The organism is Mangrovimonas sp. sgz306409, from assembly GCF_059735265.1.
In genome coordinates this window covers 115343-173013 of sequence record NZ_JCAPEU010000005.1, presented here as the reverse complement: position 1 = coordinate 173013, position 57671 = coordinate 115343, and the positions used below count along the sequence as shown (strand labels likewise).

The following is a 57671-nucleotide window of genomic DNA, read 5'->3' as shown; positions in this document are numbered from 1 at the left end:
GCGCCCAATTTACGTGGGCCTTACAGTACCATGTACGTAAGACGCCCTTGGACCATACGCCAATATGCCGGTTTTTCCACAGCGCAGGAAAGTAACGCCTTTTACAGAAGAAATTTGGCCGCCGGTCAAAAAGGACTCTCTGTAGCCTTCGATTTGGCAACCCACAGAGGCTATGACTCCGACCACGAACGTGTGGTGGGCGATGTTGGAAAAGCAGGAGTAGCCATAGACTCCGTAGAGGACATGAAAGTGCTTTTCGACCATATTCCATTGGACAAAATGAGCGTTTCCATGACCATGAACGGTGCTGTTTTGCCCATCATGGCCTTTTACATCGTGGCGGCCGAAGAACAAGGCGTAAAACCGGAACAACTCTCTGGAACCATTCAAAATGACATCCTGAAGGAATTTATGGTGCGTAATACCTATATCTACCCGCCTACACCTTCCATGAAGATCATTTCGGATATTTTTGAATACACCAGCCAGCACATGCCAAAATTCAACAGTATCAGTATTTCGGGCTACCACATGCAGGAAGCCGGTGCTACCTGCGATATTGAATTGGCATACACCTTGGCCGACGGATTGGAATACATCCGTAAAGGATTGGATGCAGGGATGGACATCGACACCTTTGCGCCTCGCCTTTCCTTCTTTTGGGCCATTGGAATGAACCACTTTATGGAAATTGCCAAAATGAGGGCGGCCAGAATGCTCTGGGCAAAACTCCTCAAGCAATTCAATCCTAAAAATGAAAAATCATTGGCATTGCGAACCCACTGTCAAACTTCGGGATGGAGTTTGACGGAACAGGATCCCTTCAACAATGTGGCTCGAACTTGTATAGAAGCAGCTGCAGCAGCGTTTGGAGGCACCCAATCCTTGCATACCAATGCCTTAGATGAGGCCATTGCACTCCCAACGGATTTTTCGGCACGTATTGCAAGAAATACACAAATCTACCTTCAGGAAGAAACCCAAATTACCAAAACTGTGGATCCTTGGGGAGGCAGTTATTATGTAGAAAAACTTACCCACGATATTGCAGAAAAGGCTTGGGCGCTCATTGAAGAAGTAGAAGCACATGGAGGAATGACCAAAGCTATCGAGGCCGGTATCCCAAAAATGAGAATCGAGGAAGCGGCCGCCCGTAAACAGGCCCGCATCGATTCTGGACAGGATATCATTGTTGGGGTGAATAACTACAGATTGGAGCACGAAGCGCCCATCCAAACCTTGGAAGTAGACAACCAAACCGTACGAACCCAACAGATAGAACGTTTAAATAGCCTAAAGGCCAAGCGTAACAGCGAAGCCGTACAACAGGCCCTTTCAAAACTAACCGAAGCCGCCCACAGCGGTGCCGAAAATCTATTGGCCCTAGCCGTAGAAGCGGCCCGCGAACGTGCTACTTTAGGAGAAATCAGTGATGCTTTGGAAACAGTCTTCGGCCGTTACAAAGCGCAAATAAAATCAGTTTCAGGTGTGTACAGTAAAGAAATAAAAGAAGACGATTCCTTTAAAAAAGCAAGAGAATTAGCCGATACATTCGCCAATCAAGATGGTCGCAGACCGCGTATCATGATTGCCAAAATGGGTCAGGACGGTCACGATCGTGGGGCCAAAGTAGTCGCCACAGGATATGCCGACATAGGCTTTGACGTGGATATTGGTCCATTGTTCCAGACCCCTCAGGAAGCTGCCAAACAGGCTGTTGAAAATGACGTCCACGTGTTGGGAGTATCCTCTTTGGCCGCCGGTCATAAAACCCTGGTACCACAGGTAGTAGAGGCCCTCAAAGCCTATGGTCGTGAAGACATTTTAGTAATTGTTGGCGGGGTAATCCCAAAACAGGATTACCAATATTTATTTGATGCCGGCGCAGTAGCTGTATTTGGTCCCGGAACCAAAATTAGCGATGCAGCCATTCAAATTTTAGAAATTTTGATTGACGAATAAAGAGTATCGCCACCACATATAGCCCCAATAAACCCTTGCGAGACCAAGACTGCTTTGAAAATAAACGTTTAACGTTTGTTAACAATTAACGTTTTTTAAACTCGCAAATAATCGTATTTTTACCAAGACAAAAACCAAATCAATTAATGGGTAAAATCATTGCAATTGCAAATCAAAAAGGAGGCGTTGGAAAGACAACGACCTCGGTAAACTTAGCCGCTTCTTTAGGTGCTTTAGAAAAAAAAGTATTGCTTATCGATGCCGATCCTCAGGCCAATGCAACCTCAGGCCTTGGTATTGATGTTGAAAGCATTGAAATTGGAACCTATCAATTATTGGAGCATACATTGCCCGTAGAGGAATGCATTATGCCAACCGAGTCCCCTAATGTAGACATCATTCCTGCGCACATCGACTTGGTGGCTATCGAAATTGAATTGGTTGATAAGGACCAACGTGAATACATGATGAAAAAGGCCATTGGCCACTTAAAGTCAACTTATGACTATATCTTGATCGACTGTGCCCCATCTTTGGGCCTTTTGACCTTGAACGCCCTAACTGCTTCGGACTCCGTAGTAATTCCTATCCAGTGTGAATATTTTGCTTTGGAAGGATTGGGCAAACTGTTGAACACCATCAAGAGTGTTCAAAAAATCCACAACCAAGATTTGGATATCGAGGGCATGTTGTTGACCATGTACGACGCCCGTTTACGCTTGTCTAACCAAGTGGTTGAGGAGGTTCAAAAACACTTTAGCGATATGGTGTTTGAAACCATCATCCAACGTAATGTACGTTTGGGGGAAGCCCCTAGTTATGGTGAAAGCATCATCAACTATGACGTGACCAGTAAAGGCGCCGTAAATTATTTAAATTTGGCGAAAGAAATCATTAAAAAGAATGAGTAATGGCGAAGGTAGTAAAAAAGCAGGCCTTAGGAAGAGGACTTTCCGCACTTCTTAAGGACCCCACTAATGATATAAGTTCTGTTCAAGATAAAAATGCCGATAAGGTTATTGGAAATATTGTCGATTTGGATATCACTTCCATTGAAATCAATCCATTCCAGCCCCGTACCAATTTTAACGAAGAAGCCCTTCGTGAATTGGCCACCTCCATCAAGGAACTTGGTGTCATCCAACCTATTACGGTTAGAAAATTAGATTTTAACAAATACCAATTGGTATCTGGAGAGCGTCGTTTTAGAGCCTCCAAATTATTGGGTCTGGAAACCATTCCGGCCTACATCCGTATTGCCAACGACCAAGAGTCTTTGGAAATGGCCTTGGTGGAAAACATCCAACGTCAAGATCTGGATCCTATAGAAATCGCTTTGTCCTACCAACGTTTGATTGATGAAATCAACCTTACTCAGGAACAAATGAGTGACCGCGTGGGGAAAAAGCGTTCTACTATTGCCAACTACCTGCGTTTGTTAAAATTGGATCCAATCATTCAAACAGGGATGCGTGATGGCTTTATTTCCATGGGACATGGTCGTGCCATTATCAATATTGAAGACCAGGACGCCCAATTGGAGATTTACGAAAAAATCATTTCCAATAAATTATCCGTACGCGATACCGAAGCCTTGGTGAAAACCTACCAAGAAGAAAAAACCGTTAAAGTACCGAAAAGCAAATCAGGCGAACAAGAATTACCTGTCTTTATCAAAGATGGAATTAAGGAGTTCTCGGAATACTTTGGACACAAAATTAACGTTAAAGTTTCCAAGAATGGCAAAGGGACCATTTCCATCCCCTTCCATTCCGAAGAAGATTTTAACCGTATGCAAAAATTAGTTAAAGGTGTCAAATAAGCTTTTTTATAGTACGCTTTTTTTCATTCTATGTCATCTTTCAGGTAACGCTCAAACTCAAACGGACAGTACGGCTGTAAACACCGACCTTATGGTGGTTCAAGACAGCGTAAAACGTCGTCCATTGAATATTTTGGCGCCTTCAAAGGCTGCTTTCTATTCTGCTGTGTTACCTGGTTTGGGACAGGCCTACAACAAGAAATACTGGAAAATCCCGATTGTTTATGCAGCATTGGGAACCGGTATTTACTTTTATGTAGACAATAGTAAGCAGTACGACCGCTACCGCGATGCCTACAAACGCCGCTTGGCCGGTTTTAAGGATGATGAGTTTTGGGGTGAAGATTCCGAAGGAAATCCTTTGGAGAATCCGCGCCTTTCAAGGGATGGTTTGATCAGAGCTCAAAAAACCTTACGAAGCAACAAAGAAGTGTCACTCTTGGTGACTTTAGGACTATATGCCCTTAACATTATAGATGCCAATGTCGACGCGCATTTACTGCAATACAACATCGACGAGAACTTGGCATTGAAACCTCACTTTAAATATAACGAACAAGATAATAGTTCCGATTTGGGACTTACCCTCAATTTTAAATTTTAGATCATGAAAATAGCCTTATTGGGATACGGAAAAATGGGAAAGGCCATCGAAGCCATTGCCATCGACCGTGGACACTCTATTGTAATTAAAGCCAATGCCGATACCGATGATTATGATATTACCGAAGCTGATGTAGCCATAGATTTTAGTGTACCCTCTTCGGCATTTAAAAATATTTCCAAATGCCTTAGCAACGGGGTGCCCGTAATTTCAGGAACCACTGGATGGCTTCAAGATTACGACAAAGCTGTAGAGCTTTGCAACGCCAATGAAGGCGGCTTTATTTATGCGTCTAATTTCAGTCTTGGTGTCAACCTCTTTTTTGAGTTGAACCGTGTGTTGGCCAACTTGATGAAAGGACAACCGCAATACCAAGTGAGCATGGAGGAAATCCACCACACTCAAAAATTGGATGCCCCTAGTGGAACGGCCATTACACTAGCCGAAGGAATTATCGACAACAATGCCGCCTACAACAATTGGACTTTGGAAGCGCCACAAGAGGATCAAATCCAAATTGAAGCGAAACGCATTGCCGACGTTCCAGGAACCCACATAATCAACTACGATTCTGAAATCGATTCTATTCAAATTTCGCACACCGCACACAACCGTCAAGGGTTTGCTTTGGGTGCTGTAATTGCTGCGGAATGGATTGTTGGAAAAAAAGGTGTATTTTCGATGAAAAATGTGTTAAACATTGGTTAAGGAGACTTTTCTTCTTTACCTTTTTCGATACATTTCAACTTACTAAACTCTAAAACATGACATTATCACAATGGTTTATCTTTTTCCTTGCCGTACAACTAATCCACGGCTTGGGAACCTGGAAACTCTATGTTAAAGCAGGACGTCAGGCATGGGAAGCATTTGTTCCCGTTTACAATGCTGTCATCCTCATGAAAATCATTAACAGACCTTGGTGGTGGACCATTTTGTTATTTGTTCCTATTGTGAACCTAATCATGTTTCCGGTGGTTTGGGTGGAGACAGCCAGAAGCTTCAAAAAAAATTCTACCACCGATACCATTTTGGCGGTAGCGACTTTAGGGTTTTACAACTATTATTTAAATTATGCAGCAGACGTTACTTATGTTGAAAACAGAGATTTACATCCACGCACTGCTTTTGGGGATTGGGTGAGTTCGATTCTGTTCGCCATTGTGGCCGCAACCATTGTGCACACCTATTTTATTCAACCGTTTACCATTCCTACCTCCTCTTTGGAAAAGACCCTTTTGGTAGGGGATTTCCTGTTTGTAAGTAAGGTAAACTATGGAGCCAGAATCCCAATGACAACTATTGCCGCGCCTATGGTACACGATACCATTCCAGGTGCCAAAATAAAATCGTATATCCCAAAATTTGAATTGCCTTATTTAAGACTTCCTGGTTTTGAAGATATCGAGCGCAATGACATTGTGGTGTTCAATTGGCCTGTAGATACCATGCTGGACATGTACCACACCGATAAGTATTACTACAAACCTATCGACAAAAAAACCAACTATGTAAAACGTTGCGTGGGTATTCCAGGGGATTCTTTGGAATTAAGAGATGGCTATGTTTACATCAACGGAGAGCAAAATGACCTTCCAGATCGTGCCAAGCTGCAATTCTCATATGAAATCTCTTTTAAAAGAAATATCCATCCACAAGAAATTGTAGCGATGTTGAATCGTTACGACATTACAGACGGTTTGGCTTATGGAAGAAGTCAAGGGTCTTATTTAATTCCTGCTGCTTCTGATGAAGCAATTGCTCGTTTAAAAAACCACCCAGATGTGGCAGACATCGTTTCTTTAAAAAGTCCTAAAGGAGAAAGATCCTCAGGAATTTTCCCGAGTAATGTTGCCTACAACTGGAACAACGATAATTTTGGACCTTTGTATATCCCTAAAGAAGGAGCGACTATCGATTTGAACCTTGAAACATTACCTCTTTACAAACACCTAATTACCCATTACGAAGGGCATAAATTGTCTGTAAATGGAAACCAAATCCTTGTAGATGGACAACCTACTACCAGTTACACCTTTGCAAAGGATTATTACTGGATGATGGGAGACAACCGCCACAACTCTCAGGACTCCCGTGTTTGGGGCTTTGTACCATTTGATCACGTGGTTGGGAAACCTGTATTTATCTGGATGAGCTGGGGCAATGGCAAACCGCGTTGGGAGCGTTGGTTTACAACTGTTGAAGGTAGTGGCAAGCCTACTTCCTACTTAATTCCGTTCTTGGTGTTATTGGCAGGTTGGTTTGGCTTCAGCAAATGGAGAAAACGAAAAGCAGAATAAACATTCTCTAGTTTCTAATAGATTTTTTAGTAGTTATGGATATTGTCATACACCCTACCTATTTTCCCAATGTGGCGCATTTTGCAGCACTATTGCAGGCAGACACTGTCACCTTGGAAATGTGTGACAACTACCAAAAACAGACCTACCGTAACCGCGCCTATATATATGCGGCCAATGGTAAGTTGCTTTTGAATATTCCTATTAAGCATACCCAAAAAAACCGACAGCTTTACAAGGATGTGAAAATTGCCAACGACACCGATTGGCAATTGCTGCATTGGAAATCTTTGGAATCGGCCTATCGAACCTCCCCATATTTCGAGTTTTACGAAGCCGATTTGGAGCCTCTGTTCAAAACACCTTTTGAATATCTTTTAGACTTCAATTTGAAATGTTTTGAAACTATTTGTGAGTGCTTGCAATTGGACATCAACTTTGAAACCACTAGCGAGTATCACAAAGACCCGACTCCGCTAGAAGATTTTAGAAGCTTGGTGAATAGCAAAGGAGAACCCCAAAGAGACTTTGAAGCTTACACACAAGTGTTTGGCGACAAACATGGTTTTATTTCCAACCTGAGCATCTTGGATTTGTTATTTTGCGAAGGCCCTAATGCCATTACCTATCTGGAAGCTCAGAAACTACAAAAGTAATGCTACAAACCTTTATACATTACGGGATTCACTTTGTGCTTCCCGTGTTGGTTGCAATTATTTTTTTTAAACCAAAATGGCTATTGGCAACACTCATCATGTGGGCCTGTTTTGCCATCGATTTAGATCACATACTGGCAACCCCAATGTTTGACCCCACACGCTGTAGCATCAATTTCCATCCACTTCACTCCTATTATGCCATTGCAGTTTATACCGCACTTTCATTTTGGAAACCTAGTAGAATTTTGGGAATTGGCCTGCTCATTCACATTTTGGCAGACTCGGTAGACTGCCTAATGATGCAGCTTTAATTTGGTCATGATGGGATAATGATCGGAAAGTTCGGTATCGAAGGTTTTAAAACTGTTCACCTCAAAATCCTTATCTGCTAAAATAAAATCAATCCTTACCGGGAAAAACTTGAAGTTAAACGTTCGTCCAAAACCATTTCCGGCTTCTACAAAAGTATCTTGAAGCTCTCCTTTGATTTCCTTATACACATAGGAATAGGCCGTATTGTTGAAATCACCACAAATAATCATTTTATAGGGACATTTCGCCTTGTTTCGTAAAAAGAGTTCTGTCTGGCTTTGTTGCATCTTAAAAGTGCCCCCAACACGCTTAAACAGGTTCTCTGAGGATTCCTCGGCCAACTTTTCCACATTAGGATCAATCCTCAGGGATTGTAAATGCACATTGTAGATTCTAATGGTATCTTTCAATTTTACAATATCCACATAAATGGCATTGTTGGAAGAATTTGGAAACTCAATAGAACCGGAATTCACAATAGGGTATTTTGAAAAAATGGCCTGTCCACTCTTTACTTTATTTCCCGACACCTTTTCAAACTTATGATAATTTTTAAGTTGAATACTTTCATCGGGGCGGTATTCCTGTAGGCTTATAATATCTGGTTCCTGTGCTTTGATAAAGCCCAACATCTCTTTCTTAACGTCTTTGTCTTTGATCCATTCAAACAAATTGAATAAACGCACATTATATGTCATCACCGAAAGGTTGGCCTCATCTTCCACATCTTTGGAAGACGAAAATTTATAAAGCGAAAACAGATAGGTGTAACCAATACTTAGCACCAACAGCGACAACAACAATTGCTTCTTCACCTTTAACAACCAGTATATAACAAAAAGAATATTGAGGAGGATGAGTACCGGAACCGCTAAACTAAGCACAGATAAAAAAGCAAATTTACCAGGCGATACGTGAGGTAAAATATAAGACAGCAACAACATAGTTGCTACAATGGAGTTAATGAAGAATACTAATTTTTCAATGATTTTTAGTCGCTTCATACAGTCTTAATCCTTTCCTGCTTTAAACAAAAATGATTTTTCTTCCTGCGTCAAACTTTCATAGCCACTCTTGCCAATTTTATCCAAAATAAGATCGATACGCTTTTGTTTAGTGAATGCGTTGAATTCTTCTTTGTTATGGCCCACAAAAGATTTGGCTTTGCTTCTATGCACAGTTTTTAAAGGCGACTTAGGCTTAAAGAAACTCTCAATCCATCCCATAAAATTTTCAAACCACTTGCCAATATCCTTGCCTTTGGTGAGCTGTTGTGCATAAACATATCCCAGTAAACTTCCACCCAAATGGGCTACATAGCCTCCTTGATTCAAACTGAACAATCCCAGAACATCGATCACTACCATGGCCACACCAATATACCAAAGCTTGATATTAAAAGTCATTAAACGGGCTTCTTTGTGTGGCATATAGGCACTTAAAAATATAATTAAGGCGCGAACTCCTGCAGATGCTCCAACAAGGGTTCCTACATTTTTTAACTGGGATTGAGGAAACAGATTATAGACCAACAAAAAGGCCAATCCGCCGGAAACAATCCCCAAAAAGTAGATGTTCAAAGCCGTTTTGGTACGGAACAAATTGAGCATCATTTGGGAAATAAAGTACAGAATAAGCATGTTGAGTGCCACATGCCAAAACCCATAGTGCACAAAACCATAAGTAAACAAAGACCAAGGCTGATGGATAAAATCCTCAAAGCGCTTAGGCAATTCAAACCAATGCAAGCTTGTTCCGTAGGCCTTAAAAAGAATTAAGGAGATAAGGAACACCACGACATTAATGCCAATAATTTTCTCAAAGGCATTTAATCGCTTGAGCTTATACTGTATGTCCTGACTCAAGGAAGTCATATCAATACCATCTGTTTTTATTGAACTGTGTTTTCTTCCAATACCACATGATAAGGAATCCTGTCAAAGCACCTCCAATATGTGCTATATAAGCTGTATTACTAGGACTAAAGAACGACTGACCGGTAAGCGCCGAAATCAAATCCAAAATAATAATTCCTGGGATAAAATATTTAGCTTTTATAGGGATTGGCAGAAAAATCAACATAAGTTTTGCTTCCGGATTCATCATTCCAAAGGCCGCCAAAATCCCCATAATACAGCCAGAAGCCCCTACCATGGAAGAGTTTGTTTTAACATTTAAATGGTAAAATGCCTGAAAACTATTCTTATCCACTAGTGAAAAATTCTCGTTAAATGTTGTGAAAATAGGTTGCATTTTATCATATAAAATATCCCCATTATAATAGTTTCCTTTAACGATATCTAGATTAATAATTTCTTGAACCATCTCCGTAGGCAAACCTAAAGAGGAAATTTCTTTTAAATCAGGAAAAATTTGAATATAGTAAACAATGAACGTTAGCAAAACAGCTCCCAAACCAGAGGATATATAAAGAAATAAAAATTTCTTATTTCCCAACTGCTGCTCCACGGCACTCCCAAACATCCATAATGCTAACATATTGAACGCAATGTGCGCTATATTGCCATGCATAAACATATGGGTAATAATCTGCCAAGGTTGGAAGAATTCATGTTTCGGAAAATATAAGGCAAACCATTTGTAAAACAATTCGCCATGACCTATTGCAATGGTACCAATAAACATGATCACATTAATAATAATGAGATGTTTTACGGTATCGGTAATCCTAATCATAGTCTACATAAATTTTTTATCCAAATCATCCACACTCATCGTAATGAAGGTGGGTCTATTGGTTGGTGACACAGAAGGTTCTTTACAGGCAAACAAACTGTTAACCATATGTTCCTGTTCTAACTTAGTAAGAGATTGTCCTGTTTTGATGGCCAAACTTTTGGCAATGGATTTGGCCAAAAGGTCGGTGGCACTAAAACTACTATCAGGCACTTCCTGCTCTACATCACTGATGAGCTGCTCCAAAATAATGGACACTTCACTCTCGGGCACATTTACGGGAACACCAGTAATCTCAACAAGATCCTCACTGAATTGGGAAAACACAAAGCCTGTAAACTCCAAATCTTCCTTAAGACTCTCTAAAATAGGAATTTCATTTGATGAAAAGTGCAATTCCAAAGGAAAAAGTAGCTGTTGGCTTACCGCCTCCCTTACAGTCATACTCTTCAGTAGGTTTTCATAAAGAATACGCTGGTGGGCACGGTGCTGGTCGATTACTAACATCCCCGACTTAATCGTGCTTACGATGTATTTGTTATGAACCTGATACGTGTTTTGTGTCGCCCCTACTTCATGATCTTGAAACAATGGTTCGGTGGTTTCCTCACTTTCAAACTCCACTTCACTAAAATCCTCTTCATCTCTAGTCCCTTTGGATTCCAAACCAACATAAAGACTCTCCCAACTAGCTCCTGTATCTTTTTTATACGATGTAGTTGCAAAGCTTCCTCCCCCAAAAGAAGAAGAAGAAGAAGAAGAAGATTGACGCGAAGTACTCATCTCCTCCGCAAACGGATTAAAGTTTCTATCCACTTCTATCGTTGGTGTGGATGCCTTCCTATCTTTATAATCATAAGGCGTATCCAAATTGGTATCCAAATCGAAATCCAAAACCGGAGCAATATTGAACTGCCCCAAACTGTGCTTTACCGAAGAACGGATAATGGCATACAAGGTATGCTCGTCATCAAATTTAATTTCGGTTTTGGTTGGATGAATATTGATATCGATGGTTTTTGGGTCTACCTCCAAATTCAAGAAATAACTTGGATGCGCCCCATCTTTTATCAAGCCTTCAAAGGCTGAATTGATGGCATGGTTGAGATAGGCACTCTTGATAAAACGATCGTTTACAAAAAAGAACTGTTCGTTACGGTTCTTCTTGGCAAATTCCGGTTTCCCCACAAAGCCCGAAATCTTTAGAACTTCGGTAACTTCATTTACGGGCACCAATTTTTCGTTGGTCTTGCCTCCAAAAATATTCACCACACGCTGCCTATAATTACTAGCAGGTAAATTAAAGGTTTCGCTACCGTTATGATACATCATAAAGGCGATATCCGGATGCGCCAAAGCAACACGCTGAAACTCATCGATGATATGACGAAGCTCAACCGTATTGGACTTTAAAAAGTTACGTCGTGCCGGAATATTAAAAAACAAATGCTTCACAGCTACCGAAGTTCCCTCAGGAGTTACAACCACTTCCTGAGCCGTGATCTCACTGCCTTCAATGGTAATTTGGGTCCCTAATTCCTCTTCGCGTTGACGGGTTTTAAGCTCTACATGGGCAATGGCTGCAATACTGGCCAAAGCCTCTCCCCTAAAACCTTTGGTATGCAAACTGAACAAATCTTCAGCAGCCCTGATTTTGGAGGTAGCATGGCGCTCAAAGCTCAACCGTGCATCGGTAGGGCTCATCCCCTTCCCGTTGTCGATGACCTGAATGAGCGTTTTTCCCGCTTCTTTTATAATGAGTTTTACCTGATTGGCGTCGGCATCAATAGCATTTTCCATAAGTTCCTTTACCACGGAAGCAGGCCTTTGCACCACTTCACCGGCAGCTATTTGATTGGCAACGTGATCAGGTAAGAGTTGAATGATGTCTGCCATTAGGGTTTTGAAAAGAATATAGATAAATCGAAATCGATGATAATTAGGAATATCAAAATCAAGATTCCCACAATAATCAGGACACGCTTGTTGGCGCCCATGGTGTCTGGGTTGTTCTTATAATCTTCCAAAGCATTGTTGACCTTGGTTTTCAGACCTCTGTTGTTGCCTACGGTCTGCCTGTAGTCATCAAATTTATGCTTCAGCTCATAAGGACTTCCTTCACCTTTATAATATCGTGGTGTATACTCGAATTTCTTGTTCTTTTTTAAGCTAAATATTCCCATAATTTATCTGTTATTCGTAACGACTTAAAATGTATAGTAGTACTAGAACAGTAATCAAAAATAAGACCAAAAAAGGAAGCGAGGTAAAAAAAGATTTTTTTCGGCGGTTAGCATCCCTAACTTCCTTCCATTGCGACTCCATAGTGTCTTTGGCTTCCTTCTCCTCAATTTTTAGATGTTTGGGAGTATAGCTGTACCGCTTATTTTTACGTTGGCCAAATAAATTCACTATAAAATTTCGTCACTATTACACTTCAAATGTACTTAAAATACAAGGAAATATCATGCTTGGTATGCTAAAAAATGTTAACACACCCAACTTAAAAAAATTGACGTTGGAATTGGATTGGTACTAAGCGTTTTGGCGCAGTACAGCCATTTTAATGGCCGCTACAGCTGCTTCTACTCCCTTGTTTCCGTGTTTCCCACCGGAACGGTCTATGGCCTGCTGCATGGTATTGTCTGTCAACACACAAAAGATCACAGGGATATCATGCTGTACATTCAAATCCTTGATGCCTTGGGAAACGGCTTCGCATACAAAATCAAAATGCTTGGTTTCTCCTTGGATCACACTACCTATAGCAATTACGGCATCTACTTGTTGTTCCTGCATTTTTTTGCTTCCGTAGATAAGCTCGTAGCTTCCCGGCACACGCCATTGCAGTATATTTTCGGGAAGAGTCCCGTGTTCTACCAAAGTGTCATAAGCCCCTTGAGCCAGTCCTTCGGTGATGTTATCGTTCCATTCTGAAACAACAATCCCAAACCGAAAGTCCTTCGCGTTTGGGATTGTGTTTTTATCGTATTGAGATAAATTTGTTGTTGCCATATTATAGAGCTGCTTCCGCTCTACCTATGAAAACATCAATATTTGTAGCTTCCGTAGAGTCTGGAAATTCATTTTTGATACGCTTAAAATAAGTCAAGGCTTTGTTAGCATCTCCCAACTTGTTAGCAAGAGTTGCCGCCTTAAACAAATACAATGGTGTAGTAAATTCGTTAGCTGAAGCATTAATAGCCTGCTCATAGTACCCTAGAGCATCATCCAATTGATCCAATTGCACAAAAGCATCACCAATACCTCCTTTTGCCAAAGGAGCCAACATGATATCACTACTTGAAAAGTTTTGTAGATATTCAATGGCATTTTTGTAATCCTTAAGGTTTAAATACGCCATACCTGCATAATAATTGGCTAAGTTTCCTGCTGGAGTCCCGCTGTACTTGTCAGCAATATCCACCATTCCAAACTTTCCTCCAGAACCTTCCAAGGCCAAGGTGTAAAGAGAATCTTTTTCAGTACCGTTTACCGCTTGATCAAAATACTGCTGTGCAGTGAACATGTCGTTCATAGCTTCTTCAGCTTTTGGCTCGGCAATAAATTTGTTATACCCCAAATATCCCAAAATAAAAACCGCTACGGCTCCTACTGCAACCAAAATGGTCTTTTGGTTCTTTTCGGCCCATTCTTCAGTTTTTGATGCGGACTCATCTAAGGTGTTAAACACCTCAGCTGTAGTTGAGTGCTCGTCTACAATCTCTTCTTCCTGTGGTTCTACTTTAGTCTTTGGTTTATATCCTCTTTTCTTGTAAGTTGCCATATATTCTGTATTAATGCGCCGCAAAAATAAAATTTTTATTGATAAATAAAAGGCAATTTTTTTGTTATTTTTAATAATTTGCACCGCCTTTTGCAGAACTGGAGCAAAAACACATCTTACATTCTCATTTTATGATTTTAAAGTCTCTTTCATTAATCAACTACAAGAATTTTGAAAGCCAATCCTTTACGTTTGATGCCAAAATCAATTGTTTTGTTGGGGCCAATGGCATTGGAAAAACCAATGTTTTGGATGCTATTTACCATTTATCCTTTGGAAAAAGCTACTTCAACCCTATTGCCTCCCAGAACATTAAACATGGTGAAGACTTTTTTGTAATAGATGGTGTTTTTGACCGTGAAGAGCGCTCCGAAAAAATCATCGTATCCCTTAAAAAAGGCCAGAAAAAAGTCATTAAACGCAATGCCAAGGTTTACGATAAATTTAGTGACCACATTGGCTTTATTCCATTGGTGATCATTTCTCCCGCCGATAGAGACTTGATTTTGGAAGGCAGCGAAACACGACGCAAGTTTATTGACAGTGTTATTTCGCAAAGCGATAAGGTATATTTAAACAACCTCATCAATTATAACAAGGTGCTTTCACAACGAAATGCCTTATTGAAATTTTTCGCCCTGAACAACACGTTCAATGCCCAAACCTTGGAAGTGTACAACGAACAATTGCACCAGTACGGCACCGCTATTTTTAAAACCCGTGATGAATTTTTAAAAACTTTCATTCCTATTTTTAAATCGCGCTATGAAGCCATAAGCAATAGCATGGAAACCGTGAACCTCAGTTACAAAAGCGACCTTTTCGAGCACAACCTATTAGAGCTTTTTGCCCAAAATCTGAACAAAGACAAGGCGTTGCAATACACTAGTAGAGGCATCCATAAGGACGACCTTAACTTTGAAATAGAGGATTACCCCATCAAGAAATTTGGAAGTCAAGGTCAGCAAAAGTCCTTTTTAATTGCCTTGAAATTGGCACAATTCGACTTTATAAAACAGCAAAGCGGCGTTACTCCCATCCTACTTTTGGATGATATTTTTGACAAGCTGGACGAACATCGCGTAGCCCAGATTATCAGTTTGGTGGACCACGAACATTTTGGGCAATTGTTTTTAAGCGATACCCATGCTGACCGTACCGAAAACATCATCAAGCAAATCCACCAATCTTACAAGATTTTTAAACTGTAAATCTTCTTTCATCTTAAAAAGAAAAGACAATCCTTGTATTTTCCCATAGGATGGCAGACCTTTGGAATTCAAAGTTTATAACAGATGAAATTCAAACTTTTCTTTACAGTTTTAGCCTGTTTCACACTATTTCATTGTGGAAAAAATCCAGAAACATCCCTGCAATATCTCAATGGTTACTGGGAAATCAAGGAAGTCACTTTGGCCGATGGCTCCAAACGGGAATACACCTTCAGCAATACCATAGATTTTATAGAACTTAATGATAGTTTGATTGGGTTCAGAAAAAAATTGACACCTACTTTGGAAGGCACATTTAAAACTTCTGGTGATGCTGAAAATATCAAGGCTATCATACAGCATGACAGTTTGATTTTGGAGTATACCACTCCTTTTTCCAACTGGAAGGAAACCGTGCTGAAGGCTACCGAGGACAAACTTTTAATCCTCAATGCGCAGAAAGATTTGTACCTTTACAGTCGTTATGAACCCTTAGAACGCATCGATTAATGGCAAAACGGCACAGTGAATATTTAAGCATCAGTGAGGTACTCAAGGAATTTGTAGATACCAATAACCTGCAAGGTGGACTAGACAAAATAGATGTAAGGGATGCCTGGGCAAAAATGATGGGAAATGGCGTGAATAACTATACCACGGCCATTCAATTGGAGCGAGACACTTTGTATGTGCAACTGAGCTCTAGTGTACTTCGAGAAGAATTGAGCTACGGCAAGGAAAAAATTATCAGCATGCTCAACGAATCCTTAGGCAAGGAAGTCATCAAAACCCTTGTACTACGTTAAAAGCAAAACCCTATAAAAACAAAAAACGCAACGGTATCGTTGCGTTTTTCTGTTTATGGTAAATGTACCTTAAAACATTTCTCTTCCAGCAAAGTGGAATGCACCTTCAATGGCAGCATTTTCATCGCTATCACTTCCGTGAACAGCATTCTCCCCAATAGACTCAGCATACATTTGACGGATAGTTCCCTCAGCAGCTTCAGCAGGATTAGTAGCTCCAATCAAAGTTCTAAAATCCTCAACAGCATTTTCTTTTTCCAAGATAGCCGCTACAATAGGACCACGAGTCATATATTCTACCAACTCTCCAAAGAAAGGTCTTTCTTTGTGGATTGCGTAGAAAGCCTCAGCATCTGCAGCAGTCATTTGAGTTAATTTCATTGCTACAATTCTAAATCCAGAAGCTGTAATTTTCTCCAAAATCGCACCAATATTCCCTTTTTCAACAGAATCTGGCTTAAGCATTGTAAATGTTCTATTTGTTGCCATTTTATTATATTAAATTATTCAGATTTTACATTTGTTTCCATCACGGTAAAGGGTTTAGGCGCTAACCTATAGGCTCCCCCGTAATTTGGGTGCAAAAGTAATGCATTTCTTCATAAAAACCACATAAACCATTATTAAAAAATTGTATCTTCGCCCTCTATGACAAAGCAAGATATCAAGAACATCCAAACGCTTTTAAGCAGACCAAAACATATTGTAATCATTCCTCACAAGAATCCAGATGGTGATGCCATGGGCGCCTCTTTGGCCCTGTACCACTATCTTAAAAAACTGGATCACGAGGTAAGGGTCATTGCTCCCAACGACTACCCCGACTTTTTAAAATGGATGCCTGCCGATGAACTTGTCCTAAAATATGAGTTCGGTCGCAAGGAAAGTGATGAGCTTCTTAAAAATGCCGATTTGATTTTCACTTTAGATTTCAATGCCCTGAATCGTATCGGTGATATGGAAGTGCCTGTTAAGACTTCCGAAGCCATTAAAATCATGATTGACCACCATCAACAGCCAGACGATTATGCGCTCTACACCTATTCTGAAGTGGGCATGTCCTCTACCTGTGAAATGATTTATCATTTTATTGATAAGTTAGGCGATTTGGAGGTTATCGATCAAGACATTGCTACCTGTCTTTACACAGGCATCATGACCGATACGGGATCCTTTCGTTTTGCATCTACCACAAGCACCACACATAGGGTGATTGCGCATTTAATAGACCAAGGCGCGCAAAACGCCCAGATCCACAACAATATTTACGACACCAATTCCTTCGACCGTCTGCAACTGTTAGGCCGTGCCCTAAGCAATCTTACGGTTTTGCCGGAATATAAAACAGCCTATATTTCCCTGACCCAAGAAGACCTAAACACCTTCAACTTTAAAAAAGGAGATACCGAAGGTTTTGTGAATTACGGACTCTCTGTAGAAGGGGTTGTCCTAGCGGTTATCTTTATTGAAAACCAACAGGAAGGCATTGTGAAAATCTCATTAAGGAGCAAAGGGGATTTCTCGGTGAACGAATTATCCCGCGCCCATTTTGAAGGTGGCGGCCACACCAATGCTGCTGGGGGTAAAAGCGATTTGTCTTTAGAGGCCACTATTGAAAAATTTATTAGTATATTACCAAGCTATAAACATGTCCTAAGTCATGAATAAATATATACTAATAGGGCTCTTGGCAAGTTGTGCCATGGCCTGTAAATCTCCCGAAGCCCGTAAACCGGTCACGGTCAACAAAGGGTCCTTCATCAATCTCTCGGTAGAGCGCAATATCAAGCTCAACCAAAAGGAACACGAATTTATTGAAGGCATCATAAAAAAAGATACCAGCAACACCTATATAGCTTCAGAGAGCGGATTTTGGTACTACTATAATACCAAGGTTGAACAGGATACCATCACCGCTAATTTTGGTGACATTGTCAACTTCGATTATAGTGTCACCGATTTAAGCGGCAACCAGATCTATTCCGAAGAAGAAATTGTCCCAATGGATTATGCCATGGACAAGGAAGAGTTGTTCACTGGCCTTCGTGAAGGTCTTAAATTAATGAAACCGGGCGAAACGGTAACCTTTTTCTTTCCGTCCCAAAAAGCCTACGGGTATTACGGCGATTCCAACAGAATTGGCACCAATACCCCACTTATTTGTAAAGTCACAGTTAATACTATAACCCAAACCCAAAATGATTAATATGAGAAACATGAAAAACAAAGTATTGCAATTATTTTTTCTTGTTGCCTTAATGACAACCACGGCATGTAATGACAAATATCCTGACCTAGAGGATGGTTTATATGCTGAATTTGTTACCAACAAAGGAACCATGGTCGCTAAACTATATTACGACAAAGTTCCGGTAACCGTTGCAAATTTTGTTGCCCTGGCCGAAGGGACCCACCCAATGGTAAAGGAAGAATATAAAGGAAAGAAATATTACAACGGAACGACGTTCCACCGTGTTATCGATCAATTTATGATCCAAGGAGGAGACCCAACCGCTACAGGTACAGGAGACCCAGGATATAAATTTGAAGATGAATTCAACCCAGACTTAAAGCATGACAAGCCAGGTATTTTATCTATGGCAAATTCTGGTCCTGCTACCAATGGAAGCCAGTTTTTCATCACCGAAGTTCCTACGCCAAACCTAAACAACCGTCACGCTGTTTTTGGAGAGTTGGTTTTAGGTCTTGAAATCCAAGACAGCATTTCCAATGTAGAAACTTCTAAGCCTGGAGACAAGCCAAAAGAAGACGTTGTGATTCAAGAATTGAACATTATCAGAAAAGGATCGGCTGCTAAAAACTTCGATGCACCTAAAGTGTATATGGAAGAACTTCCTAAAATCAAGGATAAGCAAAAAGCCTTAAGAGAAGAAGCTAAGAAAAAAGCTGAAGAAGAGCGTTTGGCCAAAGAAGCTAAAAATGCTGAAGCTGGAGCTGCTTTTAAAGCGACTTTAGACGAATATAACACTAAAGCCACTACCCTTCCTTCTGGATTGAAAATGTATGTGATTACCGAAGGAAGCGGTGAAAAACCAAACACTGGAGACATGGCAAAAGTAAACTATGAAGGTTACTTTGCAGATGGTCGTTTGTTTGACAGTAACGTTAAGGAAGTTTCTGAAAGACACGGAATGTTCAACGAAATGAGAGACCAACAAGGTGGTTACGAGCCTATGCCAATGAAGGTTAGTCCAGACGCCAACATGATTCCTGGATTTAAAGAAGGTGTTGCTGCTTTAAAAGTTGGTGACCGTGCGTATTTCTACTTGCCATACCACTTGGCATACGGAGAGCGTGCTATGGGGCCAATTCCAGCAAAATCAGATTTGATTTTCATCATTGAAATGGTTGAGATTACTAAATAATTCTCTTAACAGACATAACTAAAAAAGCCGCTATTAAGCGGCTTTTTTAGTTTCATACATAGTTCTTATTTCTTTGGAATCGCTTTAAGGATTTCCAAAACAAACTTCCAATATTTTTGAGTTGAAGAAATCTGTGCACGTTCATCTGGAGAGTGTGCCCCCTTAATGTTTGGTCCAAAACTAATCATGTCCATCTCAGGATAATTGGTCCCTAAAATACCACATTCCAAACCTGCATGGCAAGCGGCTACGTGTGGCTCTTCTCCTTGGTTCAATTCTTTGTACAAAGGCACCATCACCTTTAAAATATCTGAGTCCATATTTGGAGTCCATCCCGGGTAATCCCCACTGAACTCTACTTCGCAACCTGTCAATTCAAAAGCAGCTCTTAGGGTGTTGGCCAAATCCCACTTCGAACTTTCTACTGAAGAACGCGTCAAACAGCCAACTTTTATTTCACCATCCTTGATTACCACATTGGCAATATTGTTGGACGTTTCCACCAAACCAGGAATATCGGCACTCATACGGTACACCCCATTCCAAGCCGCATACAAGGCTCTTGTAAACCCTTCCTGAACGCCAAGATCCATAATACGCTCTGGAGTTTCTGTTTTGGTTACGATGATTTCCAAATCCGGTTCCATGGTTTTTAATTCAGCTTTGATTTCATCTGCCAAATCCATAGTTTCTGCAATAAACACTTCTTCGTGCATGCTATCTATAGCCACAATGGCTTTGCTTTCTCTTGGAATAGCATTGCGCAAACCACCTCCGTTGATTTCAGAAATTCGCAAACCAAAGTTTTCAAACCCATCAAACAACAAACGGTTCATGATTTTGTTGGCATTGCCCAAACCTTCGTGGATCTGCATTCCGGAATGACCACCCTGAAGCCCTTTCACTTCAATGCTGAATCCCATTTTGAATTCTGGAGTTTCCTCCTCTTCATAACTGCGTGTAGCCGTAACATCTACGCCACCGGCACATCCTACGCCGATTTCGTCGTCTTCTTCGGTGTCAAGATTCAATAAAATCTCACCTTCCAACAAACCGCCTTCCAATCCCATAGCACCGGTCATTCCTGTTTCTTCATCTATGGTAAACAAAGCCTCAATGGCTGGGTGCTCAATATCGCTGCTTTCCAAAATGGCCATAATGGTAGCCACGCCCAAACCGTTATCTGCACCAAGGGTCGTTCCTTTGGCACGTACCCAATCACCGTCCACATACATGTCGATGCCCTGGGTATCAAAATCGAAATTGGTATCGTTATTTTTTTGGTGTACCATATCCAAATGCGATTGCATCACAATGGTTTTCCTATCCTCCATTCCAGAGGTTGCAGGCTTTTTAATGATGACATTGCCAACCTTGTCAACAATAGTTTCCAAACCTAGGTTTTCACCAAATGCTTTCATGAACGCAATCACACGTTCTTCCTTTTTTGACGGTCTTGGAACGGCATTCAAATCGGCGAATTTATTCCATAACGCCTTTGGTTCCAACTGTCTTATTTCTGAATTCATATGTATTAGCTTAAAGTTGCACAAAGGTACAAATTGAAGTCCACAATTAAGAGCCACAGATCTGCTTCTTTTTATTACATTTGAAGTATGCAGAACTTTGGCCGCCTCTTTATTGCCTTTTCCATTCTCCTCCAAATCGCCTTTATCAAGCTTATCGCGAAGTTCCCCGAATTTGTCGAGCGTTGGTATAGTCATGGACTATATGTTTGGATTTCCAAAGCGATGCGCTTTGCCTTTGGATGGCTTCCTTTTTCGATTGGAGATGTTTTTTATACACTGGCAGGCATTTACATTTTAAGATGGCTTTATACCAATAGAAAACGTATGTTCAAGAATTTTAAGTCTTGGGCTATAGATGTTCTTATGGCCTTGTCGATGGGCTATTTGGCCTTTCATATGTCATGGGCCTTTAATTACTACCGTTTACCACTACACCAATCTTTAGGCTTGGAAAAGGATTATACTACCGAAGCCCTTTTGGTAACTGCTGAACGCCTTACCGAAAAGGTCAACAGTTTGCATACTTCCATTACCCACAACGATACGCTTGAAGTGGTCATGCCTTATGATCAAAAAGAATTGCTTCAAGCCGTTACAAAAGGCTATGAAGTACTGTCTAAAGAATACCCCCATTTGGCTTATACCCCAAAAAGTATCAAATGTTCTATTTATAGTTTGCCACTCACCTATATGGGATTTAGTGGCTATTTGAATCCGTTTACCAATGAAGCCCAAATAGACGGTATGATCCCTATTTGGAAGTATCCTACAACTGCCAGTCATGAAGTGGCGCACCAATTGGGATACGCCGCAGAAAATGAAGCCAATTTTATAGGGTCTATGGCCGCTATACACCATCCAGATATTTATTTTCAATATTCTGGTTATGCCTTTGCGTTAAGACACTGTCTTTTGGAAATCTACCGCAGGAATCCCGAAACATACGATGAAATGCTAACCAAAGTGAATAAAGGGGTTTTAAAAAACTACCAGGAATCCCGTGACTTTTGGATGCGCTACCAAAACCCATTGGAACCTCTATTTAAAACTACTTATGACAATTTTTTAAAGGCCAATAACCAAACCGATGGCATGGAAAGTTACAGCTATGTGGTAGCACTATTGGTTAATTATTTTGAGGCCAATCCAGAGCATTAAGCTTTTCTACCCAATTATTTTACGATAAGTTTTTTAATGCTTTTTCTGGTTCCGTTATGCAATTGAACATAATAAATACCGCTTACCAGTAAAGACACATCCAATGTCATTTCTTGTTCTTGGGCATAGGACGTTTCCAGAACTCGCTTCCCTAACACATCAAAAACGTTTACCTTCAATTCTTCAGAAGCCCCTTCTATATGAATATAGACCATATCATTTGCTGGATTTGGATGAATTAAAAACTCAGCAATCTCTTCATCTTTTACCGAAAGTGTTTCTACAAACTCCGATAAGAATGTATTGGTAATTACGGGGTCATTAAAGTCGAAATAAATAGCCGCTGAATTAGGAATAACAGCTCCCACTCCATAACCTGAAACAGGTTTGATTTTAAAATGAACGTAACCGTGGCTTGCAGGCTCATCCATACTTTCACTAGGTAAATTAATGTCATCAAACTGCCAAACCAATAGATTGCCCGTTCGGGTAACGACATAATCATGACTGGAATGCAACATTTCAAAAGTGCTTTCATCCAATTGAACATTCAGGACATCCTCAATTCTTACTTCGAAAGCTTCGGCTGTCCCCACATTTTGAAAGCGAATGGTATAATACAAATATTCATCTGAAGTCATAAACTCATCATAAAGGATTTGTGGCCCATGACTTTCCATAATATCATTTGGATCGTAGGATCCAATGACTGTGGCCGATAGACTCGCACTATTGTTATTAGGGTTTGTATCATTTACAGCTGGGGAATAAGTAACGGTATTCGTAACAATCTCTCCTAGGGGTACCGTTACCGGGCAATCCATAAAAAGTGTGATAAACGAGGAATAACCAGGCTGTATGTTTGAAAAACTTAGGGTTGCTCCCGTTGCCGTAGGCAGGATATTATACTCTGGATTTTCCTGAATCACTAAGGACTCTACAGGAAAATTCTCATCTAATTCTAAATCCAAGGTTCCCGATGTTGTCACCGAACCATTGTATTCAATAAAAAGGTAATCAATCTTCGAAAAACCTGGTCTTGGAGGAACACCGCTATATAAATATACATTGATGTCTTCACAGTATTGTGCTTCAACAGGAAAATCTAGAGTTATTTCAGAACCATTATTTACACTGATATCAGAAAAACCAGAAGTAATAACATTATAACAACCTTGAATATTTCCAGGAATTGTAAAAGTAAAATCATATGAATCTGTTTCCTGAAAACTGGTAATTGTAAAACTACCTGTAGACGAATTTACATGATTAACAATACCATTATCATTTAACTCATAGCTCACTATACCTTGATTAAGATAGGTCTCGCCCGTGTCGAACAAAGAATTACCATTAGCATCCAAATATGTATTTACGTGGATTAACCCTGCATTTTCGCAATCTACAAAATTCACTGCTACTTCATCTGCATCCCAGTATTCACACCCTCCATTTGAAATTGTCACCACAACGCTATAAATCCCTGACATTGTCACCGCCAATTGAGCATCTGTGGCTCCTGAAATCAAAACACCATTATTGTACCATTCATAAGCCGTTGCACTTGGTGATTCCGCATTTAAAAGGATAATCGGTGTCTCTTCACAAATATTTTGATCTGGCCCTAAATCTATATACTCTACTAAACCACAGTCAACACAATATACCATGTAACTTATGCCTTCACTAAACTCTAGTTCACCTGAGGCACAACTTACTGTTTCATTCGCCAACACTGAAAACGTAATAGAACTTCCAGCAGACATAATTAATGTTTCCGGGACAACCTGACCTGTAGGCCAATAAAGGTTCGTTGAGCCATCACTATCTAATATTTTCAAGGTGTCATTTCCATTCTCAATAGCCCCTCCTATTAGCATTAACATCAACGGATTTCCATTGGAACTTGTATAGGTGACTTCATTATAGCTATTGTTTTCGTAACAAGCCGTAACAAACAAAGGCCCTTCATCACAATCAACAATTACCTGTGCTTGGAAACTAAAAAAGAAAAGGGATAAGGCGAAAAAAAGTAATTTTTGCTTCATAAAAATGTAAATTTGCACTAACAATATACTGTTAATAAGTGAGAAAAGAAATAATCAGCACTCAAAATTCCTACATTAAAGAGTTGTTTCAACTAAAGGAGAAATCCCGTGAACGTAAAAAAACAGGGCTTTTTCTCATTGAAGGAGAAAGAGAAATTGGACTGGCACTCAAGGGCAATTATAACATTGATACTATATTATTTTATCCTGAGTTATTTCCGGAAGCCCAACTTAAAACCTTTGCAGTACCATCTATCCCAACCATACAAATCTCAAAGGAAGTATATCAAAAGTTGGCACACCGCTCTACCACAGAAGGTATTTTGGCTGTTACTAAATCCAAAGCTCACAATTTGGAGCAACTTACATTTAAGAGCAAATCGCCATTAATCATGGTAGCCGAAGCCCCTGAAAAACCAGGAAACATAGGCGCTTTGCTCCGTACGGCCGATGCCGCCAATGTTGATGCGGTAATTATCGCCAACCCTAAAACCGATTTATACAACCCTAATATCATTCGCTCCAGCGTGGGATGTGTCTTTACCAATACGATTGCCGTAGGTAGCACCTCCGATATTATTGCCTTTTTAAAAGACCACAACATTGCCATGTATTGCGCTGCGCTACAGGCTTCGGTGGGATATCACACCCAAGACTACACGGGCCCCACAGCTTTGGTAGTAGGCACTGAAGATACTGGTCTTAGCGACGAATGGCGCACCAATTCAACACAAAACATTATCATTCCTATGCAAGGTGCTATTGATTCCATGAATGTTTCGGTGGCTGCTGGTATCCTGATATTTGAAGCCAAAAGACAGCGTCAGTTTTTATAATCAAAAATCCATTTATTTCCTCTAAACTCTTATGAACTCCCAAACCCTATTCTATATCATCATTGCCATTATTGTTCTGGATTTTATCATCGACAAAGTGTTGGACGCCCTAAACGCCAAACATTTTAAAGATCCTATTCCAGAAGAATTGCATGATGTATATGATGAAGAAGCCTATAAAAAATCACAGGACTATAAAGCTACCAATTACCGTTTTGGTTTATGGAGTTCCAGTTTTTCAATACTAACAACAATTGCCTTTTTAATCTTTGGCGGTTTTGAGTATGTGGACCAATGGGCTCGAAATTTCAGCGACCAGCCAATTGTGATTGCCTTGATATTCTTTGGAATTATCATGTTGGCAAGTCAGTTAGGGAGTCTCCCATTTTCTTACTACCGAACCTTTGTAATCGAAGAGCGTTTTGGATTCAATAAAACCAGTAAAGGCACTTTTATTTTGGATAAGCTTAAAGGACTACTCATGGGCGCTATTGTAGGAGGAGGTTTGCTGGCCTTGATTATTTGGATCTACCAACTCACCCAAGAACGCTTTTGGCTATATGCATGGGGCGTCATTGCACTTTTTTCTGTGGTAATGAATATGTTTTACTCCAAACTTATTGTGCCTCTGTTCAACAAACAAAGTCCTTTGGAAGATGGTCCCTTGCGTGAAAAAATTTCGGAATACGCTCAATCGGTTGGATTTCAACTCGACAATATTTTTGTGATTGATGGTTCCAAACGCTCCACCAAAGCCAATGCCTATTTTTCGGGATTTGGAAGTCAAAAACGCGTGACTTTATACGATACGCTTATCAAGGATTTGGAAGAAGATGAAATTGTAGCTGTATTGGCACACGAGGTAGGACACTACAAAAAACACCATATCATTTTTAATTTGATAGCCTCACTATTACTAACTGGAGCAACCTTATTTATTCTATCCATTTTTATTTCCAATCCCCTATTATCGCATGCCTTGGGCGTGAGTGTTCCGAGTTTCCATGTGGGCTTGGTGGCTTTTGGATTGTTGTATGCGCCAATTTCGGAATTGACAAGTTTGGTGATGAACCATTTTTCCCGAGCTTTTGAATATCAGGCAGACAACTATGCCAAAAACACTTATAAAGCAGGGCCATTGGTGAGCGGCTTGAAAAAACTTTCCAAAAACAGTTTGAGCAACCTTACACCACACCCCGCCTATGTTTGGGTACACTATTCGCATCCTACACTCTTGCAACGGGTCAACAATTTATACCGTTCATAAGATGTTTATGGCATAGGTTCCCATGGATGGAGTATCCATAGGGTTACTATAGGGTTACTATAGGGTTGCTATGGGAATCCTATAGAGTAGGTTTTGGGGATTTCCACACCTCAAAAAATTTCTATCTATGGAAACAATAACCTTTTTGAAACCTATAAGGGTATTACAAATTATAAAGTAATCCAATTCGGAAAATACTTTCAATTTAGTATCTTGGTTGCATCATATAAAAAACTAAGGTCTTTAAAATAGAAAACCCTTAGCCCAACCAATACCAAACTTGAAATTCAGAAATAAGATTTTAGTTAGCGTTTTAGGCTTTTTGATCATTGGCTTTTTAATTCCTCAGAATCTAAAAATGCCCGTAATAGGAGCAACAAAATCCGATTACAATCCAAAATCATTTTGGTATTTCCCTTGGGGTAAATCCGTAACCCATAAAGGCGTTGATATATTTGCAAAAAAAGGCACTGAAATCCATTCCTCAACTTCTGGAATAGTATTATACTCAGGGACCATCAGTATGGGTGGTAATTTTGTATTGGTCCTTGGCCCTAAATGGAGACTTCACTATTATGCGCATTTGGATAAATTGAAAACCTCAACCTTTACCTTAGTTTCCAAAAATTCAGTTGTAGGAACAGTTGGCTCAAGTGGCAATGCTATTGGTAAAGCTCCGCATTTACATTATTCCATAGTAACCTTACTACCCTACATTTGGAAAATTGACACTGACAGACAGGGATGGAAAAAGATGTTCTATCTAAACCCAATTGAATTCTTTGAGAACTAAAACCTTTAAATAAACATTGTATTACACTCCAAATATTAACATAACCAAAACTAACATTATGATTGAAATTATCGCGATTATTTCCTTGAGTAAATCCATAAAAACCATGGTACTTGAAAAAGGACTAAAACCAACTAAGTACATTGTTACAATGATAGTATTGTGGATTTTATTTGAATTTCTATTTGCTATAATTGGAGCAATAATTTTTGGAGAAGGCCTAATGATTTACCTTTTCTGTATGTTGGGTGCTGCGCTTGGTGGGTATACTGGATATAGCATCGCCAAAAATGCCAAACCCAATGGATCCCATACAGTTGTAGAAAATTTACAAAACTAACCAAACCCCATATAATGACAGATTACTCTGAACGCCTAAAACATCTTGATGACAAAAAACTTATGGATGTTGTCAAAAATTATCGTCAATATGGTTATGACATTTCTGTTCGAGTCACAGCTATTTCAATTCTGGGAGAAAGAGGATTTTCAGAAGAAACATTAGAGCTTACGGGAAATATGGTTAACAAAACATATGACTACGCGGAAACTCTATATAATTCATTTAAAAGAAATTCCAAGGTAGCATTCATCCTCTTCTGTGTTCTTCTAATCACCAATATATCAACTTCTATTTTTGCAGTAAGCGCCAACTATTTGACTTCTGTTTCTGTGTCAATAAATGCCATAACAACCATTCTTTACTTTCTTTTTTTAATTAAATCATTCTTAAATCAAAACAAGTTTTACAAGGTCACTAATGACGATTATGGTACAGAGGGAGCCCTAATGTACTTCCTCTTAGGCATGCCACTTTATATTGTTATGTATTTTTATTTTGGAAATCAAATGAAAGAAAAAATGAAAGATATCCAATAAGATTCTTTCCCTCGAGATAACATTCGCGCGGTTATTTTTCTTGAAGAAAGCAAACCACTCTATTTTCAAGTAATTACCCTTGCCAAGAAGAATAAAAGGAATCCTAGAAATTATTGATTTTTAGCATTAAAACCCACAATATCTCTCATCAAAACCCTAATACCTGGGCAAAAATTCCTTACTTTTATATGGCCTAAAAACCTTAACAAATAAGGTCCATTTTAAACTTACCAAATGAAAATATCCAACATCTCCAAAACCCTAGTTCTTGGACTAAGTTTAGCCCTTGTAAGCTGCGCCGAAACCGCCAAAACCAAAACCGTTGCTCAAGAAGCCCCTATAAGCAAAGAAGCCTTTGAGGAAGCCCATAGCATTGTGACCCAAAACTGTGTGACCTGTCATGCTCCTGCCGGCAACCCAACCACAAGAATTGCCCCACCACTCATTGCTGTTAAGGATCATTACTTAAAACCAGACATGACGGAAGCTGAATTTGTTCAGTCCGTAGCCAGTTTTTTAAACACCCCGAAAATAGAAAACTCACAAATGCCTAGAGCTGTAGAGCGGTTTGGTCTGATGCCTAAACTAGGCTATTCCCAAACCCAACTAGAAGCTGTAGCCACTTATATTTATAGAGCTAAATTGGATCAACCGGATTGGTTTGCAACCCATCACCAACAACGCGAAGCCGATTTGATGAAGTATTCTGAAACCGGTACCCAAGATTACCTCAAGAACGGAATGAGCATTGCCCTATCCACTAAAGCAGTTTTGGGCAAAAACCTGTTAACCGCCATCCAAACCAAAGGCACTGCAGGAGCTTTGGAATTTTGCAACGAAAGAGCCATTGTTCTTACAGATAGTATGTCTACCGAACTGCACGCCAATGCGAAACGTGTTTCAGATAAAAACAGAAACCCTAACAATCTAGCAAATGCTACGGAACTAGACTATATCGCAGTGGCAAAACAAGATATTGCAGCCACAGGAGAAGCAAGCCCTAAAATGGTTGAAGACAACGGAAAATTAATAGGTTACTACCCTATCATGACCAATCAAATGTGTTTACAGTGCCACGGCACCCCAGACAAAGACATTATGCCTGAAACCTTAATGACGCTCAAAGAAAAGTATCCACAAGATTTAGCCACAGGATATGGTATAGATGAACTGCGTGGGATTTGGGTCATTGAAATGGATAAACCCCAGTAAGTAATAAAATTAACCTAAGATCACATTGCCCCCATAGGCCGCTCCAATTCCTGCAGTAGTTTATAAAACCTAGGATCTTCTGGATACAATTCCATTAATCCCTTACAAATAGCGCGTGCCGTATTTAAATCGCCAGTATTCATGGCCGCAATCATTTTAATGTACAGCAAATCGGTATTGTTTGGATCGTATTGCAGTGCTTTATCCAAAACTTGCGAAGACAATTTAAAATTATTGGCCTCCTGCAGTTTTAAGGCATAATTGTAATATGCGCGTAAATTAAAGGGCTCTTTTTGGCAGGCTTCACCCAAATATTTCAAGGACATTTCATCCTGACCCATTTCATTATAAAGTAACCCCAACATATAGTATGAATAACTGTTATTCGGTTCAAACTCTAAAATGTCTTTATAGTATTTTGCCGCATTTTCAAAATCGCCGTTTTGATAATACAGTAATGCCAAATTGTTTCTGGCATTATTGTTATAACTATCAAACGAAATGGCTTTTTGATAGGCTGCAATAGCCTTTTCTACATCCTTTTTCAAATAATGATGCTCAGCTATCTGTACCTGCCCCAATGAAAAATCGGAGTTCATGTCCTGAAACTCCCCAAATTCTCTAAAGGCTTCGGCAAAACCATCCAACTGAGAGGTTTCATGACCATAAATGTCCAAATATTTAGCTGAAGTAATGCGTACCACTCGAACCGAATCCTTTAAAAGTTTGGCAACTTCCTTAATACTGGTTGTATCTCCTATTTGGGTCAACGCGGTTACGGCTTCATTTCGCACCAAGGCCGACGAATCCTTTAAAAAGGCTTTCAATTGCTCCAATTCTTTTGAAGTCAATGCCATGTTTCCATAATTGCTCAAAGCGGTCGCCCGAAGCAATTCTGAAGCTTGATGATTTGAGGCCAAAGTGTGAAAGGCATCTTTATCACCAGCATAACCCGCCAACAGATAATCGGATGGATGGTCTTTGGCATCGATAGCCTTGGTTTTCCCCAAAGTCTTAAGGGCGTTTAAGGCCCATTCTGGCGTTTTATCTTCATGGCATCTATTACACGCATTTGGTGTGCCGTAAGCTAAACTCTGATCGGGTCTCGGCACTCTAAAACTATGATCTCTTCTAAAATCATTCCCCATATACGTCCGCCCTGTCATATGGCAGTTCACGCATTGGGCCGCCTCAGTACCTGCCATATGAAAATGATGGGTTTCCGTATCGTAAACAGTAGGTGCATGACAATTCAAACAAAGAGCATTACCCTGCTCTTTCAACTTTAGGGAATGAACATTGTGGCAATCGCGACAGGACACTCCGTTTTCATACATTTTACTCTGCACAAAGGATCCATACACATACACCTCGTCATAAATCTGTCCATCAGGCTCATATAAAGGCTGCGTTAAAAGTGCCGGTAAATATTGATCCAAGAATGCCTCATCATGCGTAAAATCCTTGGTAAGTTGGGTCCTTCTTGAATGGCAACGCGCACATTGATTCACCAAAGTTTGAGGTGCCGTATCGGGCGTCATGGTCAATTTACTTTTATAGATAGGATCTTCACCTTCTTCGTAGAATTTCACATGGTTACTGGCTGGCCCGTGGCAAGCTTCACAACTTACATTGATAATTTTAAAAGTCGTATTATAGGATTCCGAAACTGGATCGTAGTTTTTATGCAAATCGGTGGAATGGCAATCGGCACAAGCCGTATTCCAACGCATCCCTCCTCCTGTCCAATGGATCCATTCATCGCTTCGTAACTCCAACTCGGGATATAGGTTGAACCATTGCTGTTTATCACTATCCCACGCAATCGTAAGACATTGCATTTTGCCTTTGTCCAACTCCACAATATATTGCTGTAACGGTGTGTACCCAAAGGTGTATTTTATCGGGTAATCTTGATAGGTATCATCAGGACCTGGAATATTCACATAAAAATTGGCATCTTTTTTATAAAAAGTCGCTTTCCCTCCTTTATATGGAAATTCCACATTATTAAAATCGCCCAACACCGAAACAGAATCGGCTACTTTCATGGCCAAATCATGATGGGAACCTTTCCAATCGTTATAAGCTTCCTGATGACAGGACATACAGGCTTCATCTCCCAAAAACGTAGCCACAGGCGTTGCACTTGCTAAATCTTTTTTATTGACATAGCCTTCATCTTTACACGAAAAAATAGTTAAAAACAGAAGGAATATTAGGGGCAAACAACGTTGTATTGGGAGCATATTCAATTATTTGGAACTCATTGATTATTACCAAATTTACAAATAAATACCAAAGAACAGCCGAAACATATGTAAGAAAATCAAACGTTTAAAGCCCAGAGCATTTCAAGCAAGCAGTTAAGAAAAAATAGCTACCTTAGTAATCCCACATCTTCCGATTCCAACTAACCTCCCAGAACTTTACAAAAAAAAAAAAAAACATATTGCAAGATGACAGCAAAAGTAGCATTTATAACCGGGGGAAGTCGCGGCTTGGGCAGAGACATGGCATTGGCCATTGCCAAAAAGGGACTCAATGTTGTTTTAACCTTCCAAAGCAATCAAGATAAAGCCAATGAAGTGGTTGCGGAAATAGAAGCTCTTGGCCGAAAAGCCATTGCCCTATCCTTAGACGTCACAAACCCTATTAGTTTCCCTGAAACCATAAAGCAAGTACAAACTGAAATGGCAAGCTCCTTTGGCTCCGATAAAATTGACTATTTGGTGAACAATGCCGGTATTGGTGCCTATGCTCCATTTTCAGAAACCACCGAGGCCCAGTTTGATAATATGTACCATATTCATTTCAAAGGTGTCGCTCTCCTAACCCAGCAACTGTTGCCTATGATGAATGATGGAGGCGGTATCGTTAATATTTCTTCTGGCTTAACACGTTTTGCCATTGGCGGATATGCCGCTTATGCGGCCATGAAAGGTGCTGTTGAAACTCTTTCCAAATATATGGCCAAAGAATTGGGCGAACGCAAAATCCGTGTGAATGTTGTGGCACCTGGAGCCATTGAAACCGACTTTGGTGGTGGGGCGGTAAGGGACAATAAAGAATTGAATGCCTTTATCGCTTCCATGACAGCCCTGGGCCGTGTAGGTCTCCCAGATGATATTGGAAGTGTGGTGGCATTTCTATGTACCGAAGATGCCAAATGGGTAAATGCCCAAAGAATTGAGGTCTCCGGAGGACAGATGATTTAGAACCAACCCTTTCAGTTTAGGTAACACAAGTCGAACATAAATCGTTTAGCGAATAGAGATATTCCTTAAATTAACCAAAAAGCTCACAACCAATCAATTTAACATGCCCATAAACAATACCCCTAGAACTCTCGCCCTAATTGCCGGGATTAGCTACTTGATTATTTTCTTCGCTGCTATTTTTGCCAACTTCTTTGTTTTAGAAGCACTTCTGAATGCTCCCGAAGAAACGATTTCAAAAAGCCATATGATGGTCCGCTTTGGGATTATGGCCTTTTTGCTTACGGTTGTATTTGACGTTGTCGTTGCCTGGGCCTTAAATGAATTGTTCAAATATCATTTTTTATCACAATTGAGCACTTTATTTAGAATGATGCACGCCGCTATTATGGCCGTAGCACTATTTGCCCTAGTGCAAACCTTGGAAGTTGAGGAAGCCAAAGACATTTTGCATTTAGTAAAACTTTTCAACACCATTTGGCTAATTGGCCTGTTCTTCTTCGGAATACATCTCATTCTTTTGGGACGCATTATAAAATCACCCAAAATAATAGCACTCTTCCTCATAATTGCGGGACTAATGTATATGGCAGATACAGCGGCACATTTTCTGTTGGCCAATTACCAAGCCTATAGTGATGTCTTTTTAGCCTTGGTAGCCATTCCCAGCATATTTGGAGAAATGTCCTTTGCCATATGGCTATTGATAAAAGGAGGCAAACCCAAACTAGAAAATCCCTAGTTTGGCCAAGCTTTACACTTTCTTGGCTTAAACTTTCATATAGAACAACCTTCTACATGGCAAATATTTAAAGAGTTCAAGCTAGCCAAAACCCTCAAAAAGCCGTTAAAACTATTGCGCATTTATTTTCTTTACATTACTTTAGATTTATGACAGAAGTAGAGATAGAAAAGGAGAATGCAGCCATTGCCAAGGCTTACAAAGAACTTCTCAAGGTAAGTTACCAAACATTAACCACAGAAGATAAAAAACTCATCCGACACGCCTTTGATGTGGCGGTGGAAGCCCATAATGGACAGCGCCGTAAATCTGGAGAAGCGTATATTTTCCACCCTATTGCTGTGGCCAAAATTGTGGCTCAGGAAATTGGGCTGGATGCCACTTCCATTGCTGCGGCCCTACTCCACGATGTGGTTGAGGATAATGAAAATTATACCAAGGAAGACATAGAGCGCATGTTTGGCGACACCGTTGCAAGAATTGTAGATGGGCTCACCAAGATTTCCTCCTTGAGCAAAGAGACCGATGTATCTACTCAAGCGGAAAACTTCCGTAAAATGTTGCTGACCCTTAACGACGACGTTAGGGTAATCATTATCAAAATAGCCGACCGTTTGCACAACATGCAAACCATGGATTCCATGCGTACGGACAAGCAGGAAAAAATTGCTTCGGAAACCCTGTACATCTATGCGCCTTTGGCACATCGTATTGGGCTTTATAATATCAAAACCGAATTGGAGGACCTCGGTTTAAAATATACCGAACCAGAAGTATACCATGACATCCTTCACAAAATCAAGGAGAGTAAGGAAGAACAGGATGCCTACATTAAAGCTTTTTCCAAAGTAGTTGTAGACGCCTTGGACAATGAAGGGTTGAATTACGAAATTAAGGGGCGCCCAAAATCCATTTTCTCTATTCGCAGAAAAATGATCAAGCAAGGCGTGTCTTTTGAAGAGGTTTACGACAAGTTTGCCGTTAGGATTATTTACAAATCCGATTTGGCCAACGAAAAGTTCCTAGCCTGGAAAATTTATTCCATCGTTACCGATCACTTCACCCCTAACCCTACCCGATTGCGCGATTGGATTTCATCACCAAAGTCTACTGGTTATGAAGCTTTGCATATCACGGTAATGGGTCCAAAAGGCCGTTGGGTAGAAGTTCAGATCCGTAGTGAACGGATGAATGAAATTGCAGAAAAGGGGTATGCTGCCCATTACAAATACAAACACGGTAATGCTGAAGATGCCTTAGATACTTGGATTGACAAGCTTCAGGAAGCTTTGGAAAGCAATGAGACCAATGCCGTGGATTTTGTGGAACAGTTCAAACTCAACCTTTATTCCAAAGAAATCTATGTGTTCTCCCCTAAAGGAGATTTAAAATCGTTACCAAAAGGCGCCTCTCCGCTTGATTTTGCATTCAGCATCCATACAGAAGTAGGCATGAAAACCCGTGGTGCTAAAGTGAATGGAAAACTTGTTCCGTTAAGCCAAGAGCTTAAAAGTGGCGACCAAGTAGAAATCCTTACCTCTGAAAACGCTAAACCCAATGCCAACTGGCTCGATTATGCCACTACGGCTCGAGCCCGAAGTAAAATTAAATCGTCCCTAAGGGAAGAGAAGAAACGCATTGGCGAAGATGGTAAGGAGATTTTAAGACGTAAGTTGAAACAGCTTAAAATCCACTTGGACGAAAAGACCATTAACGATATGGTGGTCTATTTTAAGCTAAAAACCAGTTTGGACCTATTCTATAGAGTTGGTGTGGGCACCATAGACAATACCATGCTGAAGGAATTTGCTGCCTCCAGAAGCAATGCCCTTATGAGTTTTATCAAAAATAAAATCACCAGAAGGCAAAATATTTCTAAGGAAGAACTCGATCGAGAAGAAGTGACTTCCAAATACGACATGCTGGTGTTTGGTAAGGAAGAAGAAAAATTGGACTATAAATTGGCAAGTTGCTGCAACCCTATTCCGGGAGATCCTGTCTTTGGATTCTTGACAATCAACGAAGGCATCAAGGTGCACAAAAAGAATTGCCCGAATGCGCTAAGCCTGCAATCCAACTATGCTTACAGAATTATGTTAGCCAAATGGATTGACTCTTCGCAACAGGAATTTTCTGCCATTATTACCTTGTCTGGAATCGATAATATTGGGCTTGTAAATGACATTACACGTATCATTTCTTCCAATATGCACGTAAACATGAAAAGCCTTAGTTTTGACTCGGATGACGGTATTTTCTCTGGAAAAATTAATGTGATTGTTAAGAATAATTCCATGCTAAAAAAGCTCATTGATAACCTGAAAAAAATTAATGGTATTGATAAGGTGAGTAGAGTGTAAAAAATGTGTAAATTTGCAACTTAATTATGAGTGTAAAAACAGAACAGACGAATCAGGAAATTGTAAAGAATGTATTTACTAATTTTCTGGAAGAAAAAGGTCACCGTAAAACACCGGAGCGTTACGCTATACTTCAGGAAATTTATGATAGTGAGGAGCATTTTGATATCGAATCTTTGTATATCAAAATGAAGAACAAAAACTATCGTGTAAGTCGTGCTACACTTTACAATACCATAGAGATTCTTTTGGAATGTGGCTTGGTACGTAAGCACCAGTTTGGTCAAAACCAAGCGCATTACGAAAAATCGTATTTCGATAAGCAACATGACCATGTTATCCTGACCGATACTGGTGAAGTTATCGAGTTCTGTGACCCTAGAATTCAATCGATAAAAAAAACGATTGAAGAGGTGTTTGATATTTCTATATCAAATCACTCACTTTATTTTTACGGAACGAAAAACAAACAACCTAACTAATTTTTATAATGGCAGTAGATTTACTACTTGGTTTACAATGGGGGGACGAAGGCAAAGGGAAAATTGTTGATGTATTGACCTCCAAATACAATATTATTGCACGCTTTCAAGGTGGGCCTAATGCAGGACACACTTTGGTTTTTAACGGCAAAAAACACGTGCTACACACCATTCCTTCTGGGATTTTTCATGAAGACACCGCAAATGTAGTAGGAAATGGCGTGGTAATAGACCCTGTTATTTTTAAAAAGGAATTGGACAAATTGGCTGAACAAGGGATTGACTACAAAAAATCTTTGTTGATTTCTAGAAAAGCCCACATCATTTTACCAACACACCGTTTATTGGATGCGGCCAGTGAAGCTTCCAAAGGAAAAGCTAAAATTGGCTCTACGCTTAAAGGGATTGGTCCAACTTACATGGACAAAACCGGAAGAAACGGAATTAGAGTTGGTGATATTGAATTAGCCGATTGGAAAGACAAATACCGTTCTCTAGCAGACAAGCACGAGGACATGATCAAGTTCTACAATGTTGAAATTCAATACGACCTGAAAGAACTTGAAGTTGAGTTTTTCGAGGCTATCGAAACTTTAAAAACATTAACCTTTATCGATTCTGAAGAGTATTTACACCAAGCTATGAAAGGTGGACAAACCATCTTGGCCGAAGGTGCTCAAGGATCGTTATTGGACATTGATTTTGGAACCTATCCATTTGTAACGTCTTCCAACACAACTGCTGCTGGAGCCTGTACAGGATTGGGAATTGCTCCTAACCAAATTGGGGAAGTTTTCGGAATCTTCAAGGCGTACACTACGCGTGTAGGTTCAGGACCATTCCCTACTGAGTTATTTGACACTAACGGCGAAATCATGGCCAAAGTAGGACATGAATTTGGAGCAACTACCGGTCGTCCAAGACGTTGTGGTTGGTTAGACTTGGTAGCCCTTAGATATGCTTGTCAAATTAACGGTGTTACCCAATTGATAATGATGAAAGGTGACGTACTTTCTGGTTTTGAAACCTTAAAAGTATGTACGGCCTACAATTATAAAGGTGAAGAAATTACACATTTGCCATTCAATATTGAAGAGGAAAACGTAACACCAATCTATACTGAATTTAAAGGTTGGAACGAAGACCTTACCGAAATGACCGAGGCTTCTCAAATGCCAAAAGCATTGAACGATTACATTGCCTTTTTGGAAAAAGAGCTTGAAATTCCAATTACCATTGTATCGGTAGGACCAGACAGAAAACAGACGATCGTTAGACAATAACATATCATCATACTAAAAAAGACCTGCTCTATGTTTATAATTTAGCAGGTCTTTTGTGTTAAAAAAAGTGTTAAGGCCCACCAAGACCTCTATTTAATAGTTATTTTTGAACCAAATCTTTGAAATTTGAAAGTCAACCAATTCGTATTAATTCTTCTTTTCTGTAGCTTTTTAACCACTCCCCTTTGGGCTCAAAACAAGCGTATACAAATTGAGTATTCTGGTTTTACGGTTAGGGACAGTACCATGGGAAAGGAAGTCACCACTTTTATTCGGGACGACAAACAACAAATCCATGTAGTCCATGAAGGAATTAATATGTATTGTGATAAGGCCATTTACTATAAAAACGAAAATTTTATAGAAGCCTTCAGCAATGTGCACATGCAACAGGGCGATACCATCAACATGACTTCCAAATATGTTGAATACAGTGGCATCACCCAATTGGCATTTGCCAGTGGCGATGTTGTGCTAACTGAGCCTCAATCTGTTTTAACAACCGACACCCTTTGGTTTGACAGGGCCAAACAACAAGCCTACTATAAAACACGAGGAAAAGTAGTTCGAGATACTTCCGGGACCATTACCAGTCAAATTGGAAGGTATTATATGAATGCTAAAAAATACCAATTTGTTCAGGATGTGGTGTTGGTCAATCCTCAGTATACCCTTAATACCCACCAACTCGATTTCTATACCGAAACGGGAGGTGCCTATATGTATGGGCCTTCAACCATTATAGGCGAAAACAACAATATTTATTGTGAACGTGGTTTTTACGACACCAATAATGACACTGGATATTTTGTAAAAAACTCTCGCATAGACTATGAACAGCGTATCGTTGAAGGTGATAGCCTCTACTTTGATCGTGCCAGAAGTTTCGCTTCGGCCACCAATAATATCAAGGTTACTGATACTATCAACAACAGCATTATCAAAGGGCATTACGCCGAAGTGTATCGGGCAAAAGATTCAGTATTTATTACCAAAAGAGCCTTGGCTATCGCAGTTCAGGAGAATGATTCCATCTACATTCATGCAGACACCCTCATGGTTACCGGAAAACCTGAACACCGAATCACGCGAGCCTATTATAATGCTAAAATGTACAAAAGCGATATGAGCGGAAAAGCAGATTCCATTCATGCCGACCAAAAAACAGGGCTTACCCAACTAATCAATTTAGAGCGTTTGTCTTCCAAAGATATTTTTGCCACAAAACGCAATCCTGTAATCTGGAATTTAGGAAACCAAATGACTGGGGATTCCATTCATTTAATTACCAATACCAAAAAGGAGCAATTGGATTCCCTGAAAGTATTTGAAAATGCCTTCTTGATTAGTAAGGACACGATCGGCGGTGGCTTCAACCAAGTAAAAGGGCAACGTTTGATTGGATTGTTCCGTGACAATGCCCTCTATAATGTGGACATCATCAAAAATGCCGAAGTCATCAACTATGTCAGGGATGATAAACAAGAATTGGTGGGGATAGACAAATCCAAATCGGGAAGCATCAACATTCAAATTGACGATAATACCATTACCGAAATTAGACTGATCAACCAAATAGATGGTGAACTCTATCCAGACTCCCAATTTCCTGAAAACGCAAGAAAGTTTAGAGGATTTGATTGGCGCGAAGAAGAACGCCCCAATAGTGTAGAAGACCTTTTTAAGGACGATCCGCCTTTAAACCTTCCGGTTATTAGAGGTTTGGATCCTTACGTCCCTCAGGAAGAATTTGTAGATGAAGCCATGTTGGAACGTGTTAAAGAGGCGGAACAAAAGAACCCGACCCAGGAGAATAAAGCAGCAAGAAACATTCCTACACCTTTGCAGGACAGTATTCAAACTAAAAAATCCCTAAAAAAACCATTACCCCGAACCCATAAAAGAGGTTAGTTATGGAAGATTTCATCAAATATCAAGCACAGACTTCCCCCAACCCGTTGGCCATGAAGATTTCTCATGCCAAGGGTTCCTATATTTATGATGCCGAAAACAAAGCCTATTTAGACTTTGTGGCAGGGGTATCGGCCTGTAGTTTGGGACACCAGCATCCTAGGGTAGTCAATGCTATCAAGGAGCAATTGGACAAGTACCTACACGTCATGGTTTATGGGGAGTACATCCAAGAGCCTGCCTTAGCGCTTGCCAAACTTTTGGCAGAGCATTTACCAGAACCATTGGAAAGCACCTATTTGGTTAATTCGGGAACCGAAGCCATTGAAGGGGCTATTAAACTGGCAAAACGCTATACAGGAAGAGGAGAAATTATTGCTGCCAAATCGGCTTATCACGGCAACACCATGGGCTCCATGAGCGTAATGGGCCATGAAGAACGCAAACAAGTCTTTCGCCCTTTGGTTCCCGGCATTCGATTTATTGAATTCAACAATCTTCCCGATCTTGATAAAATCACTTCCAAAACGGCAGGCGTTATTTTGGAAAGTATTCAAGGAGGTGCCGGGTTTATAGAACCTAAAAACGGTTACCTTACCAAGGTAAAGGCCCGTTGTGAAGAAGTTGGCGCGTTATTGATTTTAGATGAAATCCAACCAGGTTTTGGACGCACTGGAAAATTGTTTGGATTTGAAAATTATGATTGTGTTCCAGATATTTTGGTCACAGGAAAAGGCTTGGGTGGCGGTATGCCAATTGGTGCTTTTACAGCATCATTGGAAATGATGAATAGTTTACAGTATCAGCCCAAATTTGGCCATATTACCACCTTTGGAGGGCATCCCGTAATTGCTGCTGCTGCATTGGCAACGGTTAGAGAGATTACCGAAACCAATCTCATGGCTGAAGCCCTTGAAAAAGAAGCTTTGGTTCGCGAGCACTTGGTTCATCCGCTTATTAGGGAAATTAGAGGAAAAGGACTCATGTTGGCTGCCATGACCCCATCCGCAGACATCACAAACGAGGTGGTTTTGAGATGTCAGGACCGAGGATTGATATTATTTTGGTTACTCTTTGAGCCTAAAGCTATTAGAATCACCCCACCATTAACCATTTCTAAGAACGAAATTATTGAAGGCTGTAATATTATACTTTCAGTTTTGAATGAAATTTCGAATGAACAAACACTTTAAAAACGAAAAAACAAACACTTGTTTTTCAAAGCCTTAAATTAATAGAATATTGAAATAAACACCTGACTGTTAATTATTTTGTTAAAAAGATTAACACCAAAATCTTCAAATAGCCAAATAGAAGAGTAAATTTATTTCAACAACAATAAAATCTGCTTATGGAGTTTAGCCACAACGACGACCACGACAACTTATCGCTAGCAAGATTTGAGTCCATGTTAAAAACAAACAATGTGTTGTTTTTCGACTCTAACGAATTTGAGAACATTATCCATCATTATCTTGAGATTGGAAAAATAGCCTTAGCAAAGAAAGCGATAAAGATGGGGCTAGAACAACACCCTTCCTCCACGAACCTCCAACTGTTCCAAATAGAACTTTACGTCATGGAGAACAAGTTGGAAAAAGCAGACATCCTATTGGACAGACTTTATGAGTTGGAGCCGACCAACGAGGAAGTTTTTATCCAGAAAGCCAATGTCCTTTCCAAACGCGATGACCACAAAGGAGCTATCAACACCTTGAAAATTGCTTTGGACTTAAGCCAAGATCCAGACGATTCCGATTTGTACGCCCTTATCGGAATGGAGTATTTATTCTTAGATGAATTTGAACAGGCTAAGGGATATTTCTTGCAATGCTTGGAAATAGATATGCACGATTATTCTGCCTTGTACAACATCATTTACTGTTTTGACTTTTTGGACGAAACCGAAGAGGCTATCAACTTTTTAAATGATTATTTGGATGGTAACCCATATTGCGAAGTAGCCTGGCACCAATTGGGCAAGCAGTATTTCGCCCTTAAAGATTACAAAAAAGCTTTAGCTGCTTATGACTTTGCCATCATTTCTGATGACACTTTTGTGGGAGCTTATCTGGAAAAAGGAAAAGTTCTTGAAAAGCAAAAAAGGTACGGTGAAGCCATCGAAAACTATAAAATTACGTTGGCTTTGGACGACCCAACGTCCTTTGCCTTGTTGCGCATGGGTTATTGCTACGAAAAATTGGGTGACACCGAAATGGCTGTGCAGTACTTCTATAAAACCGTTCACGAAGATCCTTTATTGGACAAAGGTTGGATTGCCATCACCAAGTTTTACTTGAAGGCACGCAACTACCAAAAGGCTTTATATTATATCAACAAAGCCATCAATATCGATAGTGAAAATGTGCTGTATTGGAAACTATATGCACAAATCAACCACCGTTTGAACTTTCTGGAAGAAGCCGAAAGAGGTTACAAAAAAACCTTGGAATTGGGCAATTATGAACTACAAACTTGGTTATCACGCTCGGATATCCTCATTCAATTGGGAGAATTTGAGGCCTCTATTTACAACTTGATTCAAGCGGCAGAATTCTACCCTGAAACAGCTGAAATTGAATACCGTTTAGCAGGATTGCACTTTAAGCTTTTGGAAAGCGAAAAAGGGCATTACCATCTTAAAAACGGATTGCTTTTAAACGAAGAATTTGAATATATTCTGGAGGAATTGTTCCCTGAAGTTCACAAAGACCCAAACATTAGCAGGGTTTTGGTAAGTACCAAAAAGTCCTCTTCATAAAATTTAAAATCTACAAAATTTAATTGTCTAAAAAGCCAAGATACATGATTGTTTCCTTGGCTTTTTTGCATTTATAGACTTCCATTTTTTTCAAGATAAATTTTACAATTTCATTTCAGGTTTGCATATCGATACTCCAAAGATGTTTGTTACCTTTACGCTTCTTTATTGAAACCGAAACATGCAAAGACGCTTAATCGACTACATAGTTATTGCCCTTAAAGGTACCGCCATGGGTGCTGCCGATGCGGTGCCAGGTGTATCTGGAGGGACCATCGCCTTTATCTCAGGAATATACGAAGAACTAATTGACACTATCAGCAATGTTAATCTTTCGTTGCTAACAACCTTACGAAATGAGGGTTTTTCAGCCTTTTGGAAACAACTGAATGGAAATTTCCTTTTGGCCCTTTTAACAGGAATCCTTGTCAGTTTCGTGTCATTTATGAGATTGGCTAAATACTTAATTGAAAACCATCCTATTTTAATTTGGTCCTTCTTTTTTGGATTGATTGTTGCCAGTATCTACTTTGTTGCCAAACAAGTAAAAGCATGGTCTATGGGCACCATTGTAGCCTTGATCATAGGAAGTGTACTTGCCTATTACATCACTACCCTCCCCTCTTTGGGCAGTAATGAAAATCCGCTATTTCTATTTTTTGCAGGAGCTTTGGCTATTTGTGCCATGATTCTTCCCGGGATTTCAGGGTCTTTTATCTTGGTGATTCTTGGCGCCTATAAAACCCTTAGTGATGCTTTTCATGATTTTGATTTGAAGAGAATTGCTATTTTCGGTTTGGGAGCTGTGGTAGGGCTATTAAGTTTCAGTAGAGTTTTGAAATGGCTTTTTAAAAACTACCACAATACCACTCTAGCCATACTTACGGGGTTCATTTTCGGGTCGCTTAACAAGATTTGGCCATGGAAAGTTACGGATATGGTCATGGAAAAATCCAGCGGAACAATCCTTCCATTTTCAGAAATCTCAGATTTGGCCACACTTTCAGTGTACCAAAAACAAATTCAAAATTTTGACACCTATAAGTTGATTTCTGAACACAGCATCTTGCCTTTTAATTATTCTGAATTAAACAATCAACTAGTAAACAATCAAATACCAGCTGCTTTAGGCTTAATGATTCTTGGTTTTTTTACTATCTTCATTTTAGAAAAAATAGGCTCCAAAAACGTATAGCATGCACAGTACCAGGACACTTTCAGACCGCATTTTCCTTGTCATAAAGGGGCTTGCCATGGGTGCCGCCAATAAGGTGCCAGGGGTCTCTGGAGGCGTCGTGGCCTTTGTAGCTGGTTTTTACGAAGAGTTTATTTATTCACTTCAAAAAATAAACGGAAAAGCCTTTAAACTATTAATCAACAAACGGTATAAGAGTTTTTACAATTATATCAATGGGCGGTTTTTAGGGCTATTGTTTCTTGGGATGGTCGTGAGCTATTTTAGTGTTTCCAAACTCTTAGACTACTTTATAGTCCATTATGAACTCTATGTTTGGAGTCTCTTTTTTGGCATGATCATTGGCTCCATTTATTACATTCAGAAGGATTTTCACCATTGGCACACCAATACTATTTTGTCACTCATTATTGGTATTGCCTTAGGATTAGGTATTAGTTTTTTGGATCCGGCTAAGGAAAATGACAATTTATTGTTCGTGTTTTTCTGTGGTATTATAAGCGTATCAGGAATGACGCTTCCCGGGTTTTCCGGTTCCTTTATTTTGATTTTACTGGGCAACTATGTATTGCTTTTGGTAGACTCCGTGAATGCGCTTTTCGACACCTTTACCGACATCATTAGTGGCGATTTTCATTTTATAAATGATCCGCATCGCCTTAAAATGTTGAAGATTTTAGTAGTATTCACTTTAGGTTCTATAACGGGATTGGTCACCTTTTCACATGCTCTCAATTTTATCATCAAGCATTATAAAAATATCACCACGGCCAGTATAATTGGGTTTATCACAGGATCCCTTGGTGTAGTATGGCCATGGAAAGAGACCCAATACAAGCAAGATGTAAACGGTGATTTCCTTTTGGATTCTACCGGACAAAAAATTGTTGAAAATTACCAACGTTATATCCCCGAACTAAATTCCACAACTTATTTAGCGTTGTTATTTATAATTATTGGAATTCTTATAGTTTTGGGTTTGGATAAATACGGACAAAAAACACGTCGAGCACATGCATAAATTAGGATTATTGGGTAGGAACATTTCCTATTCATTTTCAAAAGGATATTTCACTAAAAAATTTGAATCAGAAGGGCTTCCCTTTGTGTACGAGAATTTTGATTTGGAAAACATTTCTGAATTGAAAACCACCTTAGCCAACAATCCGAATTTAATTGGCTTTAACGTTACCATTCCCTATAAGGAACAAATCATGCCGCTTTTGGATTCTTTGGACGACACAGCCCAAGAAATTGGAGCCGTAAATACCGTAAAACTGCAAAAAGACGGCTCCCTTAAAGGTTACAACACGGATTATTATGGCTTCCAAACCTCTTTGGAGCCCTATTTAAAACCGCATCACAAATCAGCTTTGATTTTGGGTACCGGAGGCGCTTCAAAAGCAGTAGCCTATGCCCTCAAGAATTTAGGCATCACATTTGATTTTGTTTCCAGAACCCCCAAGGCAAATGTCAAATATACCTACGCTGATATCACTGAAGAGCTCTTGAAACATTATACCGTGATTGTGAACTGCACCCCTTTGGGCACCCACCCCAATGTGAACCAGTGCCCAGACATTCCTTATGATGGCCTATCCCCAGAACATCTGCTATACGACCTTATCTACAATCCAGAACACACCAAGTTTCTAACCTGTGGAGATATTAAAGGGGCTACCACCGTTAATGGCAGTAAAATGCTGGAACTTCAAGCCGAAAAGGCTTGGGAGATCTGGAATAAGGTTTAAAATCGATTAAAATCACGGCCGCTCTTTTTGTTATGTAAGCGCTTGTTAGTATATTAGCTTTCTAAGTATTTTCAACTAAAACATTGTAAAAATGTCAGAGAAAGATAACCTGCAGAATGCAGACGGAAACAACGAACAAAACTCTGCTGAGATCCAAGATCAAAGCAACACAACCAACGCTTCAACCCCTACAGAAAATGAGCAGCCTACTGTAGAAACCGAAACTCCCGAAACAGAGACTGCCCAAAACACCAACCCAGCAGAAGAAAGTGCAGCGCCTAAAAAGGTGGATGCCCATGTAGAGGAAATTGACGAGTCCAACGCAGAAGATGCCGAAGACGAAGACAACAGCCAAAGACACACTGTAGAAAGTAAGGATTACCATGCCATGACCATGGGTCAGCTTCTTAAGGAACTTGATTATTTGCTCAAGCATCATAAAATACAGACTATCAAGTCGCAGGTGAATGATATCAAAACTGAGTTCAACGATAAATTCGGTGAACTTTTAGAAGAAAAAAAGGAAGAGTTCATTAACGACGGTGGCAATGAAATAGACTTCTATTTTATTACTCCAGAAAAGAAAGACTTCAATTCACTTTACAAAGAATACAAAAGCAACCTACACGCTTATTACAAAAGCTTGGAGCGTAATCTAAAAGACAATCTAGATAACCGTTTGCGCATCATTGAGGAAATTAAAGGCTTGATCAATGTTGAAGAAAACATCAACACGACTTACAAGCACTTTAAGGAACTTCAGGAAGAATGGCGCAATGCTGGCCCTATTCCAAGAGATAAATACAACAATGCTTGGAACACCTATCACCACCATGTGGAAATATTTTATGATTTCCTTCATTTGAACCGCGATTTGCGCGACATGGATTTCAAGCACAACTTGGACCAAAAACTTAAAATTATTGAGCGTGCCGAAGAGCTAGCCCAAGACAACAATGTCAATAGAAGTTTTAGAGAGCTACAGGTACTTCACAAAATGTGGAAGGAAGATTTAGGACCTGTTGCCAAAGAATACCGTGAAGAAATCTGGGAACGTTTTAGCAACGCTACCAAAATTATACACGATAAGCGTCAAGCTTATTATGCCGATTTGGACAAGGCTTATGAAGCTAATTTGGAACGCAAAGAAGAGATTATTTCCAAAATTGAAGCCATCAGCAAGGATATTGCAAAAACCCATCAAGCATGGCAGAAAAAAATTAAGGAAGTTGAAGCGCTTAGACAAGACTTTTTTAATGCAGGAAAAGTACCGATTAAGGTAAATGAAGCCACTTGGGCCAAATTTAAGGGAGCCGTTAGAGCCTTCAATAAAAACAAAAACGCCTTTTATAAAAACCTTAAAAAGGAACAATATGATAACCTTCAGAAGAAATTGGATCTTATCCAAGTTGCTGAAGACAACAAGGACAGTGACGACTTTGAAACCATCACACCGTTGATGAAGAAAATCCAAAATGATTGGAAAAAAATCGGGCACGTTCCAAGAAAGGATAGCGATAAAATCTGGAAGCGTTTCAAGGCTGCCTGCAATGCATATTTCGATCGTTTACATGCTGAAAAGAATGCTGCCAACAAAGAGCAGTTTGAAGCTTTCGACAAAAAGAATGAGCTACTTGACAGTTTAGGAAAAACAACCCTAAGCGGCGACGTAGAAGCAGATATTGAAACTATCAAGGAAAAAATAGCCGAATGGCAAACCATTGGTCACGTACCGCACAACAAACGTTTTATTGAAGGAAAATTCAATAAAGCTTTAGATGAGTTGTTTGGTAAACTGGACATGGACCCTTCGGAAATTGAAATGATCAAGTTTGAAAACAAGCTGGAAACCCTTTCGCAACCAAACGACACAAGTCTTTTGGACAACGAGCACAACTTTATCCGCAAAAAAATTGATGAAGTTAAAAGTGAAATCAACCAGTTGGAAAACAATCTACTATTTTTCTCCAATGTCGATGAAGACAACCCAATGGTAAAAGATGTTCTTAACAATATCGAGAACCATAAAGCGACCTTAAATACCTGGGAAGAAAAGCTGAAAAAGCTTAAGGAGATGTACTAAAAAATCAAATCCTATCTGTGGTTGCCCACAGATAGGATATTGACCCCTAACTAAACTAAATTTAATACCTTAAAATAAATCCGCTTATTTTATATTAAGGCTAACCTACTTATGATTATAAAACTATAATCATAGTTCTATATTACATATACGTAGCAACTCTTGTATTTGGATTATGTATTTTCAAAAAAAATCAAAAATTATTGATTTTTAGCTTCTTCCCAATACACATCCATTTCTTTAAGGGTCATATCCTCTAAAGATTTATTCAATTCCTTGGCTTTGGACTCCAAATATTTAAATCGGGAAATAAACTTTTTATTGGTGCGCTCCAAGGCATTTTCAGGGTTGATTTTTAAAAATCGAGCATAATTGATCAGGGAAAAGAACACATCTCCCAATTCATTTTCCATAGCTTCCACATCTCCCTCCTTCACTTCTTCCTGAAGTTCCTGAAGCTCTTCCTCTACCTTTTCCCAAACTTGATGTGGTTCTTCCCAATCAAATCCTACACCTGCAACCTTATCCTGTATACGACTAGCCTTTACAATGGCAGGTAAACTTCTAGGCACACCTTCCAAGACACTTTTCTTTCCTTCCTTAAGCTTTAATTGTTCCCAGTTGCGCTTTACATCTTCCTCATCATTCACGGTTACATCTCCATAAATATGTGGATGACGATCGATCAACTTATCACAAATACTATTACAAACATCTGCAATATCAAAAGCCTGTGTTTCACTTCCTATTTTGGAATAAAACACAATGTGCAACAGGACATCACCCAATTCCTTTTTGATTTCTTCCAAATCATTGTCAAGGATGGCGTCTCCAAGTTCATAAACTTCTTCTATGGTAAGGTGCCTTAGGGATTCCATGGTTTGCTTTCGGTCCCAAGGACATTGCTCACGCAACTCATCCATGATTACCAACAAACGCTCAAAGGCTTTAAGCTGTACGGTTTTATCTGTCATAACTTGAGGTAAGGATTTTAATGACTCAAAAGTACAACTATTTGCGTTTACCCAAAGACAAAGTACGTCTTTAGGTAAACACATTTGGATAGTTTTTATTCTTCTTCTGAAGCAGCTTCGGCTTCTGCAACTGCTTTTGAAGTTTCTTCAACGGCAGCTAACAAATCATTGTTTTGCAGCAAGTTGTACCATTGAATAATTTTCTTGATATCGCTAGCATATACGCGATCTTCATCATAATCCGGAAGGATTCCAAAGAAATACTCCTCTAGTGCTTCCTTATTGTCTTTATGGCTAACGGAAGTTGCTTTTCCCTCTTCCTTCTCCATAATTTTTTCAAACACTTTAAACAGTGGTAATTCTTCTGTCAAAGTATAAACGGCAATCTCGCTCAATACACTAATGTTGTTGTGTACGTTTACAGAGATACGCTTTTTATCGATAAGGGACTCGGCAATAATACCACTCCTTGTTTGTGTGACTATTTTAAATAATCCTGGCTTTCCTGAAATTGAAAGAATTTTATCTAATCCCATAAATTGTATTAACTTTTTTATAATTCGGTGGCAAATATAATTTTTTGCCTATGCTCTTTTAACTCTTAGCGCTTCTTTTTTAAAAGTGGGAAACGCATTCTGTAATCCACTCTAATTTTTCCTTTGGCAATATTGGCAAGCTTTCCTTTAATTAAGCGCTTTTTTAGCGATGAAAGCTTGTCTGTAAACAACACGCCATCAATATGGTCATACTCATGTTGAATCACTCGAGCAATCAACCCGTCAAACTCCTCTACTTTCGTTTCAAAATTCTCGTCTTGGTATTGCATTTTGATTTTTGGCTTTCTGAACACGTCCTCACGCACATCTGGAATGCTTAAACAACCTTCGTTGAATCCCCACTCTTCCCCTTCTTCTTCCAAAATTTCGGCATTGATAAAGGTGCGCTTGAAGTTTTTCAATTGCTCCTGTTCTTCTGAAGTAAATGATTCATCTTCTGCAAAAGGCTCCGTATCTACAATAAACAAACGGATAGGCAAGCCAATTTGTGGTGCTGCCAAACCAACGCCGTACGCGCCATACATGGTTTCGTACATATTTTCTATAAGCGCGTCTAATTGTGGATAATCCTTGGTGATGTTATCTCCTTTTTTTCTCAGGACTGGGTCACCGTAAGCAACAATTGGTAAAATCATAAGTATTTTATTTTCGGATGCAAAAATACAACTATTAGTGCGTTTTTGAAATTTTAGAAAGGTTTTTAATTGTCTTGGAATCTTCCAAATTAGCCAGTGTTCCTATGATTTGGAATACAGATAACTCTGTAAAATTATGGTAGCACTAATTTCGTCTATCAAGGCCTTGTTTTGGCGCTGTTTCTTTTTTAGACCGCTATCAATCATGGTTTGAAAAGCCATTTTGGAAGTAAAGCGTTCATCCACTCTTTCAATAGGCGTATTGGGGAACCGCTCTGCCAACTTTTTCAAAAACGGTTGAATGGCCGCCTCACTTTGGGAAGGCTCATCGTTCAATCGCTTAGGCTCTCCCACCACAATGCACACCACATGTTCCTTGGAAAGATAGTCTTCCAAAAATAGCAATAATTCCTTTGTGGCAACTGTGGTAAGCCCAGAGGCGATGATCTGCAACTCATCGGTTACAGCCAAACCTGTCCGCTTGGTTCCAAAATCAATGGCTAAAATTCTTCCGTTCATGCCACAAAAATACCATTTTAAAATCCATATTTTCTAAAGGCTTTGCCAATTTTCTCCTAAATCCCCATTATTTGGACATCTCCTTTTTAAGTAAAAATTATCGGCTTATCTTTGCATGAATTTTGAAATGACAACAATGAACGAATTACAACAGATTATTGAAAACGCTTGGGAAGACAGAGCTTTGTTGACAGAGCAATCTACCATTGACAGCATTAGAAAAGTGATCACTTTACTTGACTCTGGAGAGTTGAGAGTTGCCGAACCAACTGCCGATGGATGGCAGGTAAACGAATGGGTAAAAAAAGCCGTAGTGCTTTATTTCCCTATCCAAAAAATGGAAACTTTGGAAGTAGGCATTTTTGAATTCCACGATAAAATTCCATTGAAGAAGGGCTATGCAGAAAAAGGAATTAGAGTAGTTCCTCACGCTGTTGCACGTCACGGAGCTTACATTTCTGCAGGTACTATTTTAATGCCTAGTTATGTAAATATTGGAGCTTACGTAGACGAAGGAACGATGGTAGACACTTGGGCTACCGTAGGAAGCTGCGCGCAAATTGGTAAAAACGTACACTTATCTGGTGGTGTTGGAATTGGCGGAGTTTTAGAGCCTCTTCAAGCTGCTCCAGTAATTATTGAAGACAATGCCTTTATCGGTTCTCGTTGTATCGTTGTAGAAGGTGTTCGCGTTGAAAAAGAAGCGGTATTGGGTGCAAATGTGTGCTTGACGGCTTCTACAAAAATTATTGACGTAACAGGAGACGAGCCTGTAGAAATGAAAGGTGTGGTTCCTGCAAGATCTGTAGTAATCCCTGGAAGTTACACAAAGAAATTTGCTGCTGGTGAATTCCAAGTACCATGTGCTTTGATTATTGGAAAACGTAAAGAAAGTACAGATAAAAAGACTTCTTTAAACAATGCGTTGCGCGAGTACGATGTAGCCGTGTAATCACATATATTTTCACAAACACTCTTACTCTAAGGGTGTTTGTGATTTTTCACCTTACCCATATTTATCCAAACCGACTTCCTTAAACGTGAAAATACTTATTATTCAAAAGAAAATGATTGGTGACGTGCTCGCAACAAGTATTTTGTTTGAGGCACTCAAAAAGAAATATCCAAAGAGTGAACTGCACTACGTCATCAACAGCAACACCTATCCCGTTGTAGAGAACAATCCTTTTATTGATCGGTTTTTATTTGTGACTCCAGAAATAAAAGCGAGTAAATTGAAGTTCTTGAATTTTCTAAAAATCATCAAAAAGGAAGAGTATGACATCGTCGTTGATGTATACAGCAAGTTTACAAGTGGATTGATGGCCGCCGTCTCAGGTGCCGAAATGAAGATTTCACAACATAAATCCTACACCTCATACATTTATACCCATACGTTTAAGAACAAAAAAGTACCTGCTACCAATGCAGGACTTGCTATAGAAAACAGACTACAATTGTTACACCCCATTTCTGAATCCCTTTCAGAAACCATCATCAAACCTAAAATTTACCTGACCGATAGTGAAAGAGCTTCGGCCAAGGAACGATTGCTAAATGCTGGCATCAATTTAGAACAACCACTTTTTATGATCGGTGTTTTGGGAAGTGCCAACACCAAAACCTATCCCTTGCCACATATGGCCAAAATTATTGATGCCATAGTTGCCAAAACCCAAGGACAGATTCTATTCAATTACATTCCGAATCAAATTACGGAAGCCAAGACCATTTACAATTTCTGTAATAAGGCTACTAAAAAACACATCTTCTTCGATGTTTTTGGTGAAAGTATTCGGGAATTTTTGGCATTGACCAGCCACTGTTCGGCATTGATTGGTAATGAAGGTGGCGCAGTAAATATGGCCAAGGCACTTGAGGTGCCAACATTCACAATTTTTTCTCCTTGGATCAAAAAAGAAGCTTGGAACATGTTTGAAAATGGGACCACCAATGTGTCGGTTCACCTTAAGGATGAAAAGCCCGAACTTTACGAAGGGAAATCCTTAAGCGACATGAAAGATGATGTGTTTACTCTATACGAGGCCTTTCCTCCTGATTTGATTTTACCAAAACTGGAACATTATCTCGAGCAGTTTTAAACCGGCTTTTGGATACCGAAATCGGTCCAAGCGCGTTTCTCCTTTTTGGTCGTGGCGCGAATGGCCAAATTCTTATCGATAGATTCTTGATTTTTATACCCTCTTGGATGGTCCAAGTGCAAACAGATGGCACTATACCTAATTTGCTTTGACTTTATACCATAATTGAATAAGCGTTCCCCCAACTCTCTATCCTGACCTCCGTACTGCATACGCTCATCAAAACCATTGATTGCCAAAATATCCTCTTTCCAACCAGAAGCATTGTGGCCGTTCCAACTAGCATTGGTTGGCGTCATGGCATTCAGCAATTTACTTTTGAAACCAGAAGCCGTCAACTTATTGTTTTTAAAGGACACTTTTAGACCATGCTCTTTAAGCCAGTTCACCCTAAAGCATCTTTGGGAAAGGATATCCTCTTTTGTTATCAATTCCGAAATGGGCATTGGTAACATAAAATAGCCCCCAGAGAGGAAAAACCCAGGTTCTCGATAATCCATATGCACCTGTACAAAATCTTCCCTCGCTATACAATCGCCATCACTCATCAAAATATAATCGGCCTTACATTTTAAAATAGCCTTGTTCAGGATTTGCGATTTTTGGAACCCATTGTCCTCATGCCATACATGCACAATTGGAAAATCGACCTCAGCTCTCATCCGGTCCAACAAATCGAAAGTAGGCTGTTTTGACCCATCATCGGCAATCACAATTTCAAATTGCTTATAGGTTTGCGCCGCATAGCTCCAAAGCACTTTTTCCAACCAGGCTTCGGAATTATAGGTACTGATAATTATTGAAATTTTTGGTTTACTCATCTCTTTGCTGTTCTATTCCGTAGGCCGTAACGGTAGATTTTGTTTTTTTGGTCTGCTTTCTAATGGCTTTGTTTTGGTTCAAAGCTTCTTCATTTTTGTAGGGTCTTTCGTGATAAAGGTGCACGCAAATCACACTATATCTCGCCTGAATGAACTTCAAGCCTTTGTTCATCAATCGCTCCCCTATTTCACGATCTTCACCTCCATAGCCCATGCGTTCATCAAAACCGTTTACATCCAAAACATCTTGTTTCCAGGCAGATACATTCATTCCGTCGAAGGTAGCTTTGGTAGGTGTAAAAGTATTTAAAAACCATGATTTTACCCCAAAGGAGGTCAATTTATTTAGCTTAAAGGTCTTTTCAAGCCCAAGGTCCAACAACCATTTGGCATCGAAACAACGTTGACTTTCCACATCCTTTTTGATAATATCCTTCGAAATTTGCTCTGGCAACTTAAAATACCCTCCAGAAATCACACAGTTGGACTGCTGTAGCCGTAAATGCGTTTCCACAAAATCATTTCTTGGAATGCAGTCCCCATCTGTAAAGATCAAATATTCGGCATTGGCCAACCTAATGGCCCTATTCAATATTTTGGTCTTTTGAAACCCATTGTCCTCTTGCCACACATGGATAATGTTAAGCGATGAATTAGCTATAAAGCCATCTATTAAGTCCTTGGTTTCTTTGGAAGACCCATCATCTGCAATAAGGATTTCAAAATTGGGTTCGGTTTGCACTTCATATCCCCACAACACTTTTTGCAACCATTCCGGTTGGTTGTATGTGCTAATGATTACAGTGGCCTTTGGTGTTTCCATTAGTGCAAAAATACTATTTTTACATCCAATTTGGTGACCATGCTCAAACTATCAGGGGTAATTATTACCTATAACGAAGAACGAAACATTGAACGCTGCCTACAATCTTTGGTAGGTATTGTGGATGAAATTGTGGTGGTTGACTCATTTTCAACCGATAACACTAAATCCATCTGCGAGAAGTACAAGGTCACCTTTATTGAACAGCAATTCTTGGGATATATAGAACAAAAAAACTTTGCCCTCCAACAGGCATCCCATGATTATATTGTCTCCTTGGATGGTGATGAAGCCCTTTCGGAAACCTTACGAGACGCTATTTTAAAGTTGAAAGATAATTGGCAATGGGATGGCTATTACTGCAACCGTTTCAATAATTTCTGTGGACAGTGGATCAAGCATTCCGATTGGTATCCCAACAGAAAACTTCGTGTTTTCGATCGTAGAAATGCGTCTTGGAAAGGGATCAATCCTCATGACAATGTGGTCTTGCATGACCCCAAAGCAAAAACGGGGCAATTGAAAGGTGATTTGCTACACTGGACCTATCAAACCTATTCAGAATTCAACCAAAAAACAGAATACTTTTCAAGTATTGCCGCCAAAGCCTATTTTGATTTGGGCAAAAAAGCCAGCTTATGGAAAATCGTTTTCAACCCGACATGGGCCTTTTTTAAATCCTATGTACTAAGATTAGGTTTTTTGGACGGTTTAAACGGCTTGGTCATTTGTATTCAAACAGCCAACATCACATTTTTAAAGTATACCAAACTTCGGGAATTGTACAAAAATCAGGATTAGCGCTTTTTCTTCCTCCAAAAAAAGTACTTCTTTTTGAAGGCTTCCTTCTTCTTGAAACCAGAGGAAAACTTCTTTGAGAAAAAATACATCTTTTCTTTGATTTCTTCCTTGGGCGCTCCAATCAATGTGGCGTATTCGTCACTAATAATATCCAACATATAATCTTTGGGAGACAAACGCGCAAAATTGTTCAAACGCATATCCAAATCCAGCTTTTCAAAGCGCATTCTGTTCAAGTCTACCAAATTGAACTGGTATTCACCATCCACTTGCTTTATCAAGGTATTTCCTGGGGAATGATCTAAAAAGTGCACCCCTTTTTCGTGAAGCTCATAAGTAAACCTAGTGAATTCCCTCAAAATACGTTCGTAATCCTCGCACATGGGTTCATCAATAAGTTTCCTAATCGTGAAATCGTATTCCAGTTGCTTACTAATGTAATAACTCTCCTTAAAAAACAAAGGTGTTTTGTGCTCTACATAGGCCACGGCATCTGGAGTACCAATGCCCATCCCCTGCAGTTTACTGGCGTATTCAAACGAACGTTGGGCCTTGCTTTTTCTAAAAAAATTGTAGACAATCTTGTTGATTAAATTAGGCACCTTAAAAGACTTCACATTACAATGAATGCCATTTATATCTAAGGTTTTAATCACATTTCTATATCCTGTACCAATTAATTCCCCCGAAGAATCAAAACGCTGCAAGGCCTCTTCAAGCATTGGTTTGGATATATTTACATTTTTATCGATGACAATTTTTGTAGGCATTTTAACTATATTTCGCGCTACAAAAGTAGCCTTTTCATCACAGTTAACACAGCCCAACCCAAATCGAATGAATATTTTACATTATTTTTGCTCACGAATACACCCTGAATGATGTTTAAACACTACCTCATAACTAGATTTAACCTTAAAAATCCTAGTTGGAATACCACAAAAAATAATGAAACCCTCCTTACCGACGAATGGATGGAACATAGAATGTGGTTATTTGAAAACTTTTGCCTTCCCAGTATTTTGGCACAAAGCAACCAAAATTTTAAGTGGCTTATTTTCTTCGACAGTTCAACATCAGATAAATTCAAGGAACAGATCCAGGAACTTTTAAAAGGGCATGAAATCATTCTACCTTTTTTCATTGATGGTATGGCAAGTTTTCACCCGTCAATCATGGATTTTATCACACAGGATGCCAGTAAAGAAGACTATATTATCACCTCTAGAATAGATAATGACGATTGCATCAGCAAGTATTACATAGATACCGTTCAGAAGCAATTCAAGCAACAAAGCTTTTTGGCTATTGATATTGTGAAGGGCTATTCGCTTCAAATATCTCCTGAGGTCATGTTGGGCAAAAAAGAACACGTATTCAATCCTTTTATCAGTCTTATTGAAAAGAAGGACAATTTCAAGACGGTTTGGCAAAGTGACCACAATATGTGGAAAACGGAGAACCGTATAGTTAAAGTGACCAAAGAGCGCTTGTGGATGTCCATAATCCACGAAAAAAACAAAGTGAACATGTTTGATGGTTACGATGCCGTGGATTGGAAAGCCATAAAATCTGATTTTGTGGTTTCAAAAGAAATAGACGCATTTGTAAGCCAAAATCTAATCCCTGAAAAGGAATGGAAGACACTTAGTTTGAAAAACAAACTTTATGTGAAGTACGTACTACTGAGCAAAACGCTAAAAAAAGGATTGGGGATTTATAAATTGAAAAAATAATGAGATTAATACAGTTTACAGCATCGAACGGATGGAGAGGACATGAGCAGAAAATTATTTATCTCTATGAAGCTTTCAAAAAATACGGATATGTAGAAGACCAATGGATCATGTGCCCAGAAGATTCTGAGGTTTACAGAGTGGCTTCTAGCAAAAACATGCAAATCATCCCCTATAACTACAAAAAGGAATATGATCTTGGCCTAGCCAAAGACATCAAACGTATTTGTGAAAAGCATCAAGTAGATGTCATGCTCATCCATAGTAGTAAGGCGCACACTTTGGCGGTAATGTCTAAATTATTCTACAGGCTTGACACCTCTTTGGTGCTATGCAGAACCCTCATAAAGCGTGTGGATACCAATGTTCTAAGAAAGTGGAAATACAATTATGATGGTATTGAAAAAATCATCTGTGTGTCGCAACCGGTGGTTGAATCCTTAAAACCGGCTGTAAAAAACCATGACAAGTTTTGTGTTGTGGGCAGTGTCACCGATATAGAGAAATTCCCAAAACAAGCCCCTACAGGAATTCTGCATGAGGAGTTCAATATCCCCAAAGACTATAAAATCATTGGAAATATTGCTGAGTTTACAGGCTTTAAAGACCACTACACTTGGGTGGAAACGGTTGAAATTTTAGTGAACCGAAACAACATCAAAGCTAAATATATTTTGGTAGGAAAAGGAAGCTTGGAAGAAGACATTAGAAATTATGTGGCCCAAAAAGGATTGAGCGAACACATCATTTTTGCTGGTTTTAGAAAGGACATCCCCAACATTTTGCCGGAATTCAATTTATTCATGTTCACCTCCAACAACGAACCTACGGGTGGCGTTCTATTGGAATCCTATGCCTGTAAAGTACCGATTGTTGCCGCCAAGGCCGGGGGCATTCCTGAAGTTATTGTTGATGGCGAAACAGGGTTGTTGGCCGAAGTTGGCAACCCAACCGATTTTGCCGATAAAGTAGAACAATTATTGGCGGACGAAGCGCTTCAAAAGAAATTGACGGCCAACGGCTATCAGTTTTTGGTTGAAAATTTCACCAAGGAAATCATTGCCAAAAAGTTTTATGAAGAACTCAGAGCAACTATGAAGTCATAGAATCTTCTGGAAGCTTTATTTTTTCGCCCAACTTATGGTTCAAGTGTTCAACGGTTAATCTTTTATAACCGCCCCAAGGGAAAAAGGTCAATTCACCAAAATAGATTTTATCCTTTACCGAGTATAAGTCCACTCTAATAAACACAAATTCCTCCGATAGCTTTTCGGCCACCTCAATCATTTCCTCCAGGTTGTCTGGACGTTTGACCTCTTTGGATAAATAGTTTGAAGTATTGGTATCTGGACTTATTTTCTTCCAGTTCAAATCGTAGTAACAGTTGCGGTACTTACCATCAACAAAGGTTTTCACCCAAATGCACTCTACCTTTCCGTGAATACAGAAAAACTTATAGTCGATAATATTATCACTGTCCAATTGGTCTAAATAGTGCTCTGCTACAATTCTAGGTTGCACATCTTTATAAACACGCTCAAAATACTTGTGGTAATAATTTTTGCCCAAAAAGCCCTGCAACTCCTCTTTGGTTTTGTCCCAATCTACTTGTGATTTGTCCTTGACAATTATATTATACCCCGAACCAT

At 39.6% G+C, this 57671-nt stretch carries 57 protein-coding genes (2 of these 57 running past the window's edge); 38 read left to right on the top strand and 19 right to left on the bottom strand.

Features of this window, described 5'->3' with window-relative positions:
- The 8 genes from scpA to AC6I5C_RS10340 all read left to right on the top strand — a co-directional run.
- Positions 1 to 1962, top strand: the 3' portion of a protein-coding gene (gene scpA, locus AC6I5C_RS10375) for a methylmalonyl-CoA mutase (RefSeq protein WP_497905096.1). It extends 165 nt beyond the left edge of the window; 1962 of the gene's 2127 nt are visible here — the last part of the coding sequence; its start codon lies off the left edge, out of view; its stop codon occupies positions 1960 to 1962.
- Positions 1963 to 2108: 146 nt separating this feature from the next.
- Positions 2109 to 2873, top strand: a complete 765-nt coding sequence (locus AC6I5C_RS10370; protein ID WP_053975545.1) for a ParA family protein — start codon at positions 2109 to 2111, stop codon at positions 2871 to 2873.
- Positions 2873 to 3784 (top strand): ParB/RepB/Spo0J family partition protein, encoded by a 912-nt coding sequence (locus AC6I5C_RS10365; RefSeq protein WP_497905095.1) that lies wholly within the window; start codon positions 2873 to 2875, stop codon positions 3782 to 3784. The genes AC6I5C_RS10370 and AC6I5C_RS10365 overlap by 1 nt, the downstream gene beginning before the upstream one ends.
- A complete protein-coding gene (locus AC6I5C_RS10360) occupies positions 3774 to 4388 on the top strand; it encodes a DUF5683 domain-containing protein (protein ID WP_076664388.1) in 615 nt (204 codons plus the stop codon). The genes AC6I5C_RS10365 and AC6I5C_RS10360 overlap by 11 nt, the downstream gene beginning before the upstream one ends.
- Before the next feature lie 3 nt (positions 4389 to 4391).
- On the top strand, positions 4392 to 5096 hold the full coding sequence (gene dapB / locus AC6I5C_RS10355) for a 4-hydroxy-tetrahydrodipicolinate reductase (RefSeq protein ID WP_497905094.1): 705 nt from the start codon (positions 4392 to 4394) through the stop codon (positions 5094 to 5096).
- Between the two features lie 56 nt (positions 5097 to 5152).
- Positions 5153 to 6688, top strand: a complete 1536-nt coding sequence (lepB, locus tag AC6I5C_RS10350; RefSeq protein WP_497905093.1) for a signal peptidase I — start codon at positions 5153 to 5155, stop codon at positions 6686 to 6688.
- A 35-nt stretch (positions 6689 to 6723) separates the two neighbouring features.
- Positions 6724 to 7344, top strand: coding sequence for a WbqC family protein (locus AC6I5C_RS10345; protein WP_497905092.1), 621 nt, complete (start codon positions 6724 to 6726; stop codon positions 7342 to 7344).
- Positions 7344 to 7658 (top strand): DUF6122 family protein, encoded by a 315-nt coding sequence (locus AC6I5C_RS10340; RefSeq protein ID WP_497905091.1) that lies wholly within the window; start codon positions 7344 to 7346, stop codon positions 7656 to 7658. The genes AC6I5C_RS10345 and AC6I5C_RS10340 overlap by 1 nt, the downstream gene beginning before the upstream one ends.
- Here the strand turns inward: AC6I5C_RS10340 and AC6I5C_RS10335 are convergent.
- From AC6I5C_RS10335 to AC6I5C_RS10305, 7 genes are all read right to left on the bottom strand, one after another.
- A complete protein-coding gene (locus AC6I5C_RS10335; RefSeq protein ID WP_497905090.1) occupies positions 7641 to 8663 on the bottom strand; it encodes an endonuclease/exonuclease/phosphatase family protein in 1023 nt (340 codons plus the stop codon). The two genes, AC6I5C_RS10340 and AC6I5C_RS10335, sit on opposite strands and share 18 nt — an antisense overlap.
- A 6-nt stretch (positions 8664 to 8669) precedes the next feature.
- On the bottom strand, positions 8670 to 9533 hold the full coding sequence (locus AC6I5C_RS10330) for a rhomboid family intramembrane serine protease (protein ID WP_497905089.1): 864 nt from the start codon (positions 9531 to 9533) through the stop codon (positions 8670 to 8672).
- Position 9534: 1 nt separating this feature from the next.
- Positions 9535 to 10356, bottom strand: a complete 822-nt coding sequence (locus AC6I5C_RS10325; RefSeq protein ID WP_497905088.1) for a rhomboid family intramembrane serine protease — start codon at positions 10354 to 10356, stop codon at positions 9535 to 9537.
- 3 nt (positions 10357 to 10359) lie between these two features.
- A complete protein-coding gene (gene mutL, locus AC6I5C_RS10320; protein WP_497905087.1) occupies positions 10360 to 12252 on the bottom strand; it encodes a DNA mismatch repair endonuclease MutL in 1893 nt (630 codons plus the stop codon).
- Positions 12252 to 12539 (bottom strand): riboflavin synthase subunit beta, encoded by a 288-nt coding sequence (locus AC6I5C_RS10315; protein ID WP_497905086.1) that lies wholly within the window; start codon positions 12537 to 12539, stop codon positions 12252 to 12254. Before AC6I5C_RS10315 ends, mutL begins: the two co-directional genes overlap by 1 nt.
- 352 nt (positions 12540 to 12891) lie before the next feature.
- The gene (gene ribH, locus AC6I5C_RS10310) at positions 12892 to 13371 is read right to left on the bottom strand and encodes a 6,7-dimethyl-8-ribityllumazine synthase (RefSeq protein ID WP_497905085.1); all 480 of its coding nucleotides are present in this window, start codon (positions 13369 to 13371) and stop codon (positions 12892 to 12894) included.
- A gap of 1 nt (position 13372) precedes the next feature.
- On the bottom strand, positions 13373 to 14143 hold the full coding sequence (locus AC6I5C_RS10305) for a tetratricopeptide repeat protein (RefSeq protein ID WP_053977015.1): 771 nt from the start codon (positions 14141 to 14143) through the stop codon (positions 13373 to 13375).
- A gap of 131 nt (positions 14144 to 14274) precedes the next feature.
- Between AC6I5C_RS10305 and recF the strand changes: the two genes are divergently transcribed.
- The 3 genes from recF (at position 14275) to AC6I5C_RS10290 (ending at position 16160) form a co-directional block, all read left to right on the top strand.
- Complete coding sequence (gene recF / locus AC6I5C_RS10300; protein ID WP_497905084.1) at positions 14275 to 15354, top strand: DNA replication/repair protein RecF; 1080 nt, start codon at positions 14275 to 14277, stop codon at positions 15352 to 15354.
- 84 nt (positions 15355 to 15438) lie between these two features.
- Positions 15439 to 15864 (top strand): lipocalin family protein, encoded by a 426-nt coding sequence (locus AC6I5C_RS10295; protein WP_497905083.1) that lies wholly within the window; start codon positions 15439 to 15441, stop codon positions 15862 to 15864.
- Complete coding sequence (locus tag AC6I5C_RS10290) at positions 15864 to 16160, top strand: DciA family protein (protein ID WP_053975560.1); 297 nt, start codon at positions 15864 to 15866, stop codon at positions 16158 to 16160. The genes AC6I5C_RS10295 and AC6I5C_RS10290 overlap by 1 nt, the downstream gene beginning before the upstream one ends.
- Before the next feature lie 69 nt (positions 16161 to 16229).
- On the opposite strand, the gene AC6I5C_RS10285 is transcribed toward AC6I5C_RS10290, so the two are convergent.
- On the bottom strand, positions 16230 to 16649 hold the full coding sequence (locus AC6I5C_RS10285; protein WP_053975561.1) for a nucleoside-diphosphate kinase: 420 nt from the start codon (positions 16647 to 16649) through the stop codon (positions 16230 to 16232).
- Positions 16650 to 16808: 159 nt separating this feature from the next.
- On the opposite strand from AC6I5C_RS10285, the gene AC6I5C_RS10280 reads away from it, so the two are divergent.
- Genes AC6I5C_RS10280 through AC6I5C_RS10270 form a run of 3 tightly spaced genes read left to right on the top strand, consistent with a single transcriptional unit; the run spans position 16809 to position 19546 of the window.
- Positions 16809 to 17828, top strand: coding sequence for a DHH family phosphoesterase (locus tag AC6I5C_RS10280; RefSeq protein WP_497905082.1), 1020 nt, complete (start codon positions 16809 to 16811; stop codon positions 17826 to 17828).
- Positions 17821 to 18366 (top strand): gliding motility-associated peptidyl-prolyl isomerase GldI, encoded by a 546-nt coding sequence (gldI, locus tag AC6I5C_RS10275; protein WP_497905081.1) that lies wholly within the window; start codon positions 17821 to 17823, stop codon positions 18364 to 18366. Before AC6I5C_RS10280 ends, gldI begins: the two co-directional genes overlap by 8 nt.
- Before the next feature lie 10 nt (positions 18367 to 18376).
- A complete protein-coding gene (locus AC6I5C_RS10270; protein ID WP_497905080.1) occupies positions 18377 to 19546 on the top strand; it encodes a peptidylprolyl isomerase in 1170 nt (389 codons plus the stop codon).
- 65 nt (positions 19547 to 19611) lie between these two features.
- Here AC6I5C_RS10270 and AC6I5C_RS10265 read toward each other — a convergent pair whose 3' ends face one another.
- Complete coding sequence (locus AC6I5C_RS10265; protein ID WP_497905079.1) at positions 19612 to 21075, bottom strand: aminoacyl-histidine dipeptidase; 1464 nt, start codon at positions 21073 to 21075, stop codon at positions 19612 to 19614.
- 87 nt (positions 21076 to 21162) lie between these two features.
- On the opposite strand from AC6I5C_RS10265, the gene AC6I5C_RS10260 reads away from it, so the two are divergent.
- A complete protein-coding gene (locus tag AC6I5C_RS10260) occupies positions 21163 to 22233 on the top strand; it encodes a DUF3810 domain-containing protein (protein WP_497905078.1) in 1071 nt (356 codons plus the stop codon).
- Between the two features lie 14 nt (positions 22234 to 22247).
- Here the strand turns inward: AC6I5C_RS10260 and AC6I5C_RS10255 are convergent, their stop codons facing one another.
- The gene (locus AC6I5C_RS10255) at positions 22248 to 24281 is read right to left on the bottom strand and encodes a T9SS type A sorting domain-containing protein (RefSeq protein WP_497905077.1); all 2034 of its coding nucleotides are present in this window, start codon (positions 24279 to 24281) and stop codon (positions 22248 to 22250) included.
- A 38-nt stretch (positions 24282 to 24319) separates the two neighbouring features.
- Here AC6I5C_RS10255 and AC6I5C_RS10250 point away from each other — a divergent pair, with 38 nt between their 5' ends.
- The 6 genes from AC6I5C_RS10250 (at position 24320) to AC6I5C_RS10225 (ending at position 29268) form a co-directional block, all read left to right on the top strand.
- Positions 24320 to 25117 carry a TrmH family RNA methyltransferase gene (locus tag AC6I5C_RS10250; protein WP_497905076.1) on the top strand — a complete coding sequence of 266 codons (798 nt, stop codon included), beginning with the start codon at positions 24320 to 24322 and terminating at the stop codon, positions 25115 to 25117.
- A 31-nt stretch (positions 25118 to 25148) separates the two neighbouring features.
- Positions 25149 to 26384 (top strand): M48 family metallopeptidase, encoded by a 1236-nt coding sequence (locus AC6I5C_RS10245; protein WP_497905075.1) that lies wholly within the window; start codon positions 25149 to 25151, stop codon positions 26382 to 26384.
- Positions 26385 to 26742: 358 nt separating this feature from the next.
- Positions 26743 to 27177: a M23 family metallopeptidase gene (locus tag AC6I5C_RS10240; protein WP_497905074.1), complete on the top strand. Its 435-nt coding sequence runs from the start codon at positions 26743 to 26745 to the stop codon at positions 27175 to 27177.
- 58 nt (positions 27178 to 27235) lie between these two features.
- Positions 27236 to 27517: a hypothetical protein gene (locus AC6I5C_RS10235; RefSeq protein ID WP_497905073.1), complete on the top strand. Its 282-nt coding sequence runs from the start codon at positions 27236 to 27238 to the stop codon at positions 27515 to 27517.
- A gap of 14 nt (positions 27518 to 27531) precedes the next feature.
- The gene (locus tag AC6I5C_RS10230; RefSeq protein WP_497905072.1) at positions 27532 to 28056 is read left to right on the top strand and encodes a hypothetical protein; all 525 of its coding nucleotides are present in this window, start codon (positions 27532 to 27534) and stop codon (positions 28054 to 28056) included.
- Positions 28057 to 28290: 234 nt separating this feature from the next.
- On the top strand, positions 28291 to 29268 hold the full coding sequence (locus tag AC6I5C_RS10225) for a c-type heme family protein (protein WP_497905071.1): 978 nt from the start codon (positions 28291 to 28293) through the stop codon (positions 29266 to 29268).
- Between the two features lie 20 nt (positions 29269 to 29288).
- Here AC6I5C_RS10225 and AC6I5C_RS10220 read toward each other — a convergent pair whose 3' ends face one another.
- Positions 29289 to 31517 carry a tetratricopeptide repeat protein gene (locus tag AC6I5C_RS10220; protein ID WP_497905070.1) on the bottom strand — a complete coding sequence of 743 codons (2229 nt, stop codon included), beginning with the start codon at positions 31515 to 31517 and terminating at the stop codon, positions 29289 to 29291.
- Between the two features lie 210 nt (positions 31518 to 31727).
- On the opposite strand from AC6I5C_RS10220, the gene AC6I5C_RS10215 reads away from it, so the two are divergent.
- From AC6I5C_RS10215 to AC6I5C_RS10160, 12 genes are all read left to right on the top strand, one after another.
- Positions 31728 to 32486, top strand: a complete 759-nt coding sequence (locus tag AC6I5C_RS10215) for an SDR family NAD(P)-dependent oxidoreductase (protein ID WP_497905069.1) — start codon at positions 31728 to 31730, stop codon at positions 32484 to 32486.
- Between the two features lie 103 nt (positions 32487 to 32589).
- Positions 32590 to 33228, top strand: coding sequence for a DUF4386 domain-containing protein (locus tag AC6I5C_RS10210; protein ID WP_497905068.1), 639 nt, complete (start codon positions 32590 to 32592; stop codon positions 33226 to 33228).
- A 149-nt stretch (positions 33229 to 33377) separates the two neighbouring features.
- The gene (locus tag AC6I5C_RS10205) at positions 33378 to 35588 is read left to right on the top strand and encodes a RelA/SpoT family protein (protein WP_053975576.1); all 2211 of its coding nucleotides are present in this window, start codon (positions 33378 to 33380) and stop codon (positions 35586 to 35588) included.
- Positions 35589 to 35614: 26 nt separating this feature from the next.
- Positions 35615 to 36070, top strand: coding sequence for a Fur family transcriptional regulator (locus tag AC6I5C_RS10200; protein ID WP_053975577.1), 456 nt, complete (start codon positions 35615 to 35617; stop codon positions 36068 to 36070).
- A gap of 8 nt (positions 36071 to 36078) precedes the next feature.
- Entirely contained in the window at positions 36079 to 37353 is a 1275-nt protein-coding gene (locus AC6I5C_RS10195; RefSeq protein ID WP_497905067.1) for an adenylosuccinate synthase, read from the top strand.
- Between the two features lie 126 nt (positions 37354 to 37479).
- The gene (locus AC6I5C_RS10190; RefSeq protein ID WP_497905066.1) at positions 37480 to 39264 is read left to right on the top strand and encodes an OstA-like protein; all 1785 of its coding nucleotides are present in this window, start codon (positions 37480 to 37482) and stop codon (positions 39262 to 39264) included.
- 2 nt (positions 39265 to 39266) lie between these two features.
- Positions 39267 to 40457: an aspartate aminotransferase family protein gene (locus AC6I5C_RS10185; protein WP_497905065.1), complete on the top strand. Its 1191-nt coding sequence runs from the start codon at positions 39267 to 39269 to the stop codon at positions 40455 to 40457.
- Between the two features lie 158 nt (positions 40458 to 40615).
- Positions 40616 to 42025, top strand: coding sequence for a tetratricopeptide repeat protein (locus AC6I5C_RS10180; protein ID WP_497905064.1), 1410 nt, complete (start codon positions 40616 to 40618; stop codon positions 42023 to 42025).
- 181 nt (positions 42026 to 42206) lie between these two features.
- Positions 42207 to 43220: a DUF368 domain-containing protein gene (locus AC6I5C_RS10175; RefSeq protein ID WP_497905063.1), complete on the top strand. Its 1014-nt coding sequence runs from the start codon at positions 42207 to 42209 to the stop codon at positions 43218 to 43220.
- A gap of 1 nt (position 43221) precedes the next feature.
- Entirely contained in the window at positions 43222 to 44241 is a 1020-nt protein-coding gene (locus AC6I5C_RS10170; protein WP_497905062.1) for a DUF368 domain-containing protein, read from the top strand.
- Positions 44234 to 44971, top strand: coding sequence for a shikimate dehydrogenase family protein (locus AC6I5C_RS10165; RefSeq protein WP_497905061.1), 738 nt, complete (start codon positions 44234 to 44236; stop codon positions 44969 to 44971). The genes AC6I5C_RS10170 and AC6I5C_RS10165 overlap by 8 nt, the downstream gene beginning before the upstream one ends.
- A gap of 91 nt (positions 44972 to 45062) precedes the next feature.
- Positions 45063 to 47054, top strand: a complete 1992-nt coding sequence (locus AC6I5C_RS10160; RefSeq protein WP_497905060.1) for a DUF349 domain-containing protein — start codon at positions 45063 to 45065, stop codon at positions 47052 to 47054.
- 200 nt (positions 47055 to 47254) lie between these two features.
- Here the strand turns inward: AC6I5C_RS10160 and mazG are convergent, their stop codons facing one another.
- The 4 genes from mazG to ruvX form a co-directional block, all read right to left on the bottom strand.
- Positions 47255 to 48028, bottom strand: coding sequence for a nucleoside triphosphate pyrophosphohydrolase (gene mazG, locus AC6I5C_RS10155; protein WP_497905059.1), 774 nt, complete (start codon positions 48026 to 48028; stop codon positions 47255 to 47257).
- A gap of 95 nt (positions 48029 to 48123) precedes the next feature.
- Positions 48124 to 48564 (bottom strand): DUF5606 family protein, encoded by a 441-nt coding sequence (locus tag AC6I5C_RS10150; RefSeq protein ID WP_053975587.1) that lies wholly within the window; start codon positions 48562 to 48564, stop codon positions 48124 to 48126.
- 65 nt (positions 48565 to 48629) lie between these two features.
- On the bottom strand, positions 48630 to 49220 hold the full coding sequence (gene def / locus AC6I5C_RS10145) for a peptide deformylase (protein WP_497905058.1): 591 nt from the start codon (positions 49218 to 49220) through the stop codon (positions 48630 to 48632).
- A gap of 102 nt (positions 49221 to 49322) precedes the next feature.
- A complete protein-coding gene (gene ruvX, locus AC6I5C_RS10140) occupies positions 49323 to 49739 on the bottom strand; it encodes a Holliday junction resolvase RuvX (RefSeq protein WP_497905057.1) in 417 nt (138 codons plus the stop codon).
- A gap of 136 nt (positions 49740 to 49875) precedes the next feature.
- Here ruvX and AC6I5C_RS10135 point away from each other — a divergent pair, with 136 nt between their 5' ends.
- Positions 49876 to 50691 (top strand): 2,3,4,5-tetrahydropyridine-2,6-dicarboxylate N-succinyltransferase, encoded by an 816-nt coding sequence (locus AC6I5C_RS10135; RefSeq protein WP_053977017.1) that lies wholly within the window; start codon positions 49876 to 49878, stop codon positions 50689 to 50691.
- A gap of 88 nt (positions 50692 to 50779) precedes the next feature.
- Positions 50780 to 51841: a glycosyltransferase family 9 protein gene (locus AC6I5C_RS10130; RefSeq protein ID WP_497905056.1), complete on the top strand. Its 1062-nt coding sequence runs from the start codon at positions 50780 to 50782 to the stop codon at positions 51839 to 51841.
- Here the strand turns inward: AC6I5C_RS10130 and AC6I5C_RS10125 are convergent.
- Positions 51838 to 52662 (bottom strand): glycosyltransferase family 2 protein, encoded by an 825-nt coding sequence (locus AC6I5C_RS10125; protein ID WP_497905055.1) that lies wholly within the window; start codon positions 52660 to 52662, stop codon positions 51838 to 51840. The two genes, AC6I5C_RS10130 and AC6I5C_RS10125, sit on opposite strands and share 4 nt — an antisense overlap.
- A complete protein-coding gene (locus tag AC6I5C_RS10120) occupies positions 52655 to 53485 on the bottom strand; it encodes a glycosyltransferase family 2 protein (RefSeq protein WP_497905054.1) in 831 nt (276 codons plus the stop codon). The genes AC6I5C_RS10125 and AC6I5C_RS10120 overlap by 8 nt, the downstream gene beginning before the upstream one ends.
- Before the next feature lie 39 nt (positions 53486 to 53524).
- Between AC6I5C_RS10120 and AC6I5C_RS10115 the strand changes: the two genes are divergently transcribed.
- On the top strand, positions 53525 to 54286 hold the full coding sequence (locus AC6I5C_RS10115; protein ID WP_497905053.1) for a glycosyltransferase family 2 protein: 762 nt from the start codon (positions 53525 to 53527) through the stop codon (positions 54284 to 54286).
- On the opposite strand, the gene AC6I5C_RS10110 is transcribed toward AC6I5C_RS10115, so the two are convergent.
- Positions 54283 to 55056: a Kdo domain containing protein gene (locus tag AC6I5C_RS10110; protein ID WP_497905052.1), complete on the bottom strand. Its 774-nt coding sequence runs from the start codon at positions 55054 to 55056 to the stop codon at positions 54283 to 54285. The two genes, AC6I5C_RS10115 and AC6I5C_RS10110, sit on opposite strands and share 4 nt — an antisense overlap.
- A gap of 108 nt (positions 55057 to 55164) precedes the next feature.
- On the opposite strand from AC6I5C_RS10110, the gene AC6I5C_RS10105 reads away from it, so the two are divergent.
- Both AC6I5C_RS10105 and AC6I5C_RS10100 read left to right on the top strand, forming a co-directional pair.
- On the top strand, positions 55165 to 56022 hold the full coding sequence (locus AC6I5C_RS10105; RefSeq protein ID WP_497905051.1) for a glycosyltransferase: 858 nt from the start codon (positions 55165 to 55167) through the stop codon (positions 56020 to 56022).
- Positions 56022 to 57128: a glycosyltransferase family 4 protein gene (locus AC6I5C_RS10100; protein ID WP_497905050.1), complete on the top strand. Its 1107-nt coding sequence runs from the start codon at positions 56022 to 56024 to the stop codon at positions 57126 to 57128. Before AC6I5C_RS10105 ends, AC6I5C_RS10100 begins: the two co-directional genes overlap by 1 nt.
- Here the strand turns inward: AC6I5C_RS10100 and AC6I5C_RS10095 are convergent.
- Positions 57115 to 57671, bottom strand: the 3' portion of a protein-coding gene (locus tag AC6I5C_RS10095) for an ATP-grasp fold amidoligase family protein (protein WP_497905049.1). It continues 334 nt past the right edge of the window; the window shows 557 of its 891 coding nt (coding positions 335-891); its start codon lies beyond the right edge, outside the window — the gene reads right to left on this strand; it ends in the stop codon at positions 57115 to 57117. The two genes, AC6I5C_RS10100 and AC6I5C_RS10095, sit on opposite strands and share 14 nt — an antisense overlap.

Bases quoted from the DNA above. Each gene is read 5' to 3' on its own strand.
- def (WP_497905058.1), bottom strand. From the start codon at position 49,220: ATGATTTTACCAATTGTTGCTTACGGTGACCCAGTCCTGAGAAAAAAA.
- AC6I5C_RS10330 (WP_497905089.1), bottom strand. From the start codon at position 9,533: ATGACTTCCTTGAGTCAGGACATACAGTATAAGCTCAAGCGATTAAAT.
- AC6I5C_RS10150 (WP_053975587.1), bottom strand. From the start codon at position 48,564: ATGGGATTAGATAAAATTCTTTCAATTTCAGGAAAGCCAGGATTATTT.
- AC6I5C_RS10135 (WP_053977017.1), top strand. From the start codon at position 49,876: ATGAACGAATTACAACAGATTATTGAAAACGCTTGGGAAGACAGAGCT.
- AC6I5C_RS10180 (WP_497905064.1), top strand. From the start codon at position 40,616: ATGGAGTTTAGCCACAACGACGACCACGACAACTTATCGCTAGCAAGA.
- AC6I5C_RS10110 (WP_497905052.1), bottom strand. From the start codon at position 55,056: ATGCCTACAAAAATTGTCATCGATAAAAATGTAAATATATCCAAACCA.
- AC6I5C_RS10335 (WP_497905090.1), bottom strand. From the start codon at position 8,663: ATGAAGCGACTAAAAATCATTGAAAAATTAGTATTCTTCATTAACTCC.
- AC6I5C_RS10105 (WP_497905051.1), top strand. From the start codon at position 55,165: ATGATGTTTAAACACTACCTCATAACTAGATTTAACCTTAAAAATCCT.
- AC6I5C_RS10100 (WP_497905050.1), top strand. From the start codon at position 56,022: ATGAGATTAATACAGTTTACAGCATCGAACGGATGGAGAGGACATGAG.
- AC6I5C_RS10290 (WP_053975560.1), top strand. From the start codon at position 15,864: ATGGCAAAACGGCACAGTGAATATTTAAGCATCAGTGAGGTACTCAAG.
- AC6I5C_RS10265 (WP_497905079.1), bottom strand. From the start codon at position 21,075: ATGAATTCAGAAATAAGACAGTTGGAACCAAAGGCGTTATGGAATAAA.
- AC6I5C_RS10305 (WP_053977015.1), bottom strand. From the start codon at position 14,143: ATGGCAACTTACAAGAAAAGAGGATATAAACCAAAGACTAAAGTAGAA.
- AC6I5C_RS10365 (WP_497905095.1), top strand. From the start codon at position 2,873: ATGGCGAAGGTAGTAAAAAAGCAGGCCTTAGGAAGAGGACTTTCCGCA.
- lepB (WP_497905093.1), top strand. From the start codon at position 5,153: ATGACATTATCACAATGGTTTATCTTTTTCCTTGCCGTACAACTAATC.
- gldI (WP_497905081.1), top strand. From the start codon at position 17,821: ATGAATAAATATATACTAATAGGGCTCTTGGCAAGTTGTGCCATGGCC.
- AC6I5C_RS10125 (WP_497905055.1), bottom strand. From the start codon at position 52,662: ATGAGTAAACCAAAAATTTCAATAATTATCAGTACCTATAATTCCGAA.
- AC6I5C_RS10220 (WP_497905070.1), bottom strand. From the start codon at position 31,517: ATGCTCCCAATACAACGTTGTTTGCCCCTAATATTCCTTCTGTTTTTA.
- AC6I5C_RS10205 (WP_053975576.1), top strand. From the start codon at position 33,378: ATGACAGAAGTAGAGATAGAAAAGGAGAATGCAGCCATTGCCAAGGCT.
- AC6I5C_RS10215 (WP_497905069.1), top strand. From the start codon at position 31,728: ATGACAGCAAAAGTAGCATTTATAACCGGGGGAAGTCGCGGCTTGGGC.
- AC6I5C_RS10165 (WP_497905061.1), top strand. From the start codon at position 44,234: ATGCATAAATTAGGATTATTGGGTAGGAACATTTCCTATTCATTTTCA.
- AC6I5C_RS10255 (WP_497905077.1), bottom strand. From the start codon at position 24,281: ATGAAGCAAAAATTACTTTTTTTCGCCTTATCCCTTTTCTTTTTTAGT.
- AC6I5C_RS10235 (WP_497905073.1), top strand. From the start codon at position 27,236: ATGATTGAAATTATCGCGATTATTTCCTTGAGTAAATCCATAAAAACC.
- AC6I5C_RS10245 (WP_497905075.1), top strand. From the start codon at position 25,149: ATGAACTCCCAAACCCTATTCTATATCATCATTGCCATTATTGTTCTG.
- AC6I5C_RS10370 (WP_053975545.1), top strand. From the start codon at position 2,109: ATGGGTAAAATCATTGCAATTGCAAATCAAAAAGGAGGCGTTGGAAAG.
- AC6I5C_RS10115 (WP_497905053.1), top strand. From the start codon at position 53,525: ATGCTCAAACTATCAGGGGTAATTATTACCTATAACGAAGAACGAAAC.
- AC6I5C_RS10160 (WP_497905060.1), top strand. From the start codon at position 45,063: ATGTCAGAGAAAGATAACCTGCAGAATGCAGACGGAAACAACGAACAA.
- ribH (WP_497905085.1), bottom strand. From the start codon at position 13,371: ATGGCAACAACAAATTTATCTCAATACGATAAAAACACAATCCCAAAC.
- AC6I5C_RS10185 (WP_497905065.1), top strand. From the start codon at position 39,267: ATGGAAGATTTCATCAAATATCAAGCACAGACTTCCCCCAACCCGTTG.
- AC6I5C_RS10230 (WP_497905072.1), top strand. From the start codon at position 27,532: ATGACAGATTACTCTGAACGCCTAAAACATCTTGATGACAAAAAACTT.
- AC6I5C_RS10260 (WP_497905078.1), top strand. From the start codon at position 21,163: ATGCAGAACTTTGGCCGCCTCTTTATTGCCTTTTCCATTCTCCTCCAA.
- recF (WP_497905084.1), top strand. From the start codon at position 14,275: ATGATTTTAAAGTCTCTTTCATTAATCAACTACAAGAATTTTGAAAGC.
- mutL (WP_497905087.1), bottom strand. From the start codon at position 12,252: ATGGCAGACATCATTCAACTCTTACCTGATCACGTTGCCAATCAAATA.
- AC6I5C_RS10325 (WP_497905088.1), bottom strand. From the start codon at position 10,356: ATGATTAGGATTACCGATACCGTAAAACATCTCATTATTATTAATGTG.
- AC6I5C_RS10200 (WP_053975577.1), top strand. From the start codon at position 35,615: ATGAGTGTAAAAACAGAACAGACGAATCAGGAAATTGTAAAGAATGTA.
- AC6I5C_RS10280 (WP_497905082.1), top strand. From the start codon at position 16,809: ATGACAAAGCAAGATATCAAGAACATCCAAACGCTTTTAAGCAGACCA.
- AC6I5C_RS10240 (WP_497905074.1), top strand. From the start codon at position 26,743: ATGCCCGTAATAGGAGCAACAAAATCCGATTACAATCCAAAATCATTT.
- AC6I5C_RS10210 (WP_497905068.1), top strand. From the start codon at position 32,590: ATGCCCATAAACAATACCCCTAGAACTCTCGCCCTAATTGCCGGGATT.
- AC6I5C_RS10120 (WP_497905054.1), bottom strand. From the start codon at position 53,485: ATGGAAACACCAAAGGCCACTGTAATCATTAGCACATACAACCAACCG.
- dapB (WP_497905094.1), top strand. From the start codon at position 4,392: ATGAAAATAGCCTTATTGGGATACGGAAAAATGGGAAAGGCCATCGAA.
- AC6I5C_RS10175 (WP_497905063.1), top strand. From the start codon at position 42,207: ATGCAAAGACGCTTAATCGACTACATAGTTATTGCCCTTAAAGGTACC.
- ruvX (WP_497905057.1), bottom strand. From the start codon at position 49,739: ATGAACGGAAGAATTTTAGCCATTGATTTTGGAACCAAGCGGACAGGT.
- AC6I5C_RS10170 (WP_497905062.1), top strand. From the start codon at position 43,222: ATGCACAGTACCAGGACACTTTCAGACCGCATTTTCCTTGTCATAAAG.
- AC6I5C_RS10270 (WP_497905080.1), top strand. From the start codon at position 18,377: ATGAAAAACAAAGTATTGCAATTATTTTTTCTTGTTGCCTTAATGACA.
- AC6I5C_RS10195 (WP_497905067.1), top strand. From the start codon at position 36,079: ATGGCAGTAGATTTACTACTTGGTTTACAATGGGGGGACGAAGGCAAA.
- AC6I5C_RS10285 (WP_053975561.1), bottom strand. From the start codon at position 16,649: ATGGCAACAAATAGAACATTTACAATGCTTAAGCCAGATTCTGTTGAA.
- AC6I5C_RS10295 (WP_497905083.1), top strand. From the start codon at position 15,439: ATGAAATTCAAACTTTTCTTTACAGTTTTAGCCTGTTTCACACTATTT.
- AC6I5C_RS10345 (WP_497905092.1), top strand. From the start codon at position 6,724: ATGGATATTGTCATACACCCTACCTATTTTCCCAATGTGGCGCATTTT.
- AC6I5C_RS10225 (WP_497905071.1), top strand. From the start codon at position 28,291: ATGAAAATATCCAACATCTCCAAAACCCTAGTTCTTGGACTAAGTTTA.
- AC6I5C_RS10340 (WP_497905091.1), top strand. From the start codon at position 7,344: ATGCTACAAACCTTTATACATTACGGGATTCACTTTGTGCTTCCCGTG.
- AC6I5C_RS10315 (WP_497905086.1), bottom strand. From the start codon at position 12,539: ATGGGAATATTTAGCTTAAAAAAGAACAAGAAATTCGAGTATACACCA.
- mazG (WP_497905059.1), bottom strand. From the start codon at position 48,028: ATGACAGATAAAACCGTACAGCTTAAAGCCTTTGAGCGTTTGTTGGTA.